The following is a 57,671-nucleotide window of genomic DNA, read 5'->3' as shown; positions in this document are numbered from 1 at the left end:
GATATAAGCAATGGCGGGCAGCCTTTTAAAAGGAAGCACTTCATGAATAATCATGCCGATTAGTACAATAACCATCAAACTGATAATACCGGGCAGGGCAGCAAGCGGCATTACTTCATAGCCGATAAAGTTACCGAGCAGTGTCATTGCAGCAACAATGGTTAATGTTAGAGTCCAATCTATTAATTTTTCTAACATCATCTCACCCTCTTCTCTTAGATTTTAATTTAGTTACCCAGCTGTAATATTTTTCGGCCAGCGGTAAACCGATGAATATGCTCATATATAAACCGGTTACCGAGGTGAGAAGGTTGCTTGCTCCTGAATAAGCTGTAATCAGTTCGCTTTGTTCAGGATACATTGCGACAAGAGGTCCAAGAGAAGCTGCGGTCATGCTTCCGCTGCCTATTCCTGTTGCCATAGCAAAAGACAAAGGACTGATTGGCAAAATTGATGCAAACAGTCCGGACGTCACACCGAGAAATATTGCTCCAAAAATCGTTCCGAAAATATACATGGATACGACGCCCCGGCCTTCCGGAGATGAAATGCCATATTTCTCAGATATTAATGCAAGATTTGCCTCTCTCCCGATAGAGTGGGTCATACCGATAGTTTCACGTCTTAAGCCGAGCATTATTGCAACGGGAAGGGCAACTAAAATTGTTGCCAGATTTCCAAACTCCTGAAAGATTAATGCAGGGCCGGCTTTAATTAATTCCGGCAAAGCGGGGCCGGCCTGAACTCCAAATTTAGCAATCAGCAATGTGACTGACATGAACACTAAGGACTCAGCTTTTCTGGATTGTACTTTATTAATGAGCGGAGTAAAGAAAGCTGCAAGTCCGATAATCACTGCATAGAGCATAGGAAGCAGCAGGATTGCTCCGGCACCGACAGGTATTTCATGTGTCCCGATCAGTTCTGTAATAATGACAATGACGAGAACTACCAGGTGCAGCCGCCAGTCTTTCCATAAATGTGTCGAAGTGTTATCCATAAATTTCTCCCTTGTGATTACTTATTTTTTGACATATATTCCATTGTTGATTTTGCCAGTATTTTCGCGGCAATCACCAATGATTTTTCATCAATATCAAACTTAGGATGATGATGAGGATACGGATTTTTTGTACCTTCAGGCTGTGCACCGGTAAAGAAATAAGTCCCTTTTACTTCCTGCAGATAGTAAGAGTAATCTTCGCCTCCCATAATCGGTTCAGTTTCTTTTATCTCCTGAACTTCCGGCACAGTTTCGGCAACTTCCATAACAAATTCAGTTTCTTCTTTATGATTAATTAAAACGGGGTAGCCGCGGTCATATTTAAATTCAAAATCAGCTCCGCTTAAATGACAGGTGCCTTCGATGACACGCTGCATTTCCTGTTCCATGAGTTCTCTCGTTTCTTCATTCAGAGTTCTAACAGTCCCTTTAATCTTAGCGGTATTTGCAATGACGTTATACGGGCCGATTGCCTCGAATGAACATACTGATAAAACAGCTGACTGAAGCGGGTTCACACGTCGGCTGACAATCTGCTGGAAATTATCGACAAGCTGTGATGCTATTAAAATGCTGTCTTTTGTATCCTGAGGCATAGCGCCGTGTCCGCCTTTACCGAAAATAGTGACTTCGAATGAATCTGAAGATGCCTGCAGCTCGTCCGTTCTGTAATTAATCTCATATAAAGGCATTTGTGCCTGTAAATGAGTGCCGAAAATAACGTCTACACCCTCAAGTGCACCATCTTCAATCATCGGCTTCGCGCCGCCCGGCGGCAATTCTTCAGCATGCTGATGAATAAATACGACAGTGCCGTGAAGCTCGTCTTTATGTTTATTTAAAGCCTTGGCTACTCCAAGTAAAGTGGCCGTATGACCATCATGGCCGCAAGCGTGCATCACACCGTCATTGACTGACTGGAACTCGAGATTGGTCTCCTCGTGAATCGGCAGAGCATCAAAATCTGCACGGAGTGCAACTGTCGGGCCTTCATAATCTCCTTTTAAATATGCGAGCACACCATTGCCGCCCACCCCTGTTTTAACTTCATGACCTAACTGCTCATGAAATTCAGCGATATACTTTGGTGTTTCGACTTCCTCAAATGACAATTCCGGATGCTTATGTAAATGTCTCCGTATTGAAATGATTTCTTCGTTCAGGTTATCTAATGTTGTAAATAAGTTATCCATTTTCCCATCTCCTTAGATTATTTAAAGCTTGGATAATGCAAAATTATAAGCTTAAATAATTATCAAGTCAAAATAATCTGAAAAAAATGATAAAAAAAAGACGCAGAATTTCTGCGTCTGTCTAAATAATCATTCTCTAGTTGGAGTTTCACCCAGACCTTCTGTCAGTTTGATTTCTGTCTGCTCACTGCCGATAATATACCGGATGATAAATTGGGCAGCCAGTGTAATATGATTATCAGCATAAGGTAGTTCCTTTGAGTGCTCGAGAAGTTTATCGTACAGTTCATTAATCGTAAATTGTTTCATGAGTAACATATTGCGGTACTTTTCAATCGTATAGTTATCAATATTAAAAAAAGAATTTCGCTGCTCAGCGTGTTCCAGCTGCAGATACCTCTGAATGGACTGCAGGACAATCAGCATCGTGAACTGATTTAAATGGTAAAGACTCTTTTCAAGGTCGTTCAGCTCACTGCTGTAGTAGTCGGCGAGCAGGTGATGACATTTAACCGCCTCATACTTGTTGGTTTTAGTGAGGTTCTCTGCAATTTTTTTCTCGTGAAGGGCAATGATAATTTCCGACGGGGTTATGTCCGCATGGTCCAGATAATAATTATATGCTTCGTCGATAGTAACCGGACCGTGGAGGCTGATATAATTTATGAAAACAGTGTCATGCAGAAATACCTCGTAAGAATCATGCACAACATAGACAGGGCTTAGCTTGAGCTCGCTTAAATCGATAAACTCCTGCTGCTGTTTAACACGTTCAATCAAATCATTTTTATTTCCTGAGACTTTAATTCCTGACTTTTTAAGTAAATCTTTTATAATAGGAATTGTAAACTTGGTTAAGGTGACGGAGAGATCAGAGGATGGGTAGACGGCACCTGTTTTTACCAGATGATCTAAAAGATCTTCCGGCCGGCGGTTATATTCAGTTAACCAGAAATTGTGCTGGAAGGCTTCTTCTTTAGTTTTGCCATCTGCATAATGTAAAAACAGCACTTCAACCGCATCTAACTGCATTTATCATATCCTCCTTGCGAACGTACGTTTGTTTTTATTATAAATGAATCATAAAGACAAGTCAGTTAATAACTACTTAATAAGAGGTGCAGGACTATGGCAGGACATAAAATTTATAAAATGAGTTTCAGCAGTGTATACCCGCATTATCTTGCGAAAGCGGAGCGGAAAAACAGAACAAAAGAAGAAGTGGACGAGATAATCAGATGGCTGACGGGATATTCACAAGAAGAACTTAAGGCACAGATAGAAAACGAAGTGAATTTTGAAGAGTTTTTTGACCAGGCGCCTGCAATGAATCCGGCGAGACGTGAAGTGAAAGGTGTCATTTGCGGTGTGAGAGTAGAGGAAATTGAAGAACCGCTGATGCAGGAAATCCGCTATATGGATAAAATGATTGATGAGCTGGCTAAGGGCAAGAAAATGGAAAAAATATTACGCTGAAACAATTAGTTTGAGGTCATTAAAGTCATATGTTATATTATAAAGCGTAATAATTACGATTTATCTATAAGGAGGGCTGTAATGGCCAAAAAATCAAAAGTTGTCAAAGAATTAAAGCGTCAGGAAATGGTAGAACGATACAAGAATCTTAGAGCGGAAATGAAGGCTAATGGTGATTATGAAGGTTTAAGAAAATTACCGAGAGACTCATCTCCGACGAGATTAACGAATAGATGCCAATTAACCGGACGTCCGAGAGGTGTCATCAGAGACTTTGGACTATCGCGTATTAAGTTCAGAGAACTGGCGCACAAAGGACAGATACCGGGCGTGAAAAAAGCGAGCTGGTAAATAGTTTGAGAAATGCACGGGCTGGATTAATCCAGTCCGTGCATTTTTTTATTCATGATTTACCCCGATTGATAAATCGGCGGGGTGTGATATTCTTGAAATGTATTTTTAAAGAAGGGGATGTATTAACTATGACAGTTTCAAAAATAGCAATACTCGGAGCGGGTAATGGCGGCATTACTGCAGCGGCGGATTTATCTCAAAGGGGATTTGAAGTAGCGCTTTTTGAAAATGAATTATTCGCAAGCAATCTTGAAAAAATTAATGAAAATGGCGGTATTTTTCTTCAGGAAAAAGGAGAAGAGAACTTTATTGAAGTTCATAAGGTAACGACGGATATCAAAGAAGCAGTAAAAGATGCCGACGTGATTATGCTGACTGTACCGGGTTTTGCAATAGAAAGTATGGCAGAAATGCTGACGCCTCACGTTAATGAGGAACAAGTCATATTACTAAACGGGGCCGGAGCGATGGGAGCGCTCAGGTTTGTGAATACAGCGAAATCGCTAGGCATAGAGAAAAACTTTAAAATTGGGGAGACAAATTCTCTTACATATGGGACCCGCGCATTTCCAGAAGAAGCGAAAGTGGAGCTCGGGCTCAGAGTAAAAAAATTATTTTTTGCAGCATATCCTAGAGAGGATACGGAAGAACTGCTTGAAATATGCCGGGAGTTGTACCAGTGTCTGGTACCTGCGGAAAATGTGCTGCATTCAACGATGGAAAATGGCAACCCTGAAGTCCATCCCGGACCGTCCTTGCTCAATGCAGGACGCATAGACTATTCGAATGGAGAGTTTTACTTATATAAAGAAGGCATTACGAAACATACAGTCAGATTGCTGAGAGGCATTGAAGCGGAACGAATAGCAATCGGCAAAGCCTTTGGTTTTGAACTGGAAGATGCAATTAAGAGCAGGTATAACAGAGGGTATTTCGAGACAAATGAAGGTACACTTCAGGAATTGTTCAACAAGAGCGAAGTTTACGGTGCAATTAAAGGCCCTACAGAAGTAGATTCCAGATACTTTACAGAAGATATTTCTGATGGTCTTGTACTCTGGTCTGAACTTGGTGAAACAGCAGGTATTGCGACACCGAATATCGATGCGGTCATTACCATCGGCGGAACAATTCTGGAACGTGATTTTTATTCCGAAGGATTGACTTTATCCAAGCTGGGGCTAACAGAGTTATCTGTGCAGGAATTACTGAGAAAATTGTAGATCTTGAATAAAAAAAGGGGGAAATTCTATGAAGAGAGCACCGACACTTTTTGAATCTGTATCTTGTTTCTTATTTTTGGCAGTTATTATCGGAGTAGGTTTTGGTTACTTTGACATACCGATTCAGCCTTTACTGTTATTATCAGCGGCATATGCGGCATTTATCGCTTACAGAGTAGGCTTAACATGGGAAGATATGGAAAAAGGCATAACAACCCGTTTAAACACAGCTATGCCGGCAATATTCATTATTTTTGCGGTGGGGGTTATCGTCGGTACGTGGATATATTCGGGTACTGTACCAATGCTTATATATTACGGCTTATTAATTATTGACCCGACTTATTTTCTCGTCACAGCCTTTATTATTACTACCGTAGTTTCAGTCGCTACAGGAACTGCCTGGGGTTCATCTGCGACAGCAGGTGTCGCACTGATGGGAATTGCAATTGAAATGAATGTTCCCTTAGGAATTGCGGCGGGCGCCATAATTTCCGGTGCTATTTTTGGAGATAAACTGTCCCCCCTTTCGGATACGACAAACCTTGCAGCTCTAGTGGTGCAAGTCGATTTATATGACCACATAAAGCATATGCTGTGGACGACGATTCCAGCCTCGCTCGTGGGTCTAATTGTCTGGTTTATAGTCGGTATGAATCTGGATACAGGTACTGCAAGCTCCGATAATGTAACGGGCTTGACCTCAGAGCTGAGTGCGATATTTAACTGGAACATTTTCATGCTGCTCCCCTTTGTCATTATATTGTGGGGCGCATTTGCAAGAAAACCTATTGTACCGATTATGCTGTTATCGTCTGTTGTCGCAGTCTTTATAGGAATGTTTTCCAACGGCTTTTCTTTTGTAGACGGCTTCACAGCGATGGCTAACGGATTCTCAGTAGATATGATCAGTCCAAACAGTGAATTCTCTGAGACAGTATCATCATTATTAAACCGCGGCGGAATATTCTCTATGGTAACCATTGTAGTTACGATATTTTGCGGCTATGCCTTTGCAGGAATTGTAGAAGCAGCAGGATGTCTGGACCGGATTCTTGAATCATTCACTAAATGGGTTCAATCAGCATGGCAGATTGTCGGCTCTACAATTTTAGGAAGTATTCTGATTGTCTTTACAGCAGGGGTAGCTTCTATCTCTATTATTATGGTAGGCGTACTGATGAAAGATGCTTATACAAAAAAAGGAATGGATCCGTTAAACTTATCGAGAACCCTGGAAGATTCAGGGACAATGATATTAGGCTTCGTTCCTTGGGGTGTTTCTGCAATTTACTACCTGGAAGTATTGGGAGTCGGTGTCGGTGACTACTGGATGTGGGCAGTACCCTGCTACCTGTGTATCGTATTTGCAATGATTTATGCAGTAACAGGTGTAGGCATGAAGAAATTGGAGGAAGCGGAAGAGTAAGTAAAAGACTGCGCTATTATATTATAGTGCAGTCTTTTTAAAATCATTTTTTCACACAGAGTGAAAAAATGATTGATTTATTAAATGATTGGTATTAGAATTGTCGTAAGAATCAAACTATTTAAGGGGGATTATTTTCATATGGCAATTGAAACTTTGAAGTCGCGTGTACAGGAATTTTTAGATGGGGATAAGAGATTGTACATTAACGGAAGTTACGTTCCAGCGAGCAGCGGAAAAACTTTTGATGTATTTAATCCTGCAACAGAGGAAGTAATTGCTCAAGTATCAGAAGCAGATGAAAAAGATATAGACACAGCTGTAAAGGCTGCACGTGAAGCTTTCGATAATGGAAAATGGACGAAAATGGAAGCGGCAGAGCGTGCACATATTATTTACAAATTCGCAGACTTGTTAGAGGAGCATCGTGAAGAATTGGCCCAGCTAGAAGCACTGGATAACGGCAAACCATATATGCAGGCGCTAGAAGATGATGTAGATGGAACAGTTCAGCATTTTAGATACTATTCGGGATGGGCTACAAAAATATCCGGTCAGACTACAAATGTCTTGAATGGATATTCAACATATACTGTTCACGAACCGGTTGGCGTGGTCGGACAGATTATTCCATGGAACTATCCGCTTGCGATGGCAGGGTGGAAACTAGGAGCTGCTCTTGCAGCAGGATGTACAATTGTAATTAAGCCTGCTTCGGAGACTCCATTATCATTATTATATGCAGCTAAACTGTTTAAAGAAGCAGGATTCCCAGATGGTGTAGTCAATGTTGTACCCGGTTCAGGGAGTGTAGCGGGTAATGCACTTGTCACACATAAACAAGTCGATAAAGTTGCCTTTACAGGGTCTACTAAAACAGGTAGTTCTATCATGAAAAATGCTGCAGAAGATATTAAAAGCACCACTCTAGAGCTTGGCGGGAAATCACCGGCAGTTGTTCTTGAAGACGCAGATCTCGATACAGCGCTGGATGGAATTTTTGATGGAACGATGTATAACTCAGGTCAAAACTGCAGTGCGACGACACGTATCTTTGTTCAGCGTAAAATTTACGATAATGTATTAAAAGCACTGAAAGAAAAAGCCGAAAAAGCAGTTGTCGGTCCAGGATTGGATAATGCTACTGAATATGGTCCGCTAGTTTCTGAAAAACAGTTAAATACTGTGCTGAATTACATTGAAAAAGGAAAAGAAGAAGGGGCGAAATTAATCGTTGGCGGATCACGCAAAGGGGATAAAGGCTATTTTGTAGAGCCGACAATTTTTGCGGATGTGGAAGATGATATGACAATCGCAAGAGAGGAAATTTTTGGCCCGGTAATGTCTGTATTCGTGTTTGATGAAGTCGAAGAAGTAATCAAACGTGCTAATGACAGCGAATATGGTTTAGCAGCAAGTATCTGGACAGAGAACATTAAAAAAGGACATCATATTGCGAGTAAACTGCAAGCCGGAACCGTATGGGTAAATGACTTTGGCCTAGAACTGGAAACAATGCCGTTTGGCGGTTATAAAAAATCTGGCATCGGCAGAGAAATGGGTGGAGAGTATGGAATCTCCAATTACATTGAAGTGAAAAGTGTATTTATAAACCATAAAGTAGATTAGCATACGAGAGGAAAGAATGATGATATGAACGATTCATTTGGCAGCGAACTGAGAAAGGTTAGAAAAAGTAAAAAGATGACACTTCAGGAGTTGAGTGACCGAAGCGGTTTGTCAATCAGTTTTTTATCACAAATTGAAAGAAGTTTGCGAACGCTCACTTTTACTTCTTTAAATAAAATAGCAGATGCACTGGAAGTGGATGTAAACTTTTTCTTCGGCAGCAATAATTCGAATGTGAAAAAAAAAGCAGGTCAAAATAGTGTCGGCGGAGAAACCTTCTCTTACACAAGTCTTTCTGGTGATATGACACACCCTGATTTTATACCAGCTGTTATTGAGTTAAAAGCAAGTGAGACGCAGCAAGTTCCATACCGTCATGCGGGCCAGGAATTTGTCTATGTGCTCTCAGGTCAGCTGGAAGTCGAATTGGATGGCAGAAAAGAAACTCTCTATGCAAACGAATCAATTCATATCGATTCTTCGATAGCGCATCATTGGTATAACGATACTGATGAAGTAACAAAGATTTTGTTAGTATCTTCATCAAAAAATTAACTATATAAGCATTCTTAGAATATTAATTAAAAGAATGCTTATTATATAAATGAAAATTTCACACACAGTAAAAAAGGAGATAATAATTATGACTAAAACATTTGAAGGAGCATTTCCAGTTTTAATCACACCGATGAACGAGGATTATTCAGTAAATTTTAAAGGCATGAAAGAAAATGTTCAGCATTATTTAGATCTTAAAGTGCCGGGAATCATTATAATTGGAAGTACAGGAGAATTTGCATCACTCGATGATGAAGAGAAAGAGCAAATTGTTGAGCTCGTTGGTGAAATGGTAAAAGATTCAGAAACTCAGCTTCTGGTAGGTATCGCAGATGAGAGAACCAGCAAAGCACTGGAGTATGCAAAAGTTGCCGAGGAAAATCACGCAGATGGATTATTATTAATTAACTCATATTATCAAACACCGACAGAAGAAGAAGCATTTGAGCAATTTAAAGATGTCAATGATGCAGTCAGTTTGCCGATCATGATGTACAATAATCCATTCACAGCAAACGTGAATTTGGAAAATGAAACAATTTATAAAATCGATAAAGAGCTGGATAAAGTGCAGTATATTAAAGAATCAAGCGGGGATATCCGCAAAGTTCGAGCGATTATTAATAATACAAACTTTGTATTTTTCTGCGGTTCAGATGATCTTGCATATGAATCTTTCGTTCTGGGAGCTACAGGCTGGGTGTCTGTTGCGGCAAACATAGCACCGAATAGTGCACAGAGGCTATATGAACATGTTAAAGCAGGCGAGTATGAAGCGGCGAGAGAGTTAAACAAAGATCTGCTGCCACTTTGTGAGTTTCTTGAAGACTCCGGAAAATACGTTCAGATTGTTAAAAAAGCAATGGATTTAAAAGGATTAAACGGAGGACCTTCACGTAAACCGAGATTAGGATTAACGGAAGATGAAGTAAATCAACTGAAATCTCTCGTGGAGAAACTGGATTAATTAAAAGAAGGTATAAAATCTTTAAGATTTTATACCTTCTTTTTTATTTAGACTGAAATTTGTTCGAGTAACTGATTTTTATATTTATTGACCGTACGCCTGGAAATAGAAATTCCCTGCTCTTTTAATATAGTTGAAATTTTATTGTCAGACATTTTCTCGAAACCTGCCAAGTTTTTTATAAAATGCATTACATAACTGACTGAAGCATTTTTAGAACATTTTTTTGACAGTAACGATTTTACAGGGAAGATACCTCTTGGAGTTGAGACAAATTTGTTATGCAGCAATCTGCTGATTGTCGCTGGACTGAGCGAAGTATAGTCTGACAGCATGTTTTGATCTAAAGTATTTAGAAAAGAAGTATTTCCAAGCAGATAATCACTCTGGACGTTCACAATAATTGTCAGTATATCCGCTAAGTAAACCTTCCGCGCATTTAATATGGATACGAGTTCTTCATAGTCTTTTTTGTAACTTTCAATTTTGCGCTTAAATTTTTGTCTGCCTGTATCCAGACTAATAGCTTCAAAGGTCACGGAATCTATTAAGCAGTCATTAATCTGGATGCTGAAGGTATTATTTTCATCTAATGTAATTGCTGCATCCGGTGATGTATATGATGAATTTTCTCCGCTAAGCGGAAATAACTCGCAAGAGTCTTTAATCAGTTCTACATAGGATAAAAATTCTGTCTTCTTAACATCAATAGATTTTAGAAATGAGTAATCGTGCTTTTGAATATCCTCTAAATGGGATGTGAAAATCGAAAATAAATTTTCATTATATACTTGTTTTAACTTTAATTGAAAGGCTAAAAAACTGGTAATATCCTTACAGCCTATTCCTCTGTTGTCGTAATTTTGGAGCAGAATAATTAATTGTTCAACTATATCTTTTTTTGTCCTCATTAACAGAGCTATCTCATTTGTATCCGCTTCCAAAAAACCGTTGGAATTTAAGGAGTATATTAAATAATTCATAATTAATTGATTTCTTCCGGAAAGAGTGCAATTAAAGTACTGAAAAAGTTCTGACAAGATGTCATCCGGCTGATTTTTCTGTTTATAAGATAATACAGACAGAGGGATAGAATCTTCATCGATATAGATTAATGGATTGTCACGACATTTGTTCATAATATAGTTGTTTAGTTCTTCATTATTATACTTAAATAAGTTAATAGAATTATATAAAAAACTGTTTAAAGTAATATGCAGGTCGTCGGCTATAATGTTTTCAAGTTTAATCATTATATTCATCCTCTAATATTTTGCTTAAGACTATATTAACACAAGCCAAAAATGAAATTATAGTTATAAATAAATTATTGTATTGTTTACATAGTGTAAAATTAGAGATAAAAAAGTTCACTCCGTTAGGAATGAACTGTGTTTTTATGTTCCTGCCATATATTTTCAAGATTTTCGCGGCCGGATAACAAGTCTTTATGAAATTTTACTTTTGCATTCTTTCTTTCATCATCAATGTGCCTTAAAGTGTCAGATAGTCCACCCCTATACCCTAATATATTAAAAGCGGCTGCCCTTCCTTGAAGCATAGCGACTTTAGCATTCTCAATTCCCGTAACATTGCCTGCTACATACAAATTTGGGAGTTCTGTTCGCATCGTTCTACTGTGCAGCGGCACGTAACCTCCGAGAGCTTCTGAGTACACGTGTTTTAAGTTCAGTAAAGAGCCAATTTCACTGAGTGGGGCAAGTCCGTCTGAAATACATACGAAGTCACAATCAATCTTGTATGTACTATTTGGAATTGGTCTGCCTTCAGCATCAGTTTTTTGTATTGTAACGGATTCAACATTTTCAGAGCCGTTAATAGACAGGACTTGTTCTTTAATTGAAATAGGCAAACCTAATGCTTTTACGCCGGATGCGGGGAACATTTTTAAAGCAGTTTGATGCAGAGGTTTCGCTTTACCGGCAAGTACCGTACCGGCAGAAATTAATTTCGACGGGGCGGAACTGCCTAAAGAGAGCAGCGTTTCAAAAGCATCTTTAGGTGATTTTGTATTTATAATATTGCGTTGCGGCATACAAATCTTGGCAACTTCAATATCAGCGTAACCAAGCTCCATTGCAATAACCATAGATAAAGGATTAATGCCGATAATGACACCTTTATTGCCGGGTTTTACACGATTGAAGTTCGTGAGTATCTGCGCAGCACCCACTGTCATCACACCGGGCAGATCCCAGCCCGGCAAGGGATTCGACTTTTCTCTGGCACCAGTTGCGGTGATTAAATTAACACTGTCGAATACACCTGCAGTTGTATGTACAGTATAATGTTTGTCATGCTCAACATCGTAAACCGAAGTATTGATGAGTATTTCGCTTTTCTTTTCAACTGCAGAAATTAATTCTTTTGCAATCCTCAGCCCATTCCACCATTTTCCTTTCTCTTCTTCGTACAGCTGACCGAGCAGTCGTCCACCGGCATGGTAATATTCGTCAATCACCAGCACTTTTTGATCATCTTGAAGTATCTGGGCTGCAGATAAGCCGGCAGGACCGGCGCCGATAATAATGGTATCAAACATAAGGGCTTCCCTCCTTGACGACGTAAGGCACTTCCATTTGCTGTTCTATGGCCATGTCTTTTAATAAAGGTGTCAGACAGGCTCTCTGATTTTTCTTGCCGTTTACAATAACCCGGCACTCTGAGCAGTGTCCAATATTGCAGTACATACCACGCGGCTGACTGTCTTTTTCATGCTCACGCAACGTACGGATATCATTTGCCAGAAGGGCAGCAGTAATACTTTCCCCTTCATTGCCGTACATAACAGTGTTGTTCCAAGTGAACGGTACTGTGTTTAACTCTAAATCTTCTAAAATTTTATGTTTAATAATTCTTTCAGTCATCACTATTCCCCCTTGCGAGATCCAACAATGAAATCGTGCGGATTGGCGGCTGCGATTTCAAATGAACATAATGGGGTAATTCGTTGTTTTTATCAGCAGTCATTGATTCGAGAAGCGGGCCGCATGTCCGGGAGTTGCAAAAACCCATGCCTGCACGTGATTTTAATTTAAGTTCTCTGGAATTATTAGCACCGTCTTCCATAATTTCCAGTAAATCTGAGTAATACACGTTTTCACATCTGCATACTACAAAGTCATCTTCTTTTCTCATACTTAAGCACCTCTTTTTACTGTTAAAAGTTATAAGAAAAAAACGTGCCATTATCTTTTATAAACCAAATTTTTTAACTTTGGCATAAAGAGTGGGTCTGCTTATTCCAAGAACCTCACTGGATTGTTCAATATTATTATTATTATCTTCTAGAATATATTTAATATAGTCCGCTTCGACTTTTTCGACATAATCTCGCAGTGCAATTACTTCATCATTAATTATATTTTTCGGTACGGTATTTTTCTCACCGACTTCATTTAAATACTGATAAAAAACCTCATTATTTAATGTTTCTTCATTGGAAAAAATTACAAGGCGTTCTATGACATTCATCAGTTCCCTGACATTGCCCGGCCAGCGGTATGCTTTCAGTTCATTTAACAGCTGTTTATTCGCGTATCTGACGGACATCCCGTATTTTTCACTTATGTTGTATAAATAATAGTAAAATAATGCTTCTATGTCTTCTGGACGCTCACGTAGCGGCGGAATATGGATATTGACTACATTAACTCTGTACAGCAAATCTGATCTGAATTCCTCAGAAGACAAAAGGTCCGATATATTTTTGTTCGTTGCTGAAATCAAACGGAAATTAGTATTCATTTCTTTATTTCCGCCAAGTTTAAAATACTGTCTCTCCTGCAAAACTCTTAAAAATTTAACCTGCATATCAATAGGCATTTCGCCGATTTCATCAAGAAATAATGTACCATCTTCAGCCGACTCAATTTTCCCCTTATTGCCGGCTCTGTTCGCTCCGGTGAAAGCCCCTTTTTCATACCCAAATAACTCTGATTCAAATAAGTGATGTGGTATTGCTCCGCAGTTAATCGGAACCAAATCGCCTTTTGCTTTGCTCGAACTGTGGACAGCCTGAGCAAACAGCTCCTTTCCGACGCCAGTTTCTCCGGTAATCAGGATGTTAGCATTTGTTTTCGCAGCCATTTCAATCTGGTTTTTCACACGTTCCATAACAGAGCTCCTGTAAATGATATTCTTAAATTCGGAATTGTTGAGCTGCTGTACGCTGTCAGACAGAGAACTGACTTTATTTTTCAGTATTTCAATCTGTTCTTCCCGTTTAATCTTTTCTGTTACATCTACCTCTGATACAATCGCGCCTTCTACTTTGCCATCTATATAAATAGGTGTTGATTTTATATCAACATAAACATTTTCTGTTGCTCTGTGCTGCTGTTTTTGAATCACTTTATTTTCGCGCAGAGATTTAATCATAATCAATTTATCTTCAGAAAAGATATCAGTAATTTTTTTACCAATAACATAATCCTTAGGCATGCCGAAAATTTTCGCAGCTCTGTCACTCCAGTAAATTACATTCTCTTCTTTATCAATGATTGTGAAAGAATCATTATGAAAATTAATTAAAATATTTATAATTTCTTTTTCTAACATATTTTCATCCCCTTAACTGTTAGACTATTCATAATAATTATATAGTTCTTTACAGTTTTAAACAAAATTAATGGTATTTCGCATTTTGATAACTGGCATGCTTTTTTCTTATGTATTGATAATGAGACGAGGTGGACTAATGAATAATAAAATTTACGATGTATTAATTATCGGTGGAGGTATCATCGGTGCAAGTATCGCGTACTACACAGCTAAAACAGGATTGTCAGTCGCATTGTTGGAAAGTAATACAGTTGCTTCGGGAACAAGTTCCAAATGCGATGGGAATGTTCTTCTTATTGATAAAGAACCGGGTTTTGACAGCAGAATGGCCATTAAAAGCCAGGCCCTGATTAAAGAATTATCTGATGAACTTGAAATGAAATTTGAATTCAGACACCCAGGCAGTATATTTCTTTGTGCTGATGAAGACGAATTAGAACAGGGATACGATTGGGTTGATCATCATAATAAAGAGAACGGGAAGGATAAGTTTTTTAAAAAGCTGACTAAAGAAGACTTGAAAAATGATTCGAAGTATTTTTCGGATCATTTGGTTGGGGGAATAGAGTGCACTAACGACTCTACAATCAATCCTTATATGCTCGCATTTTCTTTAATTAATCAAGCGAAAAAGTATAATTTTTCATTGTTTGAAATGACTCCGGTAACGGATATTCAATCTGTAAATCACGAAGAGTTTAAAGTGATGTCCGATGAAGATGTATTTAAAGCCCATAAAGTAATCAATGCGGCGGGGATTTATTCTCCTCATGTAGGAAAACTTTTAGATATCGAGGTGCCCGTGGTGCCGAGAAAGGGACATATTTTAGTGTCATCGAGAGCTGAATTAATGGGTTCACGTAAGATACAGGAATTTGGTTATTTAATGACTAAATTCGGTAAGAAAAGGCGGGCATCAAAAGAAATGAATGATTACGGTGTCGCACTGGTTCATGAAGCGACTCAGAGTCAGAACTTTTTAATCGGAAGCAGCAGGGAGTTCGCCGGCTACGACACTAATGTTAACCATAAAGTAATCAGACTGATTGCTGAACGGGCCATTGAATATTTTCCGGCGATGAAAGATATGAGTTTTATACGCAGCTACGCAGGGTTAAGGCCATGGACTCCCGATAGTCTTCCCATCATTTCCAAAACAAAAGTTCCAGGATTTTACATTGCAGCCGGTCATGAAGGGGACGGTATTGGTTTATCAGCAATTACCGGCTTATGGATGTCGCAGATGATGACAGGTAAATTGGCGGATGACATCAGTCCGTTAAGTATTAATCGGTTTAAGGAGGCTAAAGTATGAATTTAAACAGTAAGCAGTTTATAACTATTGATACCCATACTGGCGGGAACCCGACGCGTACAGTTTTAGCGGGGATGCCTCGTCTGAAAGGAGACACTATACAGGAGCAGATGCTTGATATGAAAGATAACTATGATTATATCCGAAAATTTCTCGTTAATCCGCCCCGCGGTCATGATGTTATGAGTGGAACGATATTACTTCCGCCATTGGATAAACGCGCAGACTTCAGCGTTATTTTTGTAGAAACAGGGGGTTATTTGCCGATGTGCGGTCACGACACAATCGGTACATGCACAGCTCTCGTAGAGCTGGGCTATGTTGAGAGAAAAGAGCCGTTTACTGAAGTAGTGCTTGACACCCCTGCAGGTATAGTAGAAGCAAAATGCAAAGTGAGTAACGGGAAAGTCACTGAGGTGACATTCAATAGCACTGCATCATTCCATTTAAAAACAGTAGAGGTAAATTATCGTAACCAGGTTATACACTGCGATATCGCATATGGAGGAAATTTTTACGGCATTATTAAAGCTTCTGATTTAGACGTGGCATTAGATGTTTCCCGTTCAGAAGAAATAGTTATGAAAGCAATGGAAGTGAGAGATATTATAAATGCTGAACATGAAGTGATACATCCGGAATACAGCTTTATTAATAAATTGACTCATATGGAATTATATGAGGAAGGAAAGGTCACCAGGAATGCTGTGATTGTGCCTCCAGGCGGCATTGACCGGTCACCTTGCGGTACAGGTACATGTGCAAAAGTGGCAACGCTGTTTAAAAGCGGCAGGATGAATATTAATGATACTTTTACCCACGAAAGCATTACAGGTTCTCAGTTTAAAGCCGAGCTGCTCAAAACAGAAGAAAAAGAAGGAATTATTTACAATAAAGTTTCAATCACTGGATCAGCATGGCTGATGGCGAGACATGATTTCTATATGCATGACACTGACTCAATGAGTGAAGGATACTTATTGATTCCTGAAATATAAGGGGGACAGGAATATGATTGTGAAAACCGTTAATACTTATGATATTCAAATTAATGGACAACTATTGAGAATAGCTGACCAAGCAGAACTCAAAGTGGATATACCGCCGTATAAAATCAAAAATTTACTGCTGAATGAACCAAGAGGCAATAAGTACGTGAATCTAATTACTTATAATATAAATTGTGAAGAAGAGATTTTAGAAGTTTTTCTGGATACTTCAAATATTATTGATAATAGAGATATTTTGCTTAAATCCTTTATAGCCTCTTTGGTTGACAGGGGACGAATTAATAAGAAGATGATGTATCAAATCCGATTAGACGGGGAGGATATTTTATACAAACATGATGAATTACAGATATCATCTTTGTTCGAAGCACATAATAGCGGAGAGTTTTACACAATAAATGATAAAAAACTAAAAATAGAAGAAACCGTTCTAAATCTTGAAGTAAATAATCTGACAGAAATTAAATCTTCAATACTAGAAATATATCAGCCGGATCTTGATTATCTTATTTTGTATAACTCAGGAATATTTGCAATTGTAAATAAGAATGGAGACATTATTCCATATCCGGTTATAGAGGTCATTTCACTATTATATAAAAAGTATAAAGGAGAAGAACTGACTGGCTTAACCGGTAATAACATTGAAATTAATAATAACAGTTTTTTGTATAAATATTACTTAATAGCCAACTCACAATTTTATATTGATGATACAGATATTTACAGCGAAGGATTTATTATTAAATAAAAACAGGAGGAATTTCATGGTGAAAAAACCAAGATTACCAAGTGTCGCTATATTACTCTGCATCCTGGCCTTATTTGTAGTGATTATGTTTGGCAGTATTGTAATTCTGGAGTTACCTATTCAATTGGCACTTTTAGCTGTGTGGTTCATGATTATGGGGTTCGGACTGTACCTTGGCAACAGTTATTTAAAAATGGAGAAAGGTCTGCTGAAAGGTATCTATGAAGGTATGGGTGCCATACTTATTTTGATTGCTGTCGGGGCACTCATCGGCTCATGGATAGCGGGAGGTGTTGTGCCGACTATGATCTACTACGGGCTCGGTATAATCAGTCCAGGTATGTTTCTGATGGCAGCAATGATTATTTGCTCAATTACGGCAATCGCAACAGGTACATCATTTGGTGCAGCAGGTACTGCCGGCATTGCAATGATGGGAATTGGAGAGAGTTTTGGACTGCCAGTTTACTTAGTAGCAGGTGCTGTTATTTCGGGTTGTTATGTCGGTGATAAAATGTCACCCTTATCTGATACAACTGTAATGACAGCTTCACTATCCAAAGTGGACTTATTCAGACATATTCATTCTATGGCCTATGTATCGGTTCCTGCATTTATCATTGCAGCCATTGCATATTGGATTGCAGGTTCAGTGATTTATGAAGGGACAGGTGATTTAACAATAGCGGAAAATACTATGGCAGGACTTCAGGAAACATTCACAATATCCTGGTACATGCTTGTCCCTGCAGCTGTTGTTATCATAATGCTTATATTTAAGCTGCCGTCAGTACCGGTAATTATATTCGGTGCTTTGCTTGGAAGTTTATGGGCTGCCTTGTTTCAAGGTTACGGATTTATCGAAGCGATTCAGACATTATATTCCGGCAGCAGCTATTCCACAGGCATCGACTTCATTGATATCCTGCTTGATCGCGGTGGTATTACTTTCATGCTTGAAGTTATTCTGTTAATTATTCTGGCTCTTGGAGTAAGCGGGTTGCTGCAGACAATTGGTGCATTTACCGTTATTGGGGATATATTTGCGAAATGGGCGACAAATACCGGTAATTTAACGCTGACTACAATGCTGGCATCATTTTTCGGAGTGTTTTTTGGAGGTGCAGCTTATGTATCTCTTTTAACAGGAACTAAAATTACCGAAGAGAACTATGACCGTAAAAAGATATCGAGAACTCTGTTATCCAGAAATGTGGAGGCTGGAGGAACGGTTACGACACCGATGGTTCCATGGTCCGATGGTGGTGTGTTTATGGCAACAACACTTGGTGTTGCTACTCTCACGTATATTCCATTTTTCTGGTACGGATTCCTGGTTATTATCATTTCTTTGATTTACGGATATTTTGGTTTATTTATACTTGAAAAAGATGATTATGAAAAAGCATTGGATGCAGAAATAGAAAAAGAAACTGATATAAGTAATTACTAATATGATATTCTTTAAATAAAAGAATGGGAGTTATCTAATGAAAATTTATTTGGCAAGTCCGTTTTTTGATGCTGAGCAAGTGGAGAGAGTTAAGAGAGTGGAAGCTGCCTTGGAACAAAACCCAACAGTGACTGAAGTATTTTCACCGCGTCTCCAGCAGGATGAACACCTTGAACACGGTTCGGATGAGTGGCGCGAGTTTGTTTATAACAATGATATCAAACATGTTGAATGGTGCGATGCAGTCGTAGCTGTACATGATTATATCGGAGAGCACGTTGACCCGGGTACAGGTTTTGAAATCGGCTACGGCAAGGCGCTGGGTAAATTTATCGTACTTTATCAGGAAAAAGATCCTGAGACGGAAGCTCCGGTAAATCTGATGCTGACGGATTCACTGGATGTCTACTTACAGGATATTGATGATTTGGCCAAATATGATTTTAATAAGAAGAAAAAAATCAGATTTGAAAATTATTATCATGCTCCGGTAGCTGAAGATAAATAAAATTTTTCACAGCATATTTTCAGAATATGCTGTTTTTTTATTTTTTTTGTATGTTATAGCATATAAAAATATGTTATGGTGATTAAAATCTGATTGAGAGGTGAGTAATTATGAAAGAAAATGTAGCCTTTATCGGCAGTAATCTCCAAAAAATCCGCAAAGAACGAAATTTAAGTCTCGATAAAACTTCAGTACTCACCGGTGTCAGCAAGGCGATGCTTGCGCAGATTGAAAGAGGTGACTCAACTCCGACGGTCACAACATTATGGAAAATAGCAGATGGTCTAAAAGTCTCTTTTTCTTCCTTGATTACCCGTCCGCAAAAAGCTATGCAGGTAATCAGAAAAGAGGATACACAGCTTGTAACAGAAAATGATAAACGTTACCGCGTTTATAACGTCGTACCTTTTTCGCCGGAAAAATTGTTCGAAGTTTATAATGTAGAAATTGACCCCGGAAGCGGACACAGTTCAGATCCTCATACTCCAGGGGTGGAGGAGTATATATTTATAAATAAAGGACGGCTGACGATGGATATTAACGGGACTTCAACCTTTCTCAAGGAAGATGAATCAATAATATTTGACGGCAATCAGCCGCATGTTTATAAAAATGACGGAGAAGTTATGGTGAAACTGACGATGGTCATGCACTACAGAAAATAAAAATATAAATAAAAAAGGGTGACAGCAATGTCGTTTGAAAACCATATTGCAACACTGAAATACGCTTTTCCAAAAACTATACCGATTTTAGCAGGCTTTACTTTCCTGGGAATTGCTTACGGGATTTACATGAACTCACTTGGTTTCGGTCCTGCCTATGCCATCTTAATGAGTATATTTATCTTCGCGGGATCGATGGAATTCGTTGCCGGCAGTATGCTGCTCGGCGCATTTAATCCCTTAAGTGCTTTTTTGCTTACTTTAATGATTAATGCAAGACACTTATTTTACGGTATTTCCATGCTGGACAAGTTTAAAGGTATCGGCAAGAAGAAGTATTACTTAATCTACGGCATGTGTGATGAAACATTCGTTATTAACAGTACGGAAAAAGCACCTGCCCATATTAACTCCGGCTGGTTCATGTTTTATGTAACCATCCTGAATCAGCTGTACTGGGTCGGCGGCACAACAATCGGCAGCCTGTTCGGTTCAGCAGTAGCCTTCAATACAGAAGGACTGGAATTTGTTATGACAGCCTTGTTTGTTGTCATCTTTTTAGATCAGTGGATGAAAGAAAGATATCATGTCAGTTCAGTTGTCGGGATTGGTGCATCGATATTGAGTCTCGTTATTTTCGGTCCTGAGAACTTTATCATTCCTGCGATGGTAATTATTTTAATTGCACTGACACTGATCAGGAAAGTAATTGAGAAAAGAGAGGTAATCTCGTGATGACCTTAACCCAGCAGATTATTATCATCGGATGTGTAGTGCTTGGAACGCTGACAACAAGATTCCTGCCATTTATTATATTTAATAACGATAAAGAAACACCGTCTTACATAAAATACTTGGGCTATATGCTGCCGCCGGCTGTATTCGGTCTTCTGGTTGTGTATGCTCTCCGGGAAGTTGAGCTGACAACGGTGTCCAGTTTTGTCCCGGAGATGCTCGCTGTCGGATTGATAATTGTACTGCATTACTGGAAGAAAAATATGCTGCTGTCGATAGCCGGGGGCACTATATTTTATATGATCCTGGTGCAGATGGTGTTTTAAATGAATACTTAATGACAAGATGCTTATTTTTTATAGGCATCTTTTTAATTTATTATTTTTAATTATCAGATTATATTTACAAGTCAGAATATTCGTGGTAATCTACCTATTAATCGTTAGGTGGTGAAAGTATTGAATACAAAGCAGCGAATTGTCAACGCGGCAATAAAGAATATCGCTTCATATGGTTATGATGGGGCGACTATGAAAAAGATAGCAGATGACAGTGAAATAAAAACTGCTTCCATATATTATTTTTTTAATAATAAACAAGCACTGATGCTGAGTGTGCTGGACAAAGTTCTGCAAAATCACTTTTCAGCAATGGTGGATGCTTATGAAAGCAGTAATAATCTAAGTCCTTTAGAAATAATGCAGGTGATGCTGGAAAGAATTGCTGAACATCATTTTGAGAACTCATCTGAAAGAAAAGTATATCTGGAGCTTCTGGAGAGCAGCGATGAAACTATAAAGACTGAGGTTGTAAGTTACCTGGAGCGATATAATTCATGGTTATATGAAAACTTAATGAATGAATTAAATACTTTATATGTATCGGAAGATGGAACGGAATTAAAACAAGTTTTAGATTATTTCTTATTAATTGGTAACGGTGTTTTTTGGGCTACAAATTTATACTCATATGAAGAAATGAAAAGTGAAGTAATTAATGCGAAATCACTAATGTACTATGCTTATAACGCTGTTTTGATAAATCGGGAGGAATAATATGGAACAAGTTGATCAAAAGAAATTAATAGAAGATTATGAGATAAAACCTGTACCACAGGAAGAACGTAAAAACTGGTTTTATTTAACGATGGTGTGGATTGCAGGGATTATAGCCTTATCAGCCACAGCTCTTGGCGGGGCTTTAGGTAGTGGAATGAGTTTAAATCAAGCGATATTTACCGCAGGAATAGGCTGTTTTTTATTAGCTGTTTTTAATGCCTTTTGCGGTATTGTCGGTAACAAAACAGGCCTGTCAACTGCAATGATATCGACATTTGCTCTCGGAAGATATGGCTCATTTATTGTCTCAATTGTAATCGCAATATCGCTGTTCGGCTGGTTCGGTGTGCAGCTGGATCTATTCGGGTCTAGTTTATATAACGTCATATACGACGTCTTCGGAATTGAGATAGGAAGAAAATGGCTGATGATTTTAGGCGGCGCTTTGATGACTATCACTTCCATGATTGGCTATAAAGGTCTGGAAAAACTTAGTGTTGTCGCAACACCATTATTAGGAATTTTATTGATTGGGTCAGCCTTTATAGTTCTCAGAGAATTTAATTTTAATGAATTGAACAATGCGGCTTTATCAATGGATCCAATTAGTATAGGTGGAGGAATCTCACTTTTAATCGGCTCTCTTGCCATTGGTGTAATCATTGCCCCGGATTTTTCAAGGTATTCAAAATCAAATAAAGATACAGTAATTGCTTCCTTTCTGAGTTATTTTTTAGGCTACGCCGTTGTACTCGTATTAGCAGTATTATTAGCGAAGGCAACGAGTGAAGTAGATGTCGTAGCAATCATGATTGGTATCGGCTGGGGGAGCGGAGCGATGCTTGTGTTAATTTTAGCGCAGTGGACGACCAATAATACAAACTTATACTCATCTGCTCTTGGGTTCTCTGTAGTTTTTAAAGCAGTGCCTAAATACATTATTACAATTTGTGCAGGAATTATTGGTACTACGTTCGCAGTGCTCGGTATTTATGATAACTTTATAACTTTCCTCAACATACTCAGTATTATGATTCCGCCGGTGGGTGGGATTTATGTTGCGGACTTCTTATTAAGAAGTCACCGCTATGATTTTTCCAGGATGGAATCAATCAGAAGTCTAAACATCATGAGTATTTTAGTTTGGGCTATAGCTATATTTACAGCATTTCTAACTTCTGCACCTCCGCTTGGTCTGGGAATACTGACAATTACTAATGCACCTGCAATCGATGCTTTCTTGGCAGCTTTTATTTTGCAACTGATAATCAGTAAATTCAACTTGGATAAGAGAGGATAGATAGCAATGAAAACAATTACCCAAAATGATATTGAAGATATCGCTCTGGGGGCTGCTCTCTTAGGTACTGGCGGGGGCGGAGACCCTTTTATAGGGAAACTAATGGCCTTATCCGCCATTGAGAAATATGGGGATGTAAAGCTGATCAATATAGATGAGTTGAAAGACAAACAAAAAGCTGCCACATTTTGCATGGTCGGCGCTCCTACTGTAGGCGTTGAAAAGTTACCAAACTTTGAAAGTTTAGAAAAGGCATACGAAGAATATCAAAAATATTACGGCAGTAATATTGAAGCTATTCTGCCAGCGGAAATAGGCGGAGTAAACTCTATGATACCCTTTGTTCTGGCAGCGATGAAAGGCATACCGATTATTGATGCAGATGGCATGGGAAGAGCATTTCCCGAAATGCAGATGGATACATTTTCAATTGCCGGTATACCTAACACGCCTTCTGTATTTGCAGATGAAAAAGGCAATTCGTTCATTATAAAAACCAAAGATAGCGAAGCAACAGAAAAAATCTCAAGAGCATTAGTGGACACGATGGGCGGATCATTAATTAATGGTGTTTACCTTCTCGATAAATCTGATTTAAATAAAAATGCAGTTCCAAATACAATTTCATTAGCGAAAAAAATCGGAAGAATTATCAGGACATCTAAAACAGCTGTCGATGAGCTGGTAAATGATTATGAGATGTTTCAGCTGTTCAATGGCAAAATTACAGATGTTGACCGAAAGACTAGTGGTGGATTTGTAAGAGGGACAGCAAAAATCGAAGGAATTGAATCCGACAAAAATAAAGTTTGTACTATTGAGTTTCAAAATGAGAATTTGATTTGTCTTGTTGATAATCAGGTCATGTGTACAACGCCTGATTTGATTACCTTGATAGATAAAGAGACGGCTAATCCGTTGACAACAGAAGGTTTAAAATATGGAATGAGATGCAGTGTTATTGCGAGTAAAGCAGATAACCGGTGGAGAACCGAGAAAGGTATTCGTACTGTTGGACCGAAATATTTTGGTTATGACTACGAGTATGTACCTGTAGAAAAATTAATTAGAGATAGGGTGTAATTTATGAGATTGATAGGTAAAGAAGAAATAGAAAAAATGGCAATAGGTGCTGCCCTCCTTGGAACAGGCGGCGGCGGAGATCCATATATAGGAAAACTTATGGCTTTACAGGCAATAGAAAAGCATGGTCCTGTAAAACTGATTTCAGCAGCAGAATTAGACGACGATGATTTGGTGGTACCTTCAGCTATGATGGGAGCACCGACAGTAATGGTTGAGAAAGTGCCTAGCGGAGAAGAATCGCTGGCGGCATTCAGTGCTCTGGAAGACTATCTGGGCAAAAAAATTACTGCAACGATGCCGATTGAAGCTGGCGGTGTAAACTCACTTTTGCCTCTGGCTCTTGCTGCCCAAACAGGGTTGCCGGTAGTCGATGCGGACGGAATGGGACGGGCTTTTCCTGAGCTGCAGATGGTGACCTTCTATCTTGATGATATAAACGCATCCCCTATGGTGTTGGCAGATGAAAAGAAAAATTCAATCGTTCTTAATGCTGTAAATGGCATGTGGACGGAAAAAATAGCACGCAGTGCAACTATGACTATGGGAGGCTCCCTTTTAAATGCTATTTATCCTATGACCGGCAAGCAAACAAAAGAGTCCTCAATATTAAACTCACTGACTTTGGAAGAGGAACTTGGAGATATTATCCTTAATTCCAAAAATCCGATTGAAGATCTTAAAACTAAGCTTAAAGGCTATATTTTATTCAATGGAAAAATTACAGATATCGAAAGAAAAACCGATGGAGGGTTTGTAAGAGGAAGTGCAAAATTTAATGGCATTAATCAAGACAAAGACAGTACGGCAAGCCTGGAATTTCAAAATGAGAACTTAATGTGTTTAGTCGATGGTCAGCCTAAGTGCATAACACCAGATTTAATTACAGTGCTAGACGCTGAAACAGGAATGCCTATTACTACCGAAGGACTAAAGTTCGGCATGAGGGTGGTTATTTTAGGAATGCCTGCTGATGAGAAATGGAGAACTGATAGGGGCATTGAAACGGTGGGGCCAAAATACTTTGGTTATGATTATGAATATAAAACAATCGAAGAACTAAATAAATAATAAGGAGATTTTGATATGGCATATAAATTGGGAATTGATGTGGGCGGTACGAATACAGATGGAGCAATACTGGATGAGCAGATGAATGTTATTTCATCTTTTAAATCTCCAACAACTGATGATATTGAATCAGGCATCAAAAATGTAATTGAAATGTTATTGGATGATATAGATTTTGACAAATCAGAAATTACTCATGCCATGCTCGGAACGACGCAGTGCACAAATGCAATAGTCACGCGTAAAGGTTTAAATAGTGTGGGTGTTATACGAACGGGAGCCCCAGCAGGAACTGCGGTTGAACCGCTTTACAGTATGCCTGACGATTTGCTCAGTGTAATTGGGGAGAATACTTTTCAGGTTAGAGGAGGACATGAGTTCAATGGTGAATTAATTGCTGAACTTGATGAAGAAAAAATTCGTGAAATTGCGAAAGAGCTTAAAGGCAAAGTATCCTCGATAGCGATTACGTCTATCTTTTCTCCTGTAAACAACGAACACGAAATAAGAACAAAAGAAATTATCGAGGAAATCTGGGATGAAGAAGTTGCATTCTCATTGTCTTCAGAAATTGGAAGTATTGGATTGCTGGAAAGAGAAAATGCGACAGTACTGAACGCTTCTATTATTGATGTTGCCAGAAAAACAATCATTGGCTTTGAAAAAGCCTTAGAACAAAATGGTATAAATGCTAATGTGTACTTCTGTCAAAATGACGGTACATTGATGTCGAAAGAATATACATTGAAATATCCAATTCTCACAGTAGCCTGCGGTCCAACCAATAGCTTAAGAGGTGCAAGTTTCTTATCCGATTTTAATAATGCAATTATAGTTGACATCGGCGGAACTACTACCGATATCGGCGTGCTGAATAATGGTTTCCCACGAGAATCATCATTGTCTGTAGAACTCGGCGGCGTACAGACAAACTTTAGAATGCCTGATATCTACTCTCTCGGACTCGGCGGCGGAACTATTGTGCAAATAAAAAATAATGATTTCCAAATTGGTCCTGACAGTGTCGGGTACAGACTGCCGGCTGAAGCGAAAATATTCGGGGGTGATGTCCTGACCGTTACAGATATTGCTGTAGCTAAAGGTGTTTTAGACCTTGGAGATAGAACATTGGTAGAAGATCTAAATACCAGGTTGGTAGATGAGATTTATGAAGAAATTTTAAAAATGATAGAGCGTTCTATTGAAAGAATGAAAACAAGCGCAGCAGATGTGCCAGTGATACTCGTTGGCGGCGGTAGTGCTTTAATCCAGGGAGATATTGAAGGTGCAAGCGAAGTAGTTAATCCTGGCAATGGAGGAGTAGCTAACGCCATTGGATCAGCGATTTCGGATATAAGCGGCGAAGTTGAGAAAATCTACAATATAGATCCGGGAGAACGGGAAAATACTTTGGCAGAGATTAAAAAAATAGCAATCAATGAAGCAGTCGAAGCAGGAGCGGATAAAGATAAAACTGAAATCATCAGTTTTGAAGATGTTCCACTAGCATATTTGCCAGGCAATGCGACTAGAATTAAAGTTAAAGCGGCAGGACCTCTTAGAAAATAGGTATAGATTGAATCCTTGGATAATATACGGTTATCCAAGGATTTATATTTTTATAAATTTACGTCTGCTGCCGATAGCCGGGGGTACTATATTTTATATGATTCTGGTGCAGATGGTGTTTTAGAAAAGAAATATAAATAGAGAAAAGGTGTTCAACTTGAAAAAAGCATACATTATACACGGTTATGCAGCAACGCCTGAATCGCACTGGTTCCCATGACTTGCCCGGGAATTGAAAAAATATAATTATGACACCGAAGTCTTTGCTTTACCGGGTTCAAGCGAACCTGAGCTGAAGAAATGGAGAGGTAAAATTGAATTAATTTCACCAGTATTAGACAGCGGCGCAATTTTTATCGGGCATAGTTTAGGTGTGCTTACCATTTTGGATCATTTACCAAAAATAAATACGGATTATTTTTGGTAGCAGGATTTAAAAACAGAACTGCAGCATTGCCGGAACTTGATCAATTTATAGAGGAGGCATATTTTAATAAGAAAAATATCCTGGCAGAACATATTATTTCTGGAGCTGCTAAAAAGGATGACAGGGTAGACAGCAGTCTATCGAAAGAATTATCCGAAGAACTGAATGATAAATTTATTGAAGTTAATCATGAGGGTCACTTTTTAGGTAAAGAAGGATACGACACATTTGAATTGCTGAGAGATGAGATATTTAAGAGAAATAACTTAAAAAGCTTATCTCCTTGTGCTGAAGACAAGGAGACAGCTTTTTTATAAATTCTTATACAGTTCTTTGCGTCTGCTTTTAAAAATCGGAATATCAGCACGCACCTGATCTATATAATTTAAATCCAGTTCTGCTGTCACGACTTCTTCCGTATCTGTATCCGCTTCAGCAAGAATCTCGCCAAAAGGATTAATAATCATTGACCGTCCTGCGAATTCAGCACCGTTGTTCTGTGTGCCGACAGTATTGCTGGCAACGATGTAGCATTGATTTTCAATGGCTCTTGCTTTCAGCAGTGTTACCCAATGTTCTGTACGTTCTATTGGCCATTCTGCAACGACGAAAATTATTTTTGCGCCTGACAGAGATAGGTCTCTGAATAATTCAGGGAATCTTAAATCATAGCAAATTACCAGACCGCACTCTTCTCCGCTGATTTCAAATACCTCTGCCGGTTTGTCTCCGCTGACGAGAAATTCCGGTTCATTTAACATTGGCACCAAATGCATTTTTGAATATTCATATATCAGTTTTCCATTATTATTTACCGTAAAAGCTGTATTATAGACCCCGCTGTCTCCGTAAGTATTTGGAATCGAGCCTGCAACGATAGTCACATTATTATCAGCCGCTAATTTCGAAATGAAGGTTTTCACCGGTTCGAGGTTATTGGCTGCATAATCCCTGATATTCTCAAGATCATAGCCTGATGTCCACATTTCAGGGAGCACGACAACATCGGTATGGTCTAAATCCGTTTCGTTAAACAGCTTGTTTACTTTATTTAAGTTTTTTTCTATGCTGCCATCAGTGATTTGAAACTGGAAGATTTTAATTCTCATAATATCTCTCCTTTAGCAGTTCCGGAATTTAACTCTACAGTATACATAGCCGAACTCTCTGTAAAGAAAAGTATTTCATTATTGCAAAAAACCTAGTGAGATAGTATGATTTTAATTATATTTAATATCAGAAAATTCAACCAATAAAATGGAGGATTAATATGACTAATGACAAGTGGAATTTAGAAACTTTAACGATACATGCAGGACAAACAGTGGATGATTCAAAATCACGCGCGGTGCCGATTACACAGACAACAAGTTATGTCTTCGACGACACGCAGCATGCACAGGATTTATTTTCTTTAGCGAAGCCGGGAAATATTTACACGCGCATTATGAACCCGACACAGAATGTTTTTGAAGAGCGTATTGCAGCACTGGAAGGCGGCGTTGGTGCATTAGCAACATCTTCCGGACAGGCGGCTATTCATTTATCACTCTTAAATATCGTAGAAACTGGCTATGAGGTTGTTGCATCTGCCAATCTGTACGGCGGTACATATAACCTTTTAAATGTAACGTTTAAGAAGATGGGAATTAAAGTTCATTTCGTCGATCCGTCAGATCCTGAAAACTTTAAAGCAGCTATTAACGATAAAACACGTGCGGTCTTTGCTGAAACGATAGGAAACCCGCGTATTGATGTTTTAGATATCGAAGCGGTAGCGGAAATTGCACACAGTCATGATCTGCCGCTTATTGTCGACAGTACTTTTGCAACGCCTTATTTACTTCGTCCGTTTGAACACGGTGCCGATATTATCGTGCATTCAGCGACTAAATTTATCGGCGGGCACGGCACTTCTATCGGCGGGGTTATCGTCGACCGAGGCAACTTCAATTGGGATAACAGTAAATTCCCGGGACTTGTTGAGCCGGATGAAAGTTATCACGGTGTTTCTTATGTAAATGATATTGGTCCTGCAGCATATATCACAAAAGCACGTGTTCAGCTGCTGCGTGATTTAGGCTCTGCAGTGTCTCCGTTTAATGTTCAGCAGTTCCTCTTAGGACTGGAAACATTACACCTCCGCATGGAACGCCATTCGGAAAACGCACTGAAAGTAGCGGAGTATTTAGAACAGCATCCTAAAGTGAAATGGGTCAATTACCCGGGACTTGAAAGTAATAAATATCATGAACTGGGTAAAAAATACCTGCCTAAAGGACAAGGTGCTATCCTGACATTCGGTATTGACGGTTCGGTGGAAGAAATTGCGAAGTTTGTCGACGGGCTTGGACTGTTCTCCTTAGTTGCGAACGTTGGAGATTCAAAATCATTGGTTATTCACCCGGCAAGCACCACACACCAGCAGCTATCAGAAGAAGAACAAATCGCTTCAGGAGTGCTGCCGGAGCTGGTACGTCTGTCAATCGGAACTGAAAATATTGATGATATTATCAGTGACTTAGAGCAGGGTCTTAAAGAAGTATAAGTGAAAAAATGAAGCCGTGAGAGGATATCTCGCGGTTTTTATTATTTAAAAGGCAAGTAAATATGAAAATAGATAATCTATTTTTAAAAAACAGGGTATAAGGAGGGGTGAATCTATATTTTGGAGGTAAAGTAAATGAATGTGAACAGCTGGTCGGAAAATCTTGTTATCGAACATTGGCCAAAACGAGATCCGAATTCTCATAAAGGTAACCACGGCAAAGTCGGTATTATTGCCGGCAGTCAGCTGATGCCCGGTGCTGCTGCTCTTTGTGCCGGTGCTGCAGTAGAAAGCGGGGCGGGTTTAACAGCAGTCAATACTGTAAGAACAGTAATTCCAATTGTTGCGGGACATGTTCCGGAAGCGACGTTTTATCACAGGGATGATGATTTAAACGGCTTTATGGAAGGAAAGGATGTAATTGCAGCAGGACCGGGTCTTGGACGTTTATCCGATGATATTATTGAAGATTTGATTACTAATTTTGATGGACCGCTGGTGATTGACGCTGACGGATTATATGAGTTGCGGAGCCATGAAGTGATAATCAGAAAAAGGACGGCACCGCTCATCATCACACCTCATGCCGGTGAGATGGCCCGCATTATTAATGAGGATATTGAATATGTGACCGGTAATCGTTATGAAGCAGCGGAAAAACTGGCCATAGATTACGGTATTTACGTCGTGCTTAAAGGCCCGGAAACGATTGTGGCTGAACCTAACGGTACATTATGGGTAAATCACACGGGAAATGCAGGTCTCGCAAAAGGCGGTACAGGAGATGTTTTAACCGGAATGATTCTCGCTTTCATAGGACGTTACGATGATATTCAGCCGGCTGTTTCCAGTGCAGTGTATATGCACGGCTATGCTGCTGATTATTTAATTGAACACGGTGAAGCGATGGAATCGGTAACTGCATCGAAAGTTATAAAAATACTTAGTTCATCTTTCCAAAGACTTATAAATTAGAATTATCAAAAAATTAAATTGCGGTCTGGTATCGAAAGTATATATAATACAGTTGTATCTTAAATAAATAAAAAGGGGTTTTATATTTATGAAGGAAAATATTTATGGAAATATCCCATGCTTTTTAGGTGCGGAAAATCTTGTGAAAAAGGGCTCTTATGATACAGATGTCATCTTTTACGGTGCGCCATTTGAAGGTGAAAGTACTTGGGGTGATTATACAGGGGTCGAACTCGGACCGAAACAGATTCGTTCTTCTTCAGCGCGCTACAGCGGCTACTTACCAGAGCTCGATCACGTTGATGTTACCGAACATTTATCGTTCGGCGATGCGGGAGATGTGCCTTTTGTTGCACACGATAATGAACAGTCTTATCAGAACATCGAAGATTTTTCTGCTGAGTTATGGAAAACAGGGAAATTCCTTGTCGGTTTCGGCGGAGAACATGGTGTTACATATCCGATACTGAAGTCTCTTGCGGACAGCGGTAAGAAAATCGGCATTATACATTTAGATGCTCACTACGATAATATGCCTGATTATGAAGGAGAGCGCTATGCCCGCAATACGCCATTTATGCGTTTGTATGAAACTGAAGGAGTGCGCAACGAATCGATTATTCATACGGGAATTCACGGTCCGCGTAACAAACCTGAAACAGGACGCTACGCAAAAGAAAACGGTGCGGTGACAATTACGATTAACGAAATTAGGGAAGCTAAAGATTTACGCGCCTATGCGAAAGAAATTTACGATATGGCGGCAGAAGATGTGGATGTTGTCTATTTATCTATTTGCAGTGACGTGCTGGATTTTGCCTACAATCCGGGCGGTCCTGTCGACGGGAATGGTTTAACATCTTATGAATTACTCACTTTAATACATGAATTCGGTAAATATGGTCTCGTCGGCATGGATTATGTTGAAGTGTATCCGATGATGGACGCCAATCAGAATTCGGCTCATTTTGTCAGCTACGCAGTACTGTATGTCCTAGCCGGGCACTTAAAATACTTAGGTAAAATCTGATTGAACAAGGGATGGGATCTTGATGAACAGATTTAAGGAAATATTAAAAGCTCTGGGACCCGGTATGGTCATCACAGCTTCATTCATCGGTCCGGGGACAGTGACAACAATGACACGTGCCGGGGCTGGATTTGGCTACAGTATCTTATGGGCGGTTTTATTCTCCGTCATTGCAACAATCGTTCTGCAGGAAATGATTATCCGTCTGGCTTTAGTAACGAGGCGCGGTCTCGGGGAAGCTATTTATGATTTATTTAATCATACAGTGGGGAAATTTCTTGTCGTCTGGATTTCTATGCTGGCAGTTGCTATAGGCTGTGCGGCATACATGAGCGGAGACTTGCTCGGAACCTCACTCGGTCTTGGATATCTGCTTAATATACCAACGAATATACTTGCCCCGATAGTCGGAATAATAATACTGACAATTGGTTTACTGGGCAGTTACAAAATTATAGAAAAAATTATGCTCGGTCTGATGGTAATAATGGGTGCAACATTTATTACAACGATGTTCCTGGTAAAGCCGAACTGGGGCGAAGTGTTCAGCGGTGCATTTTTACCTTCTATACCGGATAGTTCCATTATTATGGTCATTGCATTAATCGGAACGACAGTTGTGCCGTATAATTTCTTTCTGCACGCGACTGCGGTGCATGAAAGATTTAACGGTATGAAAGACTTGAACCTGGCACGCTGGGACACAATTATTTCAATCGCTATCGGCGGTCTTATTTCAGGTGCTATTTTAATTTCTGCCGGCGCTTTAATTTACGGTCAGGAAGTAGATAACGTGGTTGCACTTGCCGGTCCTCTTGTACCGATTCTCGGTGAAACATGGGCGCCTGTCTTTATCAGCATCGGTTTATTCGCAGCAGGATTCTCATCTGCCCTGGCATCACCGATGGGGGCTGCAGCTACGGTCAGTTCCTTCTTCAAATGGGAAGGCGGTATGAAAGGCAAGAAATTTAAAATGGTATTCGGTACCGTTATATTAATTGGTGTCGTCACATCAGCAATCGGTTTTGAGCCGCTTGAAGTGATTCTTATCGCTCAGGCTTTAAACGGTATTATTCTGCCCGTTATTGCAATTTTAATTTATATTATTATTAATAAAAAAGGACTTATGGGACAGTATAAAAATGGTCCTGTATTAAATGTCATCGGATTTGCAGTGGTGGCAGTAGTGTCATTTTTAGGAATTTACAGCATGATTGATGCAGTGACAGCATTTTTCGGATAAAAAATTAAGAAACGGCTCCTGATACGGAGCTGTTTTTTTATAAAATTGCTTTCATCAGCGATCATGCTTAAGATAAATGGAATGGTAATTTTAACAGGAGGAGAAAGTTATATGAATATCGGTTTGGTCGGTTCCGGAGCAATCGGACAGTATTTGTTAAAAAATATTAACGGAAAAACTCACGAACACTTAAACATTAGAAGCGTCTTTGTAAGAAATTACGATAAGTATAAGCACCTTGAAGAACAGTATAATGTAGAACTCTTTACAGATCTGAAAAAATTTCTTGCTGCAGATACAGATCTTATCGTGGAAGCAGCCAATGTTGAGACGGTTAAAACCCTGCTTCCTGACATCATTAAAGAAAAGGACACAATGCTGATCAGCATCGGTGCCTTGGCGGATGAAGGACTGCTGAAAACAGTAACTGCTGAAAACAGTAAAACCCTGCACCTGCCTTCAGGCGGAATCGGCGGGCTTGATCTCGTTCAAAATGCCAGAGCACTCGGCAATCTGGAAAAAGTTACTTTAACGACCCGGAAACCTGCATCATCACTTGTTGATGAACCGGTCAGCGCTGAAACCACGGTCTTTAAAGGGAAAGCCCGGGAGGCAATCGATAAATTCCCGAGAAACATGAATATATCGATTATTTTATCGTTAGCGGGCTTAGGTATTGATAAGACTGAAGTTGTTTTGATAGCAGATCCTGAGGCAGATAAAAATACGCATACGATTAATATATCCGGCGGATTTGGTGATGCAGAGCTGACTGTCAGCAACAATCCGCTGCCTGAAAATCCGAAAACAAGTGCGCTGGCAGCACTGAGCGTGTACGCAACACTGGAAAGAATGGCTGAAAATGTAAAAATCGGCTTCTGATATGACAAATGTCATGTGAATGTCCTGACAGTTTAGTCTATACCCTTAAATGACCATCATTCATACTTATATATGAATAGATATGGAAAAGAGGAAAGCATATGACTAAAGAAAAACAGGCAGCTCTTAGAAAAAGTGTTATGCCTTACGCAAAATCACAAACTAAAACAAGTGTCATACAGCTGTTGAATACGATACTGCCATTCTTCTTACTATGGTTTTTAGCGTATCAGTCACTCAGCGTATCATTTTGGCTGAGCCTGCCGTTCTCAATACTGGCAGCGGGATTCATGATTCGCTCATTTATTATTTTCCACGACTGCACGCACGGTTCGTTCTTTAAAAATAAGAAATTAAATAATTTTTTCGGGAACTTAACCGGAGTTATTACACATTTTGCATATGAAAAATGGAAAAAAGAACATGCAATTCATCACGCGACGAGCGGGAACTTGGATAAACGCGGCGTCGGTGATATCTGGGTAATGACGGTGAAGGAATACGAAGAAGCGAGTAAGTGGGAAAGACTGCAATACCGCTTATACCGCAATCCGATTGTAATGTTCGGTTTAGGTCCATTGTACCTCTTTCTGATTGCCAACCGTGTGAATCGTAAAGCGGCGAAACGCCAGGAACGTATTAATACACATGTCCTTACATTGATTATCGTTGCGATTTACTTAATTATCGGTTTCACTTTAGGCTGGCACGTTTTACTGATGGTGCAGCTGCCGATTATATACGTTGCCGGTATGGCAGGCATCTGGCTGTTCTATGTCCAGCATCAGTTTGAAGATTCATACTTTGAAAATGAATCCGAGTGGGACTTCGTAAAAGCTGCGGTAGACGGCAGTTCTTACTACAAACTTCCTGCATGGCTCGAATGGATGACGGGAAGTATCGGCTATCATCACGTGCATCACCTGGCACCGCGCGTGCCGAACTACCATCTTGAAGAGGCGCATGAAAACACACCGCCGCTTCACAAAGCGACGACAATTACCTTGAAGACAAGTCTGGAATCGATAAAATTCCGTCTGTACGATGAAGAGAATAATACTTTCATCACATTTAAAAATATGAGGGAACGTCTGGCAGGGAAAACCAGCCAGAATCCCACTGCAGAATAAGAATCACCAGCATCCTCCTATACAAATAGGAGGATGTTTCGTCTGTGCAGACCGTCATTTGATATAATGGGCTGAACAGAAAAACGGAGGAGCGGAGAAAAATGAAAGATTGGTATCATATATTCCCGGCGAATACGGGACTGAGTCTTTATATCTGGATTATCTTTTGTGTGCTGCCTTTTTATTTCATTTTTCGTGCCACATCGCTCAGTGAAATAATTACCGGTATTGTAACAACGTTAATATTTTTTGCAGTATATTGGCTGACGTTTAAATCAAAAGGCGCGTTAATTTATATCGGAATCAGTGTCGAGATTATTATTAATATTATAATGACGATATTATTCAGTTATGTATACTTTGCCTTATTTATCGCAATTTATATTGGTAACATTAGAAAAAAAGCAGGTTTTATTACGATGTACGTCGTGCTGCTGGCGACTACGGTACTGGCGATAGTCTATGCTTCGTTCTTTAACTACATGATATTTTTAAATCATCTGCCTTTTTTAATTATGACGATTCTCGGGGTCATTTTAATTCCTCTGAATAAACGCAGCAGGCTCAAGCAGGAGGAACTGGAAGCTCAGCTGGAAGATGCCAATCAGCGCATTGCGGAACTCGCGATAAAAGAAGAACGCCATCGCATTGCCCGTGATCTTCACGATACACTCGGGCAAAGATTGTCGATGATCGGGCTGAAAAGTGATTTATCGAGAAAGCTGATTGACAGCCGGCCGGAAGAGGCAAAGGCCGAGCTTCAGGATATCCAGAATACTGCGCGTCATGCTTTAAAAGAAGTCCGCGAAATGATCAGCGATATGAGACATGTCAGCTTTGCAGAAGAATTGAAAAACACAAAAATGATTTTGGATACTGCAGGAGTCAAACACCAGGAAATTTTAGAAACGGATTTTGACAATGTTCCTATACTGATAGAAAATGTGCTGAGCATGTGTTTAAGAGAATCCGTGACCAATATTTTAAAGCACAGCGATGCGACAGAATGCATGATTATTATGACAGAATCAGACAGGGATATATTTTTAAAAGTATCTGATAACGGCACGGGTGCGGACAGTTTTAATTACGGCAATGGCCTGCAGGGCATGAAAGAAAGACTGCAGTTTGTTAACGGTGAATCGCATGTTCACAGCTCTATGAGCGGCTTTGAAGTGAATATGACAGTGCCGAAAGTATTGCGGCAAATAGAGGAGGGGTAGAATGATCAGCATTGTATTGGCTGAAGATCAGAATCTGCTGCTGAGTGCGCTCAGTTCGCTGCTGAGCCTGGAAGAAGATATTTCGGTAGTCGGCACGGCAGGGAACGGCAGAGAAGCACTTAAACTTGTTGAAGAAAAGCAGCCGGATATTTGTTTAATGGATATTGAAATGCCCGTCATGACGGGACTGGATGCTGCAGAAAAGCTCGCGGGGACCGCCTGCAAGGTGATTATACTGACTACTTATGCAAGGCCGGGATATTTTGAACGTGCCAAAAAAGCGCAGGTCAGCGGCTATTTGCTGAAAGATACGCCGAGCGAAACCCTCGCAGAGTCAATCAGGCAGATTATGAACGGGAAGCGGATTTACTCCCCTGAACTGATCGATATCGCATTTGAAACTGATAACCCTCTGACATCACGGGAAATTGAAATTGTCCAGCTGCTCGCAGATGGAAAGACAACGAAATCCATCGCCGAAGAACTGCATTTATCGAACGGAACTATCAGGAATTACGTATCAATTGTGCTTGAGAAGCTCGGCGTAAGTAATAGAATAGAAGCGATTAAAAAGGCTCTTGATAAGGGCTGGCTAAAATAAAAAGCAGTCTTCTGATTAACTTTCAGAAGACTGCTTTTCATCTGGTATAAAGACTTCCGACTCACTGTAAGGCGGATAATAATAACCTTCAGGCAAAGTTTGAAGTTCAATTAAACTACCCCACGGCGTTTTAAAATAAACTGTACCGTTGCCTTCAGTATCTTCGAACCGGGTATTTGCATGAATATTTGACAGCGGCTGGCCGCCTGCCTCCTTCATCTGCTGATATGATTTTTTAATATCATCTGTATAAAAAGAGAGGTGTGTATAACCGTAATCTTCCAGACTTAACGGTTTTCTGGAATGTACATTATAAAACTGGAACATTTCTATATTCGGTCCGTTGCCGATAGTCAGCATTCTTTTTTTGACTATATAAGACTCTTCAGGAATGACGAGCAGCTTTTCGACTAAAGGACCGCCTCTCGGCTGGTCATCAAGTGTCTGTGAATCATAAGCAATCTTTGCACCGAGGCTGTTTTTAAAAAATTCGGTTGCAATTTCTATATCCGGAACAGTCATTCCAATATGATTTATACCTCGAATTACACCCATCAGATTCACTCCTTCGCAATAAACTGTAATAGTACCTCCATTCCCTTATTATGCAGTGTTCTAAACCTCTAAACAGACAAGACCCTTGATATCTCTTTTAGCCTGTGTTAATATACTAACTTGGATAAAGATTATCCACGATATAAAAATGATTAAATGGTGATATAGATGCAAATGAAAACAGGTGTGGAACAAAGTGTGTATGCATTGATTTTGTTAAATATGCTGGAAAAGAGAGAATTGCTTCAGGGAGATTCTCTCAGCGAATGTATCGGAGCATCTCCGACATACTTTCAAAAATTACTGAGGAAACTTGTCGGTGCCGGTATTATATCATCGACACCCGGTGTCAAAGGCGGTTTTAAACTGAATAAGGTTGCGGAAGATATTACAGTTTACGATGTTTATCTCGCGGTGGAAGGACGCCAGTCTCTGTATTCTTCAAGCGGAATATTCAATGAAATGTTTCGTCTCGAGAACGCGAAAGAGCCGTGTCTGCTTGATGATTTAATGACTGAAGCGGAACAATCGTGGCAGAGAATACTGCAGAGTGAAACAATTTTCTCCTTACACGAAAAAGTAAAAGAAGGCCGTTATGCAGTGAAGTGTGAACAGTTGTATACATGGGTCGAAAACAATAAAGTGATTTAAAGGCGGTGATGATACATGGCGAAATTTCAGGAGCATAAAGGTTTCAAACGTATGTTTAAAGAAGATAAATTGACACTGGGTTTAGGTTTTCCTCTGGAAGCTTATACAGGCAGCTTTCCCGAGATGAACTTGAATGAACAGATGAAGCTTGCCAAAGAGGCTGAAGATTACGGTTTTGCAGCTTTAACTGTACGTGATGCGCCGCTGTATGATCCGAATTTCGGTGATGTCGGCGGACTGTACGATCCATTTATGTTTTTAACATATGCAGCGGCTCACACGAAAAGTATTGCCTTAACAACCGGGAGCATTGTAACGACATTACGTCATCCTTTTCATACAGCAAAATCTGCTGCAACGCTCGACAGTATATCGGGTCAGCGGTTTATAATGGGAGTCGCAACAGGTGACCGGCAAATAGAATTCCCGGCTTTTAAAGTAGACCGGGATAATAAAGGTGAATTATTCAGAGAGTCGCTTGATGTGATGAAACAGCTGTGGGCCGAAAAATTTCCGGTTATCCAGACAGAACGGATAAACTTAACCGAAGGTGATGTCGTACCGAAACCCGACTTCGGAATAATTCCGGTCTTTGGTACAGGCTACAGCAGCCAGACGATAGAGTGGCTTGCTGAGCATACAGACGGCTGGATGTTTTATCCGCAGAAATTAGAAGGACAAAAAGCGCTGATAAATAAGTGGCGCGGGCTGACTGAAGAATTTAAACCATTTACGCAGCCCCTGATGATTGATTTGTCTGAGCGGGCAAACGAAGCACCGAAAACGATTGACATCGGCTTCAGAGCAGGACGCAATTTTTTAGTGGATTACCTGAATGCCTATCAGGAAGCGGGCGTCAATCATATATCAATCGGGTTTAAAGACAGCCGCCGCCCGGCGGCAGAAGTAATCCAAGAACTCGGAGAATTTGTTGTACCGAAGTTTCCGGTACACAGAGAGCAGAAATTTACATTTTTTAATCAATAAAAGGAAGAAGGGTCAAATATGATCGCAGGATTAGACAGAATAAATGAATTGGCAAAAATACAAAAAACAGTCGGTTTGACTGAAGAACAGAAACAGGAGCAGAAAGTCTTAAGAGAAGATTACCTTCGTCAAATTAGAGGGCAGGTACTTGATTCCTTTTCAGGACTGACAGTCGTCGATCCGCTCGGAAATGACGTAACTCCTGAAAAATTGAAAAGAGAACAGGAAAAAAATAAAATATAGTATTAAAAGAGGCTTTCGGCATATGTAAAATTCATATGCCGAAAGCCTTTTTCATTTATATATTACAGATTGCCTGAAACCTGTTTGTTCTTACCGGAAGCAACGCCCATGATGAGCATTACAATGGCAAAGAGAGCCATCATTGCCAGAGGCGGCGTCCAGCTGCCAGTAATATCCTGCAGGCCGCCGACCAGCACAGGGCCGACTGCAGCAAGCAGATAACCTAATGACTGTGCCATGCCGGACAGTTCAGCAGCTTCATAGCCGTCTTTAGTTCTGAGTGTAAAGAACATCATCGACAGTGAAAATGCGCTGCCGTTCCCGATACCAAGAAATACTACCCAGAGCATTGAAAGCTCTGACAGACCCGCCAAGAGCCCGATGATTCCTGCAAGAATCAGTCCGCTGCAGACAAAGGCAAGCATTACCTGATTTTTCATTCTGTCGGCTATAACGGGAATAATAAATGTAAAAGGAATACTTGCAAACTGGAAGATAAATACACCCCAGCCGGCAAGATGTATATCGTAGCCGTTAGCAGTTAAAATTGTCGGCAGCCATGTAATCAATGTATAAAATATTAAGGACTGGGCCCCCATAAAGACAGTAATTTTCCATGCAAGCGGGGACCGCAGCATGCCGCCGATTTTCTGGTTGTTAATTTTCTTTTTAGCATCGTGTTTTTTCATCAGCTGAGGCAGCCAGATAAGCAGTGTAATCAGCACAAGCCCGCTCCATATAACTAAAGAACCGCGCCAGCCAAAGCTGCCTGATGTAGCAATAGGAATACTTAAACCGGAACCGAGGGCACCGAACACGTTCATTGCAATCGCATACAGCCCGGTCATCAAACCGATTTTAAACGGGAAATTCATCTTGATGATACCCGGAATTAAAACATTCCCGACGGCAATGCCAAGCCCGACCAGCAAGGTGCCTGTAAACAATAATTCAATAGCGCCTGCAGATCTGATGAGAATTCCTATAATAAGGAGTGCGAGGGAAATGGCGATCGTCCGCTCCATGCCGATTTTATTTGCAATTTTCGGTGCAAAAGGCGACAGCAGTGCAAATGCAATGAGCGGCAGTGTCGTAATTGCTCCAGCAAGGGCATTACTGATTCCGAAGTCATCGCGTATAAAAGACACCAGTGCGCCTGCAGAAGTCAACGGAACCCTGAGGTTGGCACCGACTAAAATAACACCGATAATTAACAGCCATCTTAAATTTCTGCTGTTCAATAAGGGCTGATCTATTCTATTATTCAATAGCAGTTTCTCCTTCTGTTTTTATGATAAAATTTTCTCGGCTATAATATCCGTCTGTTCATCATCACCCATAAAGAAAGAATGGGAACCTGATTTCTTAAAGCCCTGTTTTTTATAAAAACCGATGGCATTCTCATTTTTTTCCCAGACACCGAGCCAGATTTTGCTTTTATTAAGCTGGCGGGCAATATCGTGGGCATAGCTCAGCAATGCTTTGCCGAGCCCCTGTTTGTGATATTCTTGGAGAACGTAAATTCTTTCCACTTCAAGTGCATCCGGTCCCATGGGTTCGGACTGAGCGAAATTAATATTTACTTTTAAATATCCTGCAAGTGTCTCAGTACTGTAAATAAAATAAAAACGGGAATCCGGATGACTCAGTTCTTTCCGGATTTTTTCGGCCGTAAAGGCAGAATCTGAATAAGCCTTCATGTTTTCAGCTGTATTTTGAGCTTCAAATGCTTCATAGAAAGTACGATAACTTAATCTTAGCAGCGTATCAGTATCATTGACAGTACACTGTACTATATGCGGAATCATTGTGTCACCTCTACATTAATTTATTTCCTACTATACATGAAACAGAGGATTTAATCATGGTCTGCATAGTAAATAAAAAAGTGCGCCGGCTACAGCCAGTCGCACTTCCATGTACCGTTTATTGATTTATAGAAGAGACGGGCATAGCCGCCTTCATTTAACGCCTGATAAAACTCTATCTCCGAAGGCACAATTTTATAAGCATTTAAATCGCGCACAGCTGCGTCTAAATTATCAGAGACATGTGCAATATCCTCTGCCGCTTCAGCTGTCCCTTTAATGCGAATCTGTCTGCCTGCTTCTTTCCAGTAAAAGTTTAATGAAACACTGCTGTGATGTGCCAGCTGCTTTACTTTTTCCCGGGCTTTTCCAGTTTCAAAATAAAAGCCGTTATTATCCATTGCTTTTAACAGTACTACCCGTGAATCAGGGTTATTATCCTCATCAACAGTTCCGAGTACCATACTGCTGGGTTCGGCCGTACCATTTTCTAGTGCGTGAACGTACCAGGCAGCGAACCGGTCGAGTGGATTTTCATCTAATGTTTTATCCAGCTCCGGAAATGGTCCTGTCATAATCGCTGTATCTTTTAAAATTTTGTTAATCTCCATATCTACACCCCGGCGTTTACTTGTTAAATGTATTTTATCATATTACAATTTCAAAGTTGGCGGATTGCTCTCTTTATTTATATACTTAGAGAGAAAGTTAACTTCCAGAGGACAGTGGTGAAACTATGAAGATTAAAAGAATCGCGATTGCAGGTGCCGGAGTTGCTGGTATTTCAATCCTTAAATTTTTTGTAAACGATAAAAGATTCGGCAAACACTTGGAAATCGATATATATGATGCCCCCAAAACGATGGGGCGGGGTTATGCTTACCAGCATGATGATGATCATTTAGTGATTAATCTGCCGGCTGAAGAGATGTCCCTGACTGCAGATCCTGATGATTATATAAAGTGGCTGGAGAAGACCGGCCATGAAGTTGAAAGTTTTACGAGCCGCAGAGTTTACGGAGAATACATGCACAGTACTCTGACATCTTTTAGCGATGCACATGACAATATTAATATTATAAAAAAATATGCGGAAAATATTGTATTTAACGAAGAGAGCGGGACATATACGCTCCGTGCGGATAATGTGAGTTGTGATTACGATGCTGTGTTTTTAATGACAGGCGAATTGTCATACAGTGATCCATACAAACTTAAAGGTGACAGCAATTATTTTTATAATCCTTATCCCATAGAGGACAATTTAAAACATCTCACAGGCAGAATAGGAATTATCGGAAGCGGCCTGTCTGCAATTGACAGCTTCAGATATTTAATCCGGAACGGACATAAAAAAGTGTATGTTTTATCGAGAAGCGGAGAAATGCCTGCTGTGAGAGGTACACATTTTGATATTAAACCGCAGCATTTTACGCTGGAAGCAGCCCTGCAGTATGAAAGAGATGGACTGATACCGCTTGAGAAACTGCTTGGACTGTTCAAGCTGGAAATGGAAGCGCAGCAGGTGGACTCGTCCCTCTTCGAACGTAAAACGGACCGACCTGAGATTGACTTGAAATATGACCTTGAACATCCGGACAGTGTAGGAAAACTGCAGTATTTAATCACCGATCTGGAAGATACATTTAAAATACTGTTTAAGTATTTATCGCGAAGGGATAAACGGACGTTTTTAAAAGAATACCATCCTTATATCAGCGGCAATCACTCACCGATGCCGCCATACGGGGCAGCGGAGATTCTTAAATGGATTGATGAAGGAAAACTTATCTTCATGCACGGCATGGAATCCGCGTCAGCGGATAACGGGTTTATCGTGACCTTTGACGATGGGAAATCAGAACACTTTGATATATTAATTAATGCTACAGGACCTGTTAAGTCTATTGAAAAGGATGATACGAAGCTGCTGCAAAATATGTATGATGCAATGCTGCTGGAAGCGGATGAATTCGGGGGAGTGCTGATTAATAAAAACCATGAAATCATCAGCCCGAGATTTGGGACCCTGGAAAATTTCTACACAATCGGCGCTCTGTCGGCAGGCTCGGATTATTTAATCAGAGGAGTTGGAATGCTTGCTTCGGAAACTGAAGATCTTGTGAACCACTTTTTTGAGCACGGACTATAGACAAGGCTCCCTGTTTAATGGAAAATAGAGAGATTCAATAAAATACTAAGGAAGTGCAATAACAGTGTCAGAAGTATATAAAGACAGATTGTGGACGAAAGATTTTATCAATACATCAATTGTTAACTTTGCGCTTATGATGTCGCAGTATTTACTGCTTGTAACAATGGCGATGTACGCAGCCGGGGAATATAATGCCTCGGTCGGTATGGCTGGTCTTGTATCCAGTGCCTTTATTATCGGCTCGCTTATTGGGAGATTGTTCGGAGGCAAGCATATTACAGCGATGGGCGGTAAGAAGATGCTGATGATCGGTTCGGTGCTCATCGTTATACTGACCGCATCTTATTTAATTCCGATGGGTATTTATCCGCTTATTGTCCTGCGAATTCTGCACGGTGCAGCAATGGGTTATGCAATGACCGCAACAGGTACTATAATTGCGCAGATTATTCCGCCAAGCAGAAACGGCGAAGGTATCGGCTATTTCAGTATGTCGGTAGTTCTCGCGACTGCGGTCGGTCCGCTAATTGGTGTGTCTTTAATTGCAGCCTACGGATTTACGAGTATTTTTCTCTTTTCATTTGCCATGGCAATCATCAGTCTGGTAATCGGTCTGACAGTTAAGGCACCTCCGGGTCAGCCTTCCAAGTCGACGGACAGCGGCAAATTTAAAATCATGGATTTTTTCGAAAAACGCGCCATGCCGATTTCAGCAGTTATGTTTGTAATGGCATTCGCATATTCTGGAATTTTATCCTACGTGACCGCTTATGCGGAAAGTATCAGCCTGATTCAGGCCGGAAGCCTGTACTTTACGGTATATGGTATCACGGTGCTTCTGTCGCGGCCGATTACAGGACCGCTCCTTGACCGTAAAGGCGCAAATATTGTAATGTACCCTGCAATTATTATGTTTGCTATCGGACTCGCCGTTATCAGCCAGGCTTCTCTGACTATGGCCTTTCTGATTGCTGCAGCACTGATTGGTTTCGGTTACGGCAACATACAATCGGTTACCCAGGCGCTTGCAATTAAAGTAACACCCCCGGAACGTCTGGGCCTTGCAAATACAACGTATTTTATCGCGCTCGATCTCGGTCTTGGTTTCGGACCGTTTCTGCTCGGGTATATTGTGCCGTCACTCGGTTACAGAGGAATGTATATGACCCTTGCTTTTGTCGTTCTTGCCGGTATTATTGTGTATTATTTCCTGCACGGCAGACGTGATAAAGAAATTACAAAAAACAGCGGAGTTTAATCATATCACCTGCCGTTAATCCAGCAGGTGATATTTTTGTTTTGCAAAAAATTATGAGGGTAAGGTATTGAAACTATGTAATTCTGAAAGGGGAGTAAGGCAATAATGTCATTAGCAAAGATTATCGAGGAAATCAAAGGAAAACGCGATGAAACCGGAATACTGACTATCCACTTAAACACGGATGCGAGTTCAGGTAATCTTTCAAACGGTGAATGGAAGATACATTTAAAAAACGGTTTGAAAGAACTTAAAGAAGAAGTTAAAGAAAAAGATAATCAAACGGATTTGAAAGCGCTGAAAAAACTGCAGGATAAAGTGGAAAAAGAAATTGCGACACATCAGCGCGAGATGCGAAAAGGATTTATCCTGGTCGCATCCGCTGACGGCGAACTGTGGAAAGCAAGAATACTGCAAGTTCCGGTCACAACATCATTTCATTGGGGTAAGACTGCTGAAATGCAGCAGATTGAAGAACTTGAACAGCGGTATCCTGAAACAGCATTAGTTGCAGTACAGCAGGCTGATGTAACCTTTATCGAAACGTCACTTGGAATTATCAGGGACACGAGAAAATACAGCTGGGATGTCGAAAGTGAAAACTGGATAGACTATGAAGAAGCAACTACATCGCGGGCTAGAGGCGGCGGTAAAGATGAGTTCCAGCACCGGTTTGCAGAAAATCAGCATCGCTGGTATAAGAATTTAGCTGCGCAGCTGGATAAAGAAATTAAAGACCGCGGCTTGGAAGGCGCCTACCTTATTGGCAGTAAGGAATCGGTATCTGAAATAGAATCGAATATGAATTCTAAGCATGTTAAAGGTGTAATAACGAAAAATCTGGGTTCAAAACCGGATCATGAAATTTTAAATGAAGTATTCGACACATTAATCTAAATTTCACAAAAAAGAGAAGCTGCGGCTTCTCTTTTTTGTGAACTCGTACTATATCAAATTTTTTCCTTTACGGTAATACTCCTTATAGATATCTTCAGGAACCATATCGCCGCCGGTGCTCCATGCTATATGTGTACCTTCAGACTTTACAGAGAGGGGACCGATAACACCGGCAAGAGCAGATGGTTCCAGCTCAATATTTTCACTGTCATACATCAGAGCCAGCATTTTAAATAGGTTTTCATCGCTGACAGTATAGGCACCGCTTATCAGGTTTTCGAGAAGCTTTCCGACAAAACCGGAAGCTCGGCCAACAGCAAGTCCGTCAGCAGCTGTGATATTATCGATGCCGAAGTCCTGCACTGAAACTTTATCGTGGCAGCCGGTCATCATGCCGAGAGTCATACACGGCGAGTGTACCGGTTCGGCAAAATAGCAATTTACAACATCGCCGAAAATGACTTTGAGACCAAATGCAATACCTCCGGGGCCGCCCCCTACACCGCACGGCAGATATACGTTTAAAGGGTGTTTCTTATCTACTTTAATATTCTGCTCCTGGAGCTGGGCTCTCAGCCGGATAGCGGCAACCGCATATCCCAAAAATAAAGTTTTTGAATTCTCATCATCGATAAAATAACTGCGCGCATCTTTAAGGCTGTCTTTTCTGCCTTGAGCTACAGCTTTCGAGTAATCATCGCTGTGTTCGATAACCGTAACTCCTTTAGCTCTCAGCATATCTTTTTTCCACTGTCTCGCATCATCGGACATATGAATAATTACTTTAAAACCCAGTTCCGCGCCAATAATCCCAATGCTTAGACCGAGATTTCCCGTTGAACCGCAGACGAGAGAATACTCAGAGAAAAGATTTTTAAACTCTGTATCAGCAAATTTTTTATAATTGTCTTTTTCAGTAATAAGACCTTCCTGAAGAGCGAGACTTTCTGCAAAAGCAAGAACTTCATAAATGCCGCCGCGTGCTTTGATGGAACCCGAAATCGGCAGTCTATTATCTTCTTTTAAATAAAAAGCTCCGTCAATCTCCTTGCCGAACAGGTTTTTTAAACCGGTCTGAATATGACTCAGCCGGGTCAGCGGAGATTCTATGATTCCTGCTTGGACTGCCGTTTCAGGAAAGGCATGAGCAATGAAGGGAGCAAAACGTTTTAAGCGCGCTTCTGCATCTAAGATATCATCTTCGCTGAGTATTAAATCCGGCAGAACAGTTTCTGCAGCTGACTGATTACTGTTCAACCAGAATGTCTCTTTATAATCGATTAAATCTCGAACTCCCGGAAATTCCTTGCACCACTGTTCAATCGTTTTGTTAAGTATCACTGCATTCGCTCCTTAAAAAAATAAGCAGGTCTGTAGAGACCCACTTAATAAATACTATAGTTCTTTACGATTATCATTAACTTGCTCCATATCAACGACTTCAGTATCCCGATCGTACGGCATATCTTTCATTTCGGATTTATATACCCCGTCTAAATCGGGATGGTTGATGTACAGAATGTACTGATGATGTTCGAGCGCGTAATTATAAGCTTCCTGCTGCTCATGTGTCAGCCCGAGGTCAGCCATACGGCGATCTTCCGGTTCACCTGCGGAGAAATAAGTAACAATCTTATCGCCGGCAGTACCGTCGATGGATTTCTTTTCAATATCTTCGTTCAGCTCGACACTTTCAAATGATGTATTCGAAAAAAGAATCAGCTGATTATTGTTTACGTCCATCTCTCTGCGCAGCTGATGAATACGATTCACTAAATCATCTTCGTTAATATATGTTTCTAATCTGGCCAAATATATCCCCTCCTATAACAGATCCATATTAAATATTTACCCTATCTTGGCTGAACAAAACAAAAACAGGGCAATGTATTTTTATACATTGTCCTGTTTGATTTAATGACTTAAATATTCTTGATTCAGCTTTTTATAAAGCTGATCTTCAAAATAATTGCGGTTTGCCTGGATGTAAGCCTCGACAAGCAGGTAAGCGAAGAATGAATAATAAGCGCCGCCTAAAAGTACCCATGTATTGCCTGAAGAAAAGTACATAATCATACTGAAGCCGAGCACTGCGAACAAGAGACCGATAATAGCGACGAAACGGTACAGGTTGGACTGTCTGAGCTGGTCACGGACCTGATTTGTAATATCATCCATAAACGAATGGTAAGTATTCCTGTCCTGTGAATTTAAAGTGTCTGCACTATCGCCTGCAAGAAACTTTGTTACTTTTATATCCCCGCTGTAACGTTCTTCTCTGTACTTCACATCTACATCGGGATTATGCCTGAATAAATAATTAAAAAACTCACTGAATGGGATGTTCATTTGCACTGCCTCCTTGATAGGATAATTCTAATAAAAAAAATTAAGATTGTCTAATCCGAAAAAAAGAAATATAATTACTCAAAATATTAGAGAATGTATATTGAGAAAATACGTTAATAGATGTAAAATAAACAAATTGGTTTATGTAATTATATAAATTTTGAGGTGAGAAAATGGCGGATAATTTTGAAACTGAAAAAACTTTTTCCAGACGCGGATTTTTAAAAATGTCCGGTGTCGCAACAGGGTCACTAGTTGCTGGTACATATTTAGGGTCGCTTCTCGACCTCGGCACGGAAACTGAAGAGAACACTGATACTGAAACGGCGTCCGAAGAGAGTAATCAAAATAGCGGAGAAGAAGCTGCGGTACAAGAAGACTATACCCGAGCTTATAAGTTCTTTACGAAAGCTGATGATTTTAAGACGATAGAAGCTGCCACAGAGCGTATATTCCCGGAGGATGATTTAGGTCCAGGTGCGATTGCCCTTGGTGTTGGCTGGTTTATTGACCATGAACTCGCAGGAGGATATGGCGTAAACGCACGGGAATACATGAAAGGGCCTTTTAAAGAAGGTACAGACTTCCAGGGGCCGCAGTATCCATTGTTGCGGAGAGACTTATATATGGAAGCAATTCGCGTCATGAATGAAGAAGCACAGGAAAATCACGAGAAGTTATTCCATAATTTAGAACCCGAACAGCAGGATGAGATTTTAACTATGCTCGAATCTGATGAACTTGAGCTGCGCGGTGCCAAAGCGAGTGATTTCTTTGAAGAGCTGCGTCTGGCGACACTGTCAGGTGCTTATGCAGATCCGCTTTACAGAGGAAACAAAGGAATGCAAGGCTGGGAAATGAAGAAATTCCCTGGTGCGCATATGAGTTATATCAATGAAGTGGAGCAGGAAGGTCCTGTTGAACTTGAAACAATGCCGCTTTCAAGTCACTCTGATTCACATTAATAATTACCGGAGGAAAATATATGGCTAAAGAATTAGAAAAAACTGACGTTGTCGTAGCCGGTCTCGGCTGGGCAGGGAGTATAGTTGCTGCTGAATTATCCAAAGACGGAAAAAATGTCATCGGTCTTGAGCGCGGTACAGAGAAAAAGACAGAAGATTATTTAACTGCGCACGATGAATACAGATACTCTGTCGGTCACGAAATGATGCAGGATTTATCAAAAGAAACTATTACGTATCGTAATACTGATGATGAAGAAGCCTTGCCGATGAGACGTTATGGTGCGTTCTTAATCGGTACAGATGTCGGCGGAGGCGGTGTGCACTGGAATGGTGACACTTGGAGATATCACCCGTATGACTTTGAAATTAAAACGATGACAGAAGAACGTTACGGAGAAGATAAAATACCTGAAGACTATCTTGTACAGGACTGGGGAATCACATATGAAGAACTGGAACCGTACTTTTTAAGATACGAAAAGAATTCGGGTGTGAGCGGAGAGCAGAATCCGATGGGGCCAGAGCGCGATGCACCTTATCCGACACCGCCTTTAAAAGAAACGCCTGTGCTGACCGAATATAAAGAAGCATGTGAAAGATTGGGCTATCAGCCTTTCATGATTCCCGCTTCTACAATTTCTGAACAATTTGTTAATCCGGATGGCCAGACAATTAACGCATGCCAATATTGCGGATTCTGTGAAAAATTCGGCTGTGAGTGGGGGGCGAAGTCTTCTCCAATCGTAACGACAATTCCTACAGCTAAAGAAACCGGGAATTTTGAATTACGCACACACGCTAACGTTGTAGAAATCGTCAAAGAAGATGATGAAGTCACAGGAGTACTGTATATCGATACATTAACGCAGGAAGAATTTTTCCAGCCGGCAGATGTTGTCGTTGTTACTAGTCATACTACGAACAATACCAAACTGCTGCTGCACTCCGGTCTTGGAACACCTTATGATCCTGAAACAGGCGAAGGTGCGGTCGGCAAAAATTACTGCCTGCACATTACACCTCAGGTGACCGGCTTCTTCGATAAGGAGTTTAATACAGCAACAGGTGCTGGAGCACTTGGAATATGTATTGATGAATTTAACGTCGATAATTTTGATCATACAGATCTCGACTTTATTCACGGTGCCAATATCGCCTTAAAACAAACCGGCAAACGTCCGATTGAACAAAATGTAGTTCCGCCCGGCGTAAAAAACTGGGGAGCGGAATTTAAGAAAGAATCGATTAAATCATTTACTCAATCATTATCATCTCATGCTCAAATGATAACCTTACCGCATAAAAACAATTACTTATCGCTGGACCCTACGTATAAAGATGATTATGGACGTCCGCTTTTAAGATTGACTTATGATTTGACCGACCATGACAGAGCAGTGCACGATTTCATCGGTCAGAAAATCGAAGAAATTCTGGTTGAGATGGGTGCGGTGGAAACAGACCGCAGAGAACTCACAGAACATTTCGATATTTTCCCTGCGCACAATGACCACATTGTCGGAGGTACGATTATAGGTGCTGACCCGGAAACAAGTGTTGTAAACAACTACCTTCAGATGTGGGACGAAGATAACGTCTTTGTTATCGGCGGTTCAAATTTCCCTCATAACGGCGGTTATAATCCGACAGGAACTGTTGGTGCATTTGCTTACCGTGCAGCAGAAGGCATTAAAATGTATTTAGAAGATAACAGACAATTAGCTGAAGCAGGAGAAGTTGCAGGCGCTAATTAATGAAATGAGGACTGTCTCTTTTTGGAGACAGTCTTTTTTGTGCTGAAAGCAGAAAGGACATAAAAAAATACCCGGAGGAAACTCCGGGTACATTCATAAATCATTTATTTTCTGAAATCGTTGTCGCGAAGACCGTCTTTTCTTAAGTTATCCTTATTGAAGTCATCTTCCTCAACATCTAATTCCTCACGGCGGACTTCTTCGGAAACATGTTCCACATCTTCATGTTTTTCTTTTTTAATAGTAACTTCTTCATTCACTACATTTTCTTTATCCACGTTGACTCTTTCTTCGTTCACCGGAATGCGGACTTCGTCTACATCGTTAGTATCATCGAAGCTGCCTTTAGCCGGAACATCGTCAACCGGATTGCGTTCAATTACGACTTCTTCACGTTCTACTGGAATATCAAATTCCTGTCTGTCGGTTTCAACATGTTTATCAACAGTAACTTCACCAGTCTGAACGTTTTCTTTGTCGACATTAACCCGTTCTTCACGCAGCTGAATTCTTTCTTCTTCAGTAAGATCATTATCGCGATCTACTGCACGTGCGTCGAGCTCAGGGTCTCTGTCATACAGATTGTCATTGCTGACTGTATCGTTATTGTAGCCGTCATTTACAGCTGCGCTGCCTGCAAGGCCTGCACCTGTAGCGTTTGCTTTGTTATCGTAATCGTAAGTGTCGCGTGTTTCACCGTAGTTCATAGTGCTGTCTGAATTAACATCAGGTGTATCAACATATACCAGCACTTCACCTGCATTTAATGAATTTCTATACTGGACCTGTTCTGACTGACTTAATCCTAAATCATTTAGCACTTTCTCTTCAGGATCATCCGGTGAGAAGAATGAAACGAACTTATCCCATGCAGAGCCTTCTGAATCTCTGAAGTTTACATCGGTATTGCCAAAAGTATCTTTGTTTACCGGCTGCTGTGATAATACTGTAATGTCACGATCTGCGACACCTTCTGCTATTAGTTCTTCAACGCGCGTTAAGGCATCATTTTCTGTAACGTAATTTTCAATTCTACTCATTAATATTCCCCTCCATAGAGATAATTATTTACTTAGATTTTTAATTTGAATCAGTTTTTCATGTCACAATATATAGTTACCCGGCCTATTTTTTCTAAAACATAAATGAAATATTTTTTCTGTTTATATTTTAAAATCAAGAGATTATTGATGTATAAATAAGTAGTTTACCGTCTGCATTATAAGGTATGTATAATAATAAAGAAGAAAAAGGGGAAGGTTATTATGCGTAAAGCGTGGGCGTTATTTCTATTTACAGCTGTGATGATTATACTGACTGCATGCGGCAGCGAAGAGACAAGGACCTTTGAACTGAATGATCAGGGTGTGGAGAGCACGCTGGTTTATACACATAACGGTGATGAGGTTATCAGCCAGTCGACTGAGAACATTATTAATTATGAAGAACTTGGAATCGATAAAGCACAGGCTGAGGAAATTTTTGCAGGCTACTCAGATCAGTATCAGGATTTAGCAGGAGTAGAGCACAGTTTTGATTTTGGGGATGAAGAAGCGACGGAAAATATCTCTATCGTTTATGATGAAATTGATGCTGAAGAACTTGAAAATGTCGAAGGCATAGATTTTGAAGGAGACCCTTCTGACGGTATCAGCATGGAACGTTCTGCGGAAATGCTGCTGGATCAGGGTTATACTGAAGTTGAAGAGTAAAGTGATTTCCCGGGACAATTTATCGATTCTTATACATCGGTAAATATCCCGGGATTTTTAATGATACAGCCGGCTTTTTCCGGTTATAATGGTAAAGAATATATTATTGGGAGTGACAGCTGTGGAAAAAGTTCTTTCATTAAATAATATTATTTGGCGGCGTAACGGCGAAACGATATTAAACGATGTATCATTTGAAGTAAACAAGGGTGAACAGTGGGCGGTGCTCGGATTAAACGGTGCCGGAAAAACATCTGTACTTGATATCATTATGGGTTATAATTATCCGACGGACGGCAGCGCAAGGGTGGTCGGCATGGAATTCGGCAAGGCAAGCCTGCCCGAGATGAGGAAGAAAATCGGTTTTGTCAGCTCTAGTCTCGATAAATTCTATCAGACTCTAAACCGTGAAACCGGACTCAATATCGTCCTGAGCGGGAAGTTTTCATCCTTCGGACTTTATCAGAGTATCGATACAGCATCGAAGAGAAAAGCGGAAGATATACTGAAAAAACTGAATCTCAGCTACTTGTCAGATAGAACGTATAATACTTTTTCAGAGGGCGAGCGCCGCAGAATACTAATCGGCAGGGCACTGATGGGTGAACCCGAGCTCTTAATCCTGGATGAACCATGCAGCGGTCTGGATATCCGGGCACGTGAAGATGTACTGAAGATAGTGAACGGGATTCCGCAGGAAAAGCGCCATCTGCTGTATGTCACGCATCACATCGAAGAACTCACGAGTGCGATTACCCATGTCTTGTTAGTTAAAGACGGGGGTATCGTTGCCGCCGGACCGAAAAAAGAAGTGCTGACAGGAAAGCTGCTGAGTGACACTTATAAAACACCGGTCAAAGTTTATTTTGAAAATGAAAGACCATGGCTTGTTATTGATAATGTGGAGGGTGACGATGATTAAGAAATATCTGGTGGCATTGATTGCAGTCTTAATAATATTTACCCCTGCCCATGCATTCGCGGTGGAGCAGGATACTACTTTTGACGATGGAACCGGCGGAGGCACATATTACGAAGAGCCTTGGCAGGAACCAGCGTACGATAATACATATGAAGAACCGGGTTATGAAGAGAACTTCCAAAATGGTGGGTATCAGAATGACAGCGCTGAGGGAGAAGGTGCATGGGATAACGGTTATAACGGAGCGGAAGATAATACGTATAATGACGGCTACAGTGAGCAGTATGAAGAACCGGAAGTGTATGAAGAACCCTATACAGAGCCTTATAGTGAAGCTTATGAAGAAGAGTATACAGAGCCGGAAATTTACACAGAACCGGCAGCTGAACCTGAAACGATTGAAGAACCTGAAGAGCCGGAAGAAACAGAAGAACTGTCCATTAACGCAGTTAAAGGTGAAGGACATACTGTCAGCGGTGTTGTAACAGAAGATGAGGCGCACGCTGAGAATGTAAAACTTCTTTTATCTGCAGAAGACGATTCAATAGAAGCTGTCTCGAATGATAAAGGCGAGTTTACTTTTACAGATGTTGCGAACGGCACTTATACATTGAAAGCCGTGGACAGCGAAGCTTATCAGGCGGCAGCTGAACCCATCGAAGTCAAGGTGGAGAACCGCAATAAGCTCGGTTATGAAATTGCAGTAATACAGGTCGAAAAAGAACCGGAAACAGAAGAAGTACCTGAAGAAACAGAAGAGCCGGAAGAAGTGGACGAGGAGCTGCCGGCTGAAGCAGCAGAAACAGATCAGCAGGCATCCGAGACGTCAGACGGAATGTCGGCATTTGAACTGATACTTATTTCAGGCGGGACAATATTGCTGCTGGCTGCAATCGGCATTGCTTTATTCAGGAAAATATCCGCAAGATAAAAGAATTCTTGCATCACGATAAGTAATTTGTTATTATAAAACATACCGTGCTAAGCGGGGAGGTAGCGGTGCCCTGTACTTGCAATCCGCTCGAGCAAGGCTGAATTCCACTTTTGAGGGTTTGAAGTGTGAGGACTGCCTCGGGAGTTCCAGTGTTGAGATTGCGGTCCTATGCAATAGAACGTCATGAATCATGTCAGGTCCGGAAGGAAGCAGCATTAAGTGGCCCATTCTATGTGCCGTAGGGTTGCCGTGGTTGAGCTGGTCTCCCGAGTAACGCTTGTGCATCATACTCGACAAAGTGGTGCACGGTTTTTATTTTGACTTCATAATGAATGAGGTCTTTTTTTATGCCTAAAAACAGGAATATAAAGAAGCCTGTGTGTTATAATTATAGCTAGAATTTATGAAGAGTTGAGGTGCCATAATAATGGAGTACCAGGCGTTATACAGAGCTTTTCGGCCTCAAAAGTTCAGCGATGTAGTTGGCCAGCATCACGTCACAAAAACTTTGCAGAATGCCATTACGCGCAACAAGGAATCCCATGCTTATTTATTCAGCGGCCCGCGGGGGACAGGGAAAACGAGTATTGCCAAGATATTTGCCAAAGCATTGAACTGTCAGTATGAGACGGACGGCGAACCTTGTAATGAATGTGAACTGTGTGTTTCCATTACAGACGGCAGCGCTAATGATGTAATTGAAATTGATGCTGCAAGTAATAACGGTGTGGACGAAATCCGCAATATAAGAGATAAAGTAAAGTATGCTCCGGCAGAAGCGGAGTTTAAAGTATATATAATAGATGAAGTGCATATGCTGACAACAGGAGCATTCAACGCACTGTTAAAAACATTGGAAGAGCCGCCGGCTCATGCGATATTCATCCTGGCTACAACAGAGCCTCACAAAATACCCGCAACGATTATTTCCAGAACCCAGCGTTTTGATTTCAAATCGCTGGATATAGAAGAAATTACAGAACGTCTCGAATTTGTAGCGCAGCAGGAAAACACTGCCTATGATAAAGAAGCTTTGTCATATATTGCGCGAATCGCAGAAGGCGGGATGCGCGATGCCTTGTCCATAATGGATCAGGTGATTGCATTCAGCAGTGATGAAATTACTATGCAGGATGCTGTAATGATTACAGGCGGTATCGAAAGAGATGAATTGAATGAATGGATGAAGTTTATCGAACAGAAGGACTCTGAAGCGGCTTTCAAGAAGTTTCATCAGCTGATTGATGAAGGGAAAGACCCGACGCGTCTTGTTCATGAACTTGTCTATTTTATAAGAGATATCATTCTGATGAAACATTCAGGAGAGATTTCGGAAGAGACTGCATTCGTACATGTGGAAGATGAACTTCTGTATAAGATGATCGATGTGCTGAACGATGCGATGGTCAGCATGCGTTTTTCTGTGAGCGTCAGTGTTCATTTGGAAATCGTTATCGTTAAGATGATCCGCGTGCTCGATGCACCGTTGCCGGCAGCAGCTGCAGGCGGTGCCTCATCGGAAGAGATTGCAGAATTAAAAGCGCAGCTCAAGCATCTCGAGCAGAAAATTGCTTCCGGTGCAGCAGCTGTAAAAGAAAAACCGAAAAGATCTTCTTCGGCTAGGAGCAGACAAGGTTTTTCTGTAGAAAAAATAGAACGTGTGCTGAATTCTGCTAACAAGGAAGATCTGGTTAAGCTGAAAGACGGCTGGCCGGGAGTATATCAGTATATAGAAGAAAAGGGACTTCAATCTCTTCGCGCACTGATAAAAGACTCGGTACCGGTCGCGGCAAGTGATACACATGTGCTGATTAAGTTTGATAATGATGTGCACTCTGAGCTTATAAATCAAAATGCAGAGAAGAAAGAAGAACTGGAAAATCTGATTCCTACTATTATAGGTAAAAAAGTGCAGGTTGTCGGTGTGCCGGATTCAAGCTGGCAGCAGGTTCGTCAAAACTATATCGACAGTCACCGCAATGATATCCAGCAAAAACAGCAGCAGGAAGAAAAGCCTTCGGATATCGCCCGGAAGATGTTCGGTGATATCGTAGAAGTTAATGACTGATAGTTTGTAAATCGAAGATAATCATATATAATATGTAAGTGATAAAATAATGTATCGGAGGATGAAAACATGCGCGGTGGTATGAATAACATGCAAGGCATGATGAAACAGATGCAGAAAATGCAAAAGAAGATGGAAGAAGAACAGGCTAAACTGAAAGAAGAGCAAATTGAAGGTACAGCTGGCGGCGGCATGGTCACAGTAGTAGTATCCGGACACAAAGAAGTGCTGGATGTTATTGTCAAAGAAGAAGTTGTAGATCCGGATGATGTCGAAATGCTGCAGGATTTAATCGTTGCTGCAACAAATGAAGCTTTAAACAAAGCGGATGAACTGTCAAGCGAACGTTTAGGCAAGCACACTAAAGGTTTAAATATACCAGGGATGATGTAGATGCATTATCCTGAACCGATATCCAAGCTCATAGACAGCTTCATGAAATTGCCGGGTATTGGGCCGAAAACAGCTCAGCGCCTGGCATTTTATGTACTTAATATGAAGGAAGACGACGTAGTCGACTTTTCGAAAAGCTTAATGCAGGTGAAGCGGGAGCTGACTTTCTGCAGTATATGCGGACACATTACAGATGTTGATCCCTGCTATATATGTGAAGATAAAAATAGAGACCGTTCCACCATTTGCGTTGTACAGGATACGAAGGATGTTATCGCTATGGAAAAAATGCGCGAATATAACGGACTCTATCATGTGTTGCAGGGTGCCATCAGTCCGATGGACGGCATCGGCCCTGAAGATATAAATATACCTTCATTATTGGAACGTTTAAAAGATGAGGAAGTAAAAGAACTGATTCTCGCGACTAATCCTAATATAGAAGGAGAAAGTACCGCAATGTATTTAACGCGGCTTATAAAACCAATAGGAATCAAAACGACCAGGCTCGCTCACGGGCTGCCGATAGGCGGCGATCTCGAGTATGCCGATGAAGTGACGCTTTCGAAAGCTATTGAATACAGAACGGAAATATAAGAGCCGCAAGGCTCTTTTTATTTTTTCGAAATAAATTTAAATTAAGGGTTGCGCAAATATAGATTGTCCTGTATAGTTATCTCTTGTCGGGTTCGAAACAAGTACACAACAAAACACAACAAAGAAATTAACAAAAAGAAACAAAAAAGTGCTTGCAATTGAAAACTCCACATGATATACTAATTAAGCAGTCAACGAGATTGACGCAAACAACACAAAACTTTACACAAAGAACATTGAAAACTGAATGACAATATGTCAACGTTTAATTCCGAATAAAAAAGTCTTCTATTAACTAGGAGCACACATTGAGGCGACCAATTGAAACGCAAACGAGATACTGTCAGCAGTATCAACAGAGCTTAAGTTTAAGTTCTCCAATCATGGAGAGTTTGATCCTGGCTCAGGATGAACGCTGGCGGCGTGC

General features: G+C 40.5%; 61 protein-coding genes and 1 other RNA gene (1 of these 62 running past the window's edge). 44 read left to right on the top strand and 18 right to left on the bottom strand.

What is annotated here, in order from left to right:
• The 4 genes from IR135_RS04830 to IR135_RS04815 form a co-directional block, all read right to left on the bottom strand.
• A protein-coding gene (locus IR135_RS04830; RefSeq protein ID WP_135097219.1) for a hypothetical protein crosses the window boundary here: on the bottom strand, positions 1–198 show its 5' portion. It extends 258 nt beyond the left edge of the window; only the first 198 of its 456 coding nucleotides appear in the window; it begins with the start codon at positions 196–198; the stop codon falls past the left edge of the window.
• A 4-nt stretch (positions 199–202) separates the two neighbouring features.
• Entirely contained in the window at positions 203–1,000 is a 798-nt protein-coding gene (locus IR135_RS04825; RefSeq protein WP_135097217.1) for a DUF3100 domain-containing protein, read from the bottom strand.
• Between the two features lie 17 nt (positions 1,001–1,017).
• Complete coding sequence (locus tag IR135_RS04820; RefSeq protein ID WP_135097215.1) at positions 1,018–2,196, bottom strand: M20 family metallopeptidase; 1,179 nt, start codon at positions 2,194–2,196, stop codon at positions 1,018–1,020.
• Positions 2,197–2,325: 129 nt separating this feature from the next.
• Positions 2,326–3,228, bottom strand: a complete 903-nt coding sequence (locus IR135_RS04815; protein WP_135097213.1) for an SAP domain-containing protein — start codon at positions 3,226–3,228, stop codon at positions 2,326–2,328.
• A gap of 96 nt (positions 3,229–3,324) precedes the next feature.
• On the opposite strand from IR135_RS04815, the gene IR135_RS04810 reads away from it, so the two are divergent.
• From IR135_RS04810 to IR135_RS04780, 7 genes are all read left to right on the top strand, one after another.
• The gene (locus IR135_RS04810; RefSeq protein WP_135097211.1) at positions 3,325–3,672 is read left to right on the top strand and encodes a DUF2200 domain-containing protein; all 348 of its coding nucleotides are present in this window, start codon (positions 3,325–3,327) and stop codon (positions 3,670–3,672) included.
• Between the two features lie 81 nt (positions 3,673–3,753).
• Positions 3,754–4,023 carry a 30S ribosomal protein S14 gene (gene rpsN / locus IR135_RS04805; RefSeq protein ID WP_115885630.1) on the top strand — a complete coding sequence of 90 codons (270 nt, stop codon included), beginning with the start codon at positions 3,754–3,756 and terminating at the stop codon, positions 4,021–4,023.
• A 131-nt stretch (positions 4,024–4,154) separates the two neighbouring features.
• Positions 4,155–5,249 (top strand): NAD/NADP octopine/nopaline dehydrogenase family protein, encoded by a 1,095-nt coding sequence (locus tag IR135_RS04800; protein ID WP_135097209.1) that lies wholly within the window; start codon positions 4,155–4,157, stop codon positions 5,247–5,249.
• Positions 5,250–5,277: 28 nt separating this feature from the next.
• Positions 5,278–6,678, top strand: a complete 1,401-nt coding sequence (gene nhaC / locus IR135_RS04795; protein ID WP_135097207.1) for a Na+/H+ antiporter NhaC — start codon at positions 5,278–5,280, stop codon at positions 6,676–6,678.
• A gap of 141 nt (positions 6,679–6,819) precedes the next feature.
• Positions 6,820–8,307, top strand: coding sequence for an aldehyde dehydrogenase family protein (locus IR135_RS04790; RefSeq protein ID WP_135097205.1), 1,488 nt, complete (start codon positions 6,820–6,822; stop codon positions 8,305–8,307).
• A 24-nt stretch (positions 8,308–8,331) separates the two neighbouring features.
• A complete protein-coding gene (locus tag IR135_RS04785) occupies positions 8,332–8,862 on the top strand; it encodes a helix-turn-helix domain-containing protein (protein WP_135097203.1) in 531 nt (176 codons plus the stop codon).
• Positions 8,863–8,950: 88 nt separating this feature from the next.
• Positions 8,951–9,832, top strand: a complete 882-nt coding sequence (locus tag IR135_RS04780; protein WP_135097201.1) for a dihydrodipicolinate synthase family protein — start codon at positions 8,951–8,953, stop codon at positions 9,830–9,832.
• Between the two features lie 47 nt (positions 9,833–9,879).
• Here IR135_RS04780 and IR135_RS04775 read toward each other — a convergent pair whose 3' ends face one another.
• The 5 genes from IR135_RS04775 to IR135_RS04755 all read right to left on the bottom strand — a co-directional run bounded on the left by IR135_RS04775 (position 9,880) and on the right by IR135_RS04755 (position 14,413).
• Entirely contained in the window at positions 9,880–11,085 is a 1,206-nt protein-coding gene (locus IR135_RS04775) for a hypothetical protein (RefSeq protein ID WP_135097199.1), read from the bottom strand.
• A 125-nt stretch (positions 11,086–11,210) separates the two neighbouring features.
• Positions 11,211–12,395, bottom strand: coding sequence for an NAD(P)/FAD-dependent oxidoreductase (locus IR135_RS04770; RefSeq protein ID WP_135097196.1), 1,185 nt, complete (start codon positions 12,393–12,395; stop codon positions 11,211–11,213).
• The gene (locus IR135_RS04765; protein ID WP_135097195.1) at positions 12,388–12,720 is read right to left on the bottom strand and encodes a (2Fe-2S)-binding protein; all 333 of its coding nucleotides are present in this window, start codon (positions 12,718–12,720) and stop codon (positions 12,388–12,390) included. Before IR135_RS04765 ends, IR135_RS04770 begins: the two co-directional genes overlap by 8 nt.
• Entirely contained in the window at positions 12,713–12,991 is a 279-nt protein-coding gene (locus IR135_RS04760; RefSeq protein WP_135097193.1) for a (2Fe-2S)-binding protein, read from the bottom strand. Before IR135_RS04760 ends, IR135_RS04765 begins: the two co-directional genes overlap by 8 nt.
• 57 nt (positions 12,992–13,048) lie before the next feature.
• Positions 13,049–14,413 (bottom strand): sigma-54 interaction domain-containing protein, encoded by a 1,365-nt coding sequence (locus IR135_RS04755; protein ID WP_135097191.1) that lies wholly within the window; start codon positions 14,411–14,413, stop codon positions 13,049–13,051.
• A 139-nt stretch (positions 14,414–14,552) separates the two neighbouring features.
• Between IR135_RS04755 and IR135_RS04750 the strand changes: the two genes are divergently transcribed.
• The 14 genes from IR135_RS04750 (at position 14,553) to IR135_RS04685 (ending at position 27,678) form a co-directional block, all read left to right on the top strand.
• Positions 14,553–15,731: an NAD(P)/FAD-dependent oxidoreductase gene (locus IR135_RS04750; protein ID WP_135097189.1), complete on the top strand. Its 1,179-nt coding sequence runs from the start codon at positions 14,553–14,555 to the stop codon at positions 15,729–15,731.
• Complete coding sequence (locus IR135_RS04745) at positions 15,728–16,729, top strand: proline racemase family protein (RefSeq protein WP_135097187.1); 1,002 nt, start codon at positions 15,728–15,730, stop codon at positions 16,727–16,729. The genes IR135_RS04750 and IR135_RS04745 overlap by 4 nt, the downstream gene beginning before the upstream one ends.
• Positions 16,730–16,742: 13 nt before the next feature.
• Positions 16,743–17,492 (top strand): hypothetical protein, encoded by a 750-nt coding sequence (locus tag IR135_RS04740; protein WP_135097185.1) that lies wholly within the window; start codon positions 16,743–16,745, stop codon positions 17,490–17,492.
• A 19-nt stretch (positions 17,493–17,511) separates the two neighbouring features.
• On the top strand, positions 17,512–18,945 hold the full coding sequence (gene nhaC / locus IR135_RS04735; protein WP_167753383.1) for a Na+/H+ antiporter NhaC: 1,434 nt from the start codon (positions 17,512–17,514) through the stop codon (positions 18,943–18,945).
• Between the two features lie 37 nt (positions 18,946–18,982).
• Positions 18,983–19,453, top strand: coding sequence for a nucleoside 2-deoxyribosyltransferase (locus IR135_RS04730; protein WP_135097181.1), 471 nt, complete (start codon positions 18,983–18,985; stop codon positions 19,451–19,453).
• Between the two features lie 110 nt (positions 19,454–19,563).
• On the top strand, positions 19,564–20,118 hold the full coding sequence (locus IR135_RS04725) for a helix-turn-helix domain-containing protein (protein WP_135097179.1): 555 nt from the start codon (positions 19,564–19,566) through the stop codon (positions 20,116–20,118).
• 27 nt (positions 20,119–20,145) lie between these two features.
• Complete coding sequence (locus IR135_RS04720; RefSeq protein WP_135097177.1) at positions 20,146–20,853, top strand: AzlC family ABC transporter permease; 708 nt, start codon at positions 20,146–20,148, stop codon at positions 20,851–20,853.
• A complete protein-coding gene (locus IR135_RS04715) occupies positions 20,853–21,179 on the top strand; it encodes a branched-chain amino acid transporter permease (RefSeq protein ID WP_135097970.1) in 327 nt (108 codons plus the stop codon). The genes IR135_RS04720 and IR135_RS04715 overlap by 1 nt, the downstream gene beginning before the upstream one ends.
• Before the next feature lie 132 nt (positions 21,180–21,311).
• The gene (locus IR135_RS04710; RefSeq protein ID WP_167753363.1) at positions 21,312–21,908 is read left to right on the top strand and encodes a TetR/AcrR family transcriptional regulator; all 597 of its coding nucleotides are present in this window, start codon (positions 21,312–21,314) and stop codon (positions 21,906–21,908) included.
• A 1-nt stretch (position 21,909) separates the two neighbouring features.
• On the top strand, positions 21,910–23,211 hold the full coding sequence (locus IR135_RS04705) for a purine-cytosine permease family protein (protein WP_135097173.1): 1,302 nt from the start codon (positions 21,910–21,912) through the stop codon (positions 23,209–23,211).
• Positions 23,212–23,217: 6 nt separating this feature from the next.
• Entirely contained in the window at positions 23,218–24,294 is a 1,077-nt protein-coding gene (locus tag IR135_RS04700) for a DUF917 domain-containing protein (protein ID WP_135097171.1), read from the top strand.
• A 3-nt stretch (positions 24,295–24,297) separates the two neighbouring features.
• The gene (locus IR135_RS04695; RefSeq protein ID WP_135097170.1) at positions 24,298–25,365 is read left to right on the top strand and encodes a DUF917 domain-containing protein; all 1,068 of its coding nucleotides are present in this window, start codon (positions 24,298–24,300) and stop codon (positions 25,363–25,365) included.
• A gap of 15 nt (positions 25,366–25,380) precedes the next feature.
• Complete coding sequence (locus IR135_RS04690; protein ID WP_135097168.1) at positions 25,381–26,934, top strand: hydantoinase/oxoprolinase N-terminal domain-containing protein; 1,554 nt, start codon at positions 25,381–25,383, stop codon at positions 26,932–26,934.
• 420 nt (positions 26,935–27,354) lie between these two features.
• Positions 27,355–27,678, top strand: coding sequence for a hypothetical protein (locus IR135_RS04685; protein WP_135097166.1), 324 nt, complete (start codon positions 27,355–27,357; stop codon positions 27,676–27,678).
• Here IR135_RS04685 and IR135_RS04680 read toward each other — a convergent pair.
• The gene (locus tag IR135_RS04680; RefSeq protein ID WP_135097163.1) at positions 27,673–28,470 is read right to left on the bottom strand and encodes a carbon-nitrogen family hydrolase; all 798 of its coding nucleotides are present in this window, start codon (positions 28,468–28,470) and stop codon (positions 27,673–27,675) included. The two genes, IR135_RS04685 and IR135_RS04680, sit on opposite strands and share 6 nt — an antisense overlap.
• Positions 28,471–28,631: 161 nt before the next feature.
• On the opposite strand from IR135_RS04680, the gene IR135_RS04675 reads away from it, so the two are divergent.
• From IR135_RS04675 to IR135_RS04640, 8 genes are all read left to right on the top strand, one after another.
• Positions 28,632–29,909: an O-acetylhomoserine aminocarboxypropyltransferase/cysteine synthase family protein gene (locus IR135_RS04675; RefSeq protein WP_135097161.1), complete on the top strand. Its 1,278-nt coding sequence runs from the start codon at positions 28,632–28,634 to the stop codon at positions 29,907–29,909.
• 135 nt (positions 29,910–30,044) lie between these two features.
• Positions 30,045–30,884, top strand: coding sequence for an NAD(P)H-hydrate dehydratase (locus IR135_RS04670; protein ID WP_135097159.1), 840 nt, complete (start codon positions 30,045–30,047; stop codon positions 30,882–30,884).
• 88 nt (positions 30,885–30,972) lie between these two features.
• Positions 30,973–31,914: an agmatinase family protein gene (locus IR135_RS04665; RefSeq protein WP_135097157.1), complete on the top strand. Its 942-nt coding sequence runs from the start codon at positions 30,973–30,975 to the stop codon at positions 31,912–31,914.
• Positions 31,915–31,936: 22 nt separating this feature from the next.
• Entirely contained in the window at positions 31,937–33,157 is a 1,221-nt protein-coding gene (locus tag IR135_RS04660) for an Nramp family divalent metal transporter (RefSeq protein ID WP_194194247.1), read from the top strand.
• Between the two features lie 111 nt (positions 33,158–33,268).
• Positions 33,269–34,039 (top strand): aspartate dehydrogenase, encoded by a 771-nt coding sequence (locus IR135_RS04655; protein WP_135097155.1) that lies wholly within the window; start codon positions 33,269–33,271, stop codon positions 34,037–34,039.
• A 101-nt stretch (positions 34,040–34,140) separates the two neighbouring features.
• Positions 34,141–35,169, top strand: a complete 1,029-nt coding sequence (locus IR135_RS04650; protein WP_135097153.1) for a fatty acid desaturase — start codon at positions 34,141–34,143, stop codon at positions 35,167–35,169.
• Between the two features lie 101 nt (positions 35,170–35,270).
• Positions 35,271–36,392 carry a sensor histidine kinase gene (locus tag IR135_RS04645; protein WP_135097151.1) on the top strand — a complete coding sequence of 374 codons (1,122 nt, stop codon included), beginning with the start codon at positions 35,271–35,273 and terminating at the stop codon, positions 36,390–36,392.
• Position 36,393: 1 nt separating this feature from the next.
• On the top strand, positions 36,394–36,993 hold the full coding sequence (locus IR135_RS04640; protein ID WP_115885665.1) for a response regulator transcription factor: 600 nt from the start codon (positions 36,394–36,396) through the stop codon (positions 36,991–36,993).
• Positions 36,994–37,008: 15 nt separating this feature from the next.
• Here IR135_RS04640 and IR135_RS04635 read toward each other — a convergent pair whose 3' ends face one another.
• Positions 37,009–37,548, bottom strand: coding sequence for a VOC family protein (locus IR135_RS04635; protein WP_135097149.1), 540 nt, complete (start codon positions 37,546–37,548; stop codon positions 37,009–37,011).
• Between the two features lie 168 nt (positions 37,549–37,716).
• Between IR135_RS04635 and IR135_RS04630 the strand changes: the two genes are divergently transcribed.
• Genes IR135_RS04630 through IR135_RS04620 form a run of 3 tightly spaced genes read left to right on the top strand, consistent with a single transcriptional unit; the run spans position 37,717 to position 39,429 of the window.
• Complete coding sequence (locus IR135_RS04630; RefSeq protein ID WP_135097147.1) at positions 37,717–38,199, top strand: RrF2 family transcriptional regulator; 483 nt, start codon at positions 37,717–37,719, stop codon at positions 38,197–38,199.
• A 15-nt stretch (positions 38,200–38,214) separates the two neighbouring features.
• Positions 38,215–39,186, top strand: a complete 972-nt coding sequence (locus IR135_RS04625; protein ID WP_135097145.1) for an LLM class oxidoreductase — start codon at positions 38,215–38,217, stop codon at positions 39,184–39,186.
• 18 nt (positions 39,187–39,204) lie between these two features.
• Positions 39,205–39,429 carry a DUF896 domain-containing protein gene (locus IR135_RS04620; protein ID WP_115885669.1) on the top strand — a complete coding sequence of 75 codons (225 nt, stop codon included), beginning with the start codon at positions 39,205–39,207 and terminating at the stop codon, positions 39,427–39,429.
• Positions 39,430–39,491: 62 nt separating this feature from the next.
• On the opposite strand, the gene IR135_RS04615 is transcribed toward IR135_RS04620, so the two are convergent.
• The 3 genes from IR135_RS04615 to IR135_RS04605 form a co-directional block, all read right to left on the bottom strand.
• The gene (locus IR135_RS04615) at positions 39,492–40,697 is read right to left on the bottom strand and encodes a CynX/NimT family MFS transporter (protein ID WP_228063430.1); all 1,206 of its coding nucleotides are present in this window, start codon (positions 40,695–40,697) and stop codon (positions 39,492–39,494) included.
• Between the two features lie 21 nt (positions 40,698–40,718).
• Entirely contained in the window at positions 40,719–41,237 is a 519-nt protein-coding gene (locus IR135_RS04610) for a GNAT family N-acetyltransferase (protein WP_135097141.1), read from the bottom strand.
• Positions 41,238–41,326: 89 nt separating this feature from the next.
• A complete protein-coding gene (locus tag IR135_RS04605; protein WP_135097139.1) occupies positions 41,327–41,848 on the bottom strand; it encodes a pyridoxamine 5'-phosphate oxidase family protein in 522 nt (173 codons plus the stop codon).
• A gap of 125 nt (positions 41,849–41,973) precedes the next feature.
• On the opposite strand from IR135_RS04605, the gene IR135_RS04600 reads away from it, so the two are divergent.
• The 3 genes from IR135_RS04600 to IR135_RS04590 all read left to right on the top strand — a co-directional run bounded on the left by IR135_RS04600 (position 41,974) and on the right by IR135_RS04590 (position 45,547).
• Positions 41,974–43,389 (top strand): FAD/NAD(P)-binding protein, encoded by a 1,416-nt coding sequence (locus tag IR135_RS04600; protein ID WP_135097137.1) that lies wholly within the window; start codon positions 41,974–41,976, stop codon positions 43,387–43,389.
• A 64-nt stretch (positions 43,390–43,453) separates the two neighbouring features.
• Positions 43,454–44,650, top strand: a complete 1,197-nt coding sequence (locus IR135_RS04595; protein ID WP_318272275.1) for an MFS transporter — start codon at positions 43,454–43,456, stop codon at positions 44,648–44,650.
• Between the two features lie 105 nt (positions 44,651–44,755).
• On the top strand, positions 44,756–45,547 hold the full coding sequence (locus tag IR135_RS04590) for a VLRF1 family aeRF1-type release factor (protein ID WP_135097135.1): 792 nt from the start codon (positions 44,756–44,758) through the stop codon (positions 45,545–45,547).
• Positions 45,548–45,595: 48 nt separating this feature from the next.
• On the opposite strand, the gene IR135_RS04585 is transcribed toward IR135_RS04590, so the two are convergent.
• From IR135_RS04585 to IR135_RS04575, 3 genes are all read right to left on the bottom strand, one after another.
• Positions 45,596–46,888, bottom strand: a complete 1,293-nt coding sequence (locus IR135_RS04585) for a D-serine ammonia-lyase (protein ID WP_135097133.1) — start codon at positions 46,886–46,888, stop codon at positions 45,596–45,598.
• Between the two features lie 54 nt (positions 46,889–46,942).
• The gene (locus IR135_RS04580; RefSeq protein ID WP_167753362.1) at positions 46,943–47,359 is read right to left on the bottom strand and encodes a general stress protein; all 417 of its coding nucleotides are present in this window, start codon (positions 47,357–47,359) and stop codon (positions 46,943–46,945) included.
• 102 nt (positions 47,360–47,461) lie between these two features.
• Complete coding sequence (locus IR135_RS04575) at positions 47,462–47,896, bottom strand: hypothetical protein (protein ID WP_135097129.1); 435 nt, start codon at positions 47,894–47,896, stop codon at positions 47,462–47,464.
• A gap of 173 nt (positions 47,897–48,069) precedes the next feature.
• Between IR135_RS04575 and IR135_RS04570 the strand changes: the two genes are divergently transcribed.
• Positions 48,070–48,861 (top strand): gluconate 2-dehydrogenase subunit 3 family protein, encoded by a 792-nt coding sequence (locus IR135_RS04570; RefSeq protein ID WP_135097127.1) that lies wholly within the window; start codon positions 48,070–48,072, stop codon positions 48,859–48,861.
• Between the two features lie 20 nt (positions 48,862–48,881).
• The gene (locus IR135_RS04565; RefSeq protein WP_135097125.1) at positions 48,882–50,618 is read left to right on the top strand and encodes a GMC family oxidoreductase; all 1,737 of its coding nucleotides are present in this window, start codon (positions 48,882–48,884) and stop codon (positions 50,616–50,618) included.
• A 104-nt stretch (positions 50,619–50,722) separates the two neighbouring features.
• Here IR135_RS04565 and IR135_RS04560 read toward each other — a convergent pair whose 3' ends face one another.
• On the bottom strand, positions 50,723–51,658 hold the full coding sequence (locus IR135_RS04560; protein WP_135097123.1) for a DUF2382 domain-containing protein: 936 nt from the start codon (positions 51,656–51,658) through the stop codon (positions 50,723–50,725).
• A gap of 225 nt (positions 51,659–51,883) precedes the next feature.
• Between IR135_RS04560 and IR135_RS04555 the strand changes: the two genes are divergently transcribed.
• The 7 genes from IR135_RS04555 (at position 51,884) to recR (ending at position 57,244) form a co-directional block, all read left to right on the top strand.
• A complete protein-coding gene (locus IR135_RS04555; protein WP_135097121.1) occupies positions 51,884–52,330 on the top strand; it encodes a YehR family lipoprotein in 447 nt (148 codons plus the stop codon).
• A 121-nt stretch (positions 52,331–52,451) separates the two neighbouring features.
• On the top strand, positions 52,452–53,252 hold the full coding sequence (locus IR135_RS04550) for an ABC transporter ATP-binding protein (protein ID WP_135097119.1): 801 nt from the start codon (positions 52,452–52,454) through the stop codon (positions 53,250–53,252).
• Positions 53,245–54,183: a carboxypeptidase-like regulatory domain-containing protein gene (locus IR135_RS04545; RefSeq protein ID WP_135097117.1), complete on the top strand. Its 939-nt coding sequence runs from the start codon at positions 53,245–53,247 to the stop codon at positions 54,181–54,183. Before IR135_RS04550 ends, IR135_RS04545 begins: the two co-directional genes overlap by 8 nt.
• Positions 54,184–54,228: 45 nt before the next feature.
• Positions 54,229–54,495: signal recognition particle sRNA large type (gene ffs / locus IR135_RS04540), an RNA gene on the top strand.
• Positions 54,496–54,613: 118 nt separating this feature from the next.
• Entirely contained in the window at positions 54,614–56,254 is a 1,641-nt protein-coding gene (dnaX, locus tag IR135_RS04535) for a DNA polymerase III subunit gamma/tau (RefSeq protein WP_135097115.1), read from the top strand.
• Between the two features lie 69 nt (positions 56,255–56,323).
• Positions 56,324–56,647, top strand: coding sequence for a YbaB/EbfC family nucleoid-associated protein (locus IR135_RS04530; protein ID WP_135097113.1), 324 nt, complete (start codon positions 56,324–56,326; stop codon positions 56,645–56,647).
• Positions 56,648–57,244, top strand: a complete 597-nt coding sequence (gene recR, locus IR135_RS04525) for a recombination mediator RecR (RefSeq protein ID WP_135097111.1) — start codon at positions 56,648–56,650, stop codon at positions 57,242–57,244.
• Positions 57,245–57,671 lie beyond the last annotated feature (427 nt).

The organism is Jeotgalicoccus nanhaiensis, from assembly GCF_015235105.1.
Classification (GTDB): Bacteria; Bacillota; Bacilli; order Staphylococcales; family Salinicoccaceae; genus Jeotgalicoccus; species Jeotgalicoccus nanhaiensis.
This window is presented reverse-complemented; position numbering and strand designations above follow the sequence as displayed.

Excerpts from the sequence above, each read along its gene's own strand:
- IR135_RS04625 (WP_135097145.1), top strand. The coding sequence starts at position 38,215 with ATGGCGAAATTTCAGGAGCATAAAGGTTTCAAACGTATGTTTAAAGAA.
- IR135_RS04810 (WP_135097211.1), top strand. The coding sequence starts at position 3,325 with ATGGCAGGACATAAAATTTATAAAATGAGTTTCAGCAGTGTATACCCG.
- IR135_RS04530 (WP_135097113.1), top strand. The coding sequence starts at position 56,324 with ATGCGCGGTGGTATGAATAACATGCAAGGCATGATGAAACAGATGCAG.
- IR135_RS04635 (WP_135097149.1), bottom strand. The coding sequence starts at position 37,548 with ATGGGTGTAATTCGAGGTATAAATCATATTGGAATGACTGTTCCGGAT.
- IR135_RS04770 (WP_135097196.1), bottom strand. The coding sequence starts at position 12,395 with ATGTTTGATACCATTATTATCGGCGCCGGTCCTGCCGGCTTATCTGCA.
- IR135_RS04650 (WP_135097153.1), top strand. The coding sequence starts at position 34,141 with ATGACTAAAGAAAAACAGGCAGCTCTTAGAAAAAGTGTTATGCCTTAC.
- rpsN (WP_115885630.1), top strand. The coding sequence starts at position 3,754 with ATGGCCAAAAAATCAAAAGTTGTCAAAGAATTAAAGCGTCAGGAAATG.
- IR135_RS04605 (WP_135097139.1), bottom strand. The coding sequence starts at position 41,848 with ATGGAGATTAACAAAATTTTAAAAGATACAGCGATTATGACAGGACCA.
- IR135_RS04660 (WP_194194247.1), top strand. The coding sequence starts at position 31,937 with ATGAACAGATTTAAGGAAATATTAAAAGCTCTGGGACCCGGTATGGTC.
- IR135_RS04665 (WP_135097157.1), top strand. The coding sequence starts at position 30,973 with ATGAAGGAAAATATTTATGGAAATATCCCATGCTTTTTAGGTGCGGAA.
- IR135_RS04740 (WP_135097185.1), top strand. The coding sequence starts at position 16,743 with ATGATTGTGAAAACCGTTAATACTTATGATATTCAAATTAATGGACAA.
- IR135_RS04775 (WP_135097199.1), bottom strand. The coding sequence starts at position 11,085 with ATGATTAAACTTGAAAACATTATAGCCGACGACCTGCATATTACTTTA.
- IR135_RS04700 (WP_135097171.1), top strand. The coding sequence starts at position 23,218 with ATGAAAACAATTACCCAAAATGATATTGAAGATATCGCTCTGGGGGCT.
- IR135_RS04765 (WP_135097195.1), bottom strand. The coding sequence starts at position 12,720 with ATGACTGAAAGAATTATTAAACATAAAATTTTAGAAGATTTAGAGTTA.
- IR135_RS04720 (WP_135097177.1), top strand. The coding sequence starts at position 20,146 with ATGTCGTTTGAAAACCATATTGCAACACTGAAATACGCTTTTCCAAAA.
- IR135_RS04560 (WP_135097123.1), bottom strand. The coding sequence starts at position 51,658 with ATGAGTAGAATTGAAAATTACGTTACAGAAAATGATGCCTTAACGCGC.
- IR135_RS04630 (WP_135097147.1), top strand. The coding sequence starts at position 37,717 with ATGCAAATGAAAACAGGTGTGGAACAAAGTGTGTATGCATTGATTTTG.
- IR135_RS04675 (WP_135097161.1), top strand. The coding sequence starts at position 28,632 with ATGACTAATGACAAGTGGAATTTAGAAACTTTAACGATACATGCAGGA.
- IR135_RS04645 (WP_135097151.1), top strand. The coding sequence starts at position 35,271 with ATGAAAGATTGGTATCATATATTCCCGGCGAATACGGGACTGAGTCTT.
- IR135_RS04690 (WP_135097168.1), top strand. The coding sequence starts at position 25,381 with ATGGCATATAAATTGGGAATTGATGTGGGCGGTACGAATACAGATGGA.
- IR135_RS04780 (WP_135097201.1), top strand. The coding sequence starts at position 8,951 with ATGACTAAAACATTTGAAGGAGCATTTCCAGTTTTAATCACACCGATG.
- IR135_RS04655 (WP_135097155.1), top strand. The coding sequence starts at position 33,269 with ATGAATATCGGTTTGGTCGGTTCCGGAGCAATCGGACAGTATTTGTTA.
- IR135_RS04670 (WP_135097159.1), top strand. The coding sequence starts at position 30,045 with ATGAATGTGAACAGCTGGTCGGAAAATCTTGTTATCGAACATTGGCCA.
- IR135_RS04695 (WP_135097170.1), top strand. The coding sequence starts at position 24,298 with ATGAGATTGATAGGTAAAGAAGAAATAGAAAAAATGGCAATAGGTGCT.
- IR135_RS04590 (WP_135097135.1), top strand. The coding sequence starts at position 44,756 with ATGTCATTAGCAAAGATTATCGAGGAAATCAAAGGAAAACGCGATGAA.
- IR135_RS04800 (WP_135097209.1), top strand. The coding sequence starts at position 4,155 with ATGACAGTTTCAAAAATAGCAATACTCGGAGCGGGTAATGGCGGCATT.
- IR135_RS04715 (WP_135097970.1), top strand. The coding sequence starts at position 20,853 with ATGACCTTAACCCAGCAGATTATTATCATCGGATGTGTAGTGCTTGGA.
- IR135_RS04785 (WP_135097203.1), top strand. The coding sequence starts at position 8,332 with ATGAACGATTCATTTGGCAGCGAACTGAGAAAGGTTAGAAAAAGTAAA.
- IR135_RS04790 (WP_135097205.1), top strand. The coding sequence starts at position 6,820 with ATGGCAATTGAAACTTTGAAGTCGCGTGTACAGGAATTTTTAGATGGG.
- IR135_RS04545 (WP_135097117.1), top strand. The coding sequence starts at position 53,245 with ATGATTAAGAAATATCTGGTGGCATTGATTGCAGTCTTAATAATATTT.
- IR135_RS04620 (WP_115885669.1), top strand. The coding sequence starts at position 39,205 with ATGATCGCAGGATTAGACAGAATAAATGAATTGGCAAAAATACAAAAA.
- IR135_RS04640 (WP_115885665.1), top strand. The coding sequence starts at position 36,394 with ATGATCAGCATTGTATTGGCTGAAGATCAGAATCTGCTGCTGAGTGCG.
- IR135_RS04820 (WP_135097215.1), bottom strand. The coding sequence starts at position 2,196 with ATGGATAACTTATTTACAACATTAGATAACCTGAACGAAGAAATCATT.
- IR135_RS04745 (WP_135097187.1), top strand. The coding sequence starts at position 15,728 with ATGAATTTAAACAGTAAGCAGTTTATAACTATTGATACCCATACTGGC.
- IR135_RS04705 (WP_135097173.1), top strand. The coding sequence starts at position 21,910 with ATGGAACAAGTTGATCAAAAGAAATTAATAGAAGATTATGAGATAAAA.
- dnaX (WP_135097115.1), top strand. The coding sequence starts at position 54,614 with ATGGAGTACCAGGCGTTATACAGAGCTTTTCGGCCTCAAAAGTTCAGC.
- IR135_RS04600 (WP_135097137.1), top strand. The coding sequence starts at position 41,974 with ATGAAGATTAAAAGAATCGCGATTGCAGGTGCCGGAGTTGCTGGTATT.
- IR135_RS04815 (WP_135097213.1), bottom strand. The coding sequence starts at position 3,228 with ATGCAGTTAGATGCGGTTGAAGTGCTGTTTTTACATTATGCAGATGGC.
- IR135_RS04725 (WP_135097179.1), top strand. The coding sequence starts at position 19,564 with ATGAAAGAAAATGTAGCCTTTATCGGCAGTAATCTCCAAAAAATCCGC.
- recR (WP_135097111.1), top strand. The coding sequence starts at position 56,648 with ATGCATTATCCTGAACCGATATCCAAGCTCATAGACAGCTTCATGAAA.
- IR135_RS04730 (WP_135097181.1), top strand. The coding sequence starts at position 18,983 with ATGAAAATTTATTTGGCAAGTCCGTTTTTTGATGCTGAGCAAGTGGAG.
- IR135_RS04825 (WP_135097217.1), bottom strand. The coding sequence starts at position 1,000 with ATGGATAACACTTCGACACATTTATGGAAAGACTGGCGGCTGCACCTG.
- IR135_RS04755 (WP_135097191.1), bottom strand. The coding sequence starts at position 14,413 with ATGTTAGAAAAAGAAATTATAAATATTTTAATTAATTTTCATAATGAT.
- IR135_RS04680 (WP_135097163.1), bottom strand. The coding sequence starts at position 28,470 with ATGAGAATTAAAATCTTCCAGTTTCAAATCACTGATGGCAGCATAGAA.
- IR135_RS04570 (WP_135097127.1), top strand. The coding sequence starts at position 48,070 with ATGGCGGATAATTTTGAAACTGAAAAAACTTTTTCCAGACGCGGATTT.
- IR135_RS04610 (WP_135097141.1), bottom strand. The coding sequence starts at position 41,237 with ATGATTCCGCATATAGTACAGTGTACTGTCAATGATACTGATACGCTG.
- IR135_RS04555 (WP_135097121.1), top strand. The coding sequence starts at position 51,884 with ATGCGTAAAGCGTGGGCGTTATTTCTATTTACAGCTGTGATGATTATA.
- IR135_RS04750 (WP_135097189.1), top strand. The coding sequence starts at position 14,553 with ATGAATAATAAAATTTACGATGTATTAATTATCGGTGGAGGTATCATC.
- nhaC (WP_135097207.1), top strand. The coding sequence starts at position 5,278 with ATGAAGAGAGCACCGACACTTTTTGAATCTGTATCTTGTTTCTTATTT.
- IR135_RS04565 (WP_135097125.1), top strand. The coding sequence starts at position 48,882 with ATGGCTAAAGAATTAGAAAAAACTGACGTTGTCGTAGCCGGTCTCGGC.
- IR135_RS04760 (WP_135097193.1), bottom strand. The coding sequence starts at position 12,991 with ATGAGAAAAGAAGATGACTTTGTAGTATGCAGATGTGAAAACGTGTAT.
- IR135_RS04575 (WP_135097129.1), bottom strand. The coding sequence starts at position 47,896 with ATGAACATCCCATTCAGTGAGTTTTTTAATTATTTATTCAGGCATAAT.